This window comes from Streptomyces sp. PA03-5A, assembly GCF_033792725.1.
Lineage (GTDB): Bacteria > Actinomycetota > Actinomycetes > Streptomycetales > Streptomycetaceae > Actinacidiphila.
Genome location: NZ_JARAVL010000004.1, coordinates 56,959 through 114,629, shown reverse-complemented (window position 1 = coordinate 114,629; position 57,671 = coordinate 56,959). Strand labels below are relative to the sequence as shown.

Here is a 57,671-nt window from a genome sequence, read left to right as displayed (position 1 = left end):
GGCGGCGCTGCACTGGATCGCGGTGCACGCCCTCGGCATCGCCGCCGCGCTCTTCTTCGTCCTGCCGTTCGTCTTCGTCTTCCTCACCGCGGTGATGAGCGACAACCAGGCCCTCACCCGCGACCTGTGGCCCAGGACCTGGGAGTGGGGCAACTTCGGCACCGTCTGGGACGCCCCGGGTTTCCTCACCTGGTGGCGCAACACCCTGCTGTACGCGGGCCTCGGGACCGTGCTGACCGTCGTGTCCAGCACGCCGGTCGCCTACGCGCTGGCCAAGTTCCGCTTCCGCGGGCGGAACCTGTCGATGATGCTGGTGATCTCCACGATGATGCTGCCCCCGCAGGTCGTCATCGTGCCCATGTACCTGTTCTGGGCGAAGCAGCTGCACCTGTCGGGCACGCTGTGGCCGCTGATCATCCCGATGGCCTTCGGCGACGCGTTCACCATCTTCCTGCTGCGGCAGTTCCTGCTCACCATCCCCAAGGAGTACACGGACGCGGCGAAGGTCGACGGCTGCGGCGAACTGCGCACGATGCTGAGCGTCGTGCTCCCGATGGCCAAGCCCGCCATCGCCGCGGTGGCGCTGTTCCAGTTCTTCTACTGCTGGAACGACTACTTCGGCCCGCAGATCTACGCGAGCGAGAACCCGGCCGCCTGGACCCTGAGCTACGGCCTGGAGTCCTTCAAGGGCGCCCACCACACCAACTGGAACCTGACGATGGCCGCCACGGTGCTGGTCATGGCACCCGTGATCGTCGTCTTCTTCTTCGCGCAAAAGGCCTTCATCGAAGGCGTGACGTTGACGGGAGTCAAAGGATGAAGCTGGCGGTCGTGGGCGGCGGGTCCACGTACACCCCGGAACTCATCGACGGTTTCGCCCGGTTGCGGGAGACCCTGCCGGTCGAGGAGCTGGTCCTGGTCGACCCCGCCGAGGACCGGCTGCGGCTGGTCGGCGGGCTCGCCCGGCGGATCTTCGCCAGGCAGGGCCACCCCGGCACCGTGACCACCACCTCGGACCTGGACGCGGGCGTGGCCGGGGCCGACGCCGTGCTGCTGCAACTGCGCGTGGGCGGCCAGGCCGCCCGGGCGCAGGACGAGGCGTGGCCGCTGGAGTGCGGCTGCGTCGGCCAGGAGACCACCGGCGCGGGCGGGCTGGCCAAGGCGCTGCGCACGGTGCCGGTGGTGCTGGACATCGCCGAGCGGGTCCGCCGGGCCGCCCCCGGTGCCTGGATCATCGACTTCACCAACCCGGTCGGCATCGTCACCCGCGCCCTGCTGCAGGCCGGTCACAAGGCCGTCGGACTGTGCAACGTCGCCATCGGCTTCCAGCGGAAGTTCGCCGGGCTCCTCGGCGTGGCGCCCGAGGACGTCCACCTGGACCACGTGGGCCTCAACCACCTCACCTGGGAACGCGGCGTCCGGCTCGGCGGTCCCGCCGGCGAGGACGTCCTGCCGAAGCTGCTCGCCGAGCACGCCGACGCCATCGCCGCCGACCTCCACCTGCCCCGCCCGGTGCTGGACCGGCTGGGCGTGGTGCCCTCGTACTACCTGCGCTACTACTACGCACACGACGAGGTCGTGAGGGAGATGCGGACCAAGCCGTCCCGGGCCGCCGAGGTGGCCGCCATCGAGGCGGAACTGCTGGGGATGTACGGGGACGAGACCCTCGACGAGAAGCCGGAGCTGCTCTCCCGGCGCGGTGGGGCCTACTACTCCGAGGCCGCCGTGGCCCTCGCCTCCTCCCTCCTGCGGGACACCGGCGACGTCCAGGTCGTCAACACCCTGAACAACGGCACCCTCCCCCTCCTCCCCGACGACGCCGTCATCGAGGTCCCGGCCACCGTGGACGCGAACGGGACGCACCCGCTGCCCGTCCCGCCCCTGGACCCGCTGTTCGGCGGTCTGGTCGCGAACGTCACCGCCTACGAGGACCTGGCGCTGAGCGCCGCCGTGCACGGCGGACGCGACCGGGTCTTCAAGGCCCTGCTCTCGCACCCCCTCGTCGGCCAGTACGAGTACGCCGAGGCCCTGACCGACCGTCTGATCGCGCACAACCGGGAGCACCTCGCGTGGGCCTGAACCCTCTCGTCGTCGACGGGGTGCTCGCCGTCGACGCGGGCAACAGCAAGACCGACGTCACCCTCGTCGCCGCCGACGGGACGGTGTTGGGCACCGCCCGCGGCGGCGGGTTCCAGCCGCAGATCGTCGGCACCGAGGCGGCGGTCGAGGTGATCGCGCGCATCGTCGAGCGGGCCGCCGACGCCGCCGGCCTCGCCCCGCGTCCCGGGGAGCCGCTGGTGCGGCACGTCTCCGCGTGCCTGGCCAACGCCGACCTCCCCGTGGAGGAGCAGCAGCTCGAACTTGCCGTCCACGCCCGGGGCTGGGGCGGGACCACCCGTGTCGCCAACGACACCTTCGCCCTCCTGCGCGCGGGCGTCGACGGGCCGCGCGGGGTCGCCGTGGTGTGCGGCGCCGGCATCAACTGCGCGGGCATGCTCCCGGACGGGCGCACGGCCCGCTTCCCGGCCATCGGCCACCTGTCCGGCGACTGGGGCGGCGGGGCGGGCCTGGCCGACGAGGCCCTGTGGTGGGCGGCGCGCGCCGAGGACGGCCGCGGCGGCGCCACCGCGCTCGCCGCCGCGCTGCCCGGGCACTTCGGGCTGACCTCGATGTACGCCCTGATCGAGGCCCTGCACCTGGGCCACCTCGCGATCTCCCGCAAGCACGAGCTGACCCCCGTCCTCTTCGCGACCGCGCAGGCCGGCGACCCGGTCGCCCGGGCCATCGTGGAGCGGCAGGCCGAGGAGATCGTGGTCATGGCCACGGTCGCGCTGCGCCGGCTCGACCTGCTCGACGAGGAGACCGACGTCGTCCTCGGCGGCGGAGTGCTGGCCGCCCGCCACCCCTTGCTGATGGACTCCGTGATCTCCCTGCTGGCCGCCGCGGCGCCCAAGGCCGTCCCCAAGGTGGTGACCTCCCCGCCGGTGCTGGGCGCCGCCCTGCTGGGCCTGGACGCCACCGGCGCGGCGGCGCAGGCGCACGCCCGGCTGCGGGCGCACTACGCATCGGTGGGCTCCGTGTCATAACCGGCGCGCACGCCGGGGGAACCGAACGCCCTCCCCGTGCGTGGTGAGCTGCGAGGGGGCGGCGCGCGGGGGGACCAGGCGGGCGGCGGTCGGGCTGTACGGACGGCAAGATCCACGCAATCCCTGGGTGGATGCCGGTGACGACGGCCATACTGCTGGTCATGGGCTCGTCGCGCGTACGCGCGGGGGAACGGGTCGGGGGGAGGGCCGGCAGGTGACACGGACGCCGATGGAGACGCAGTCGCCGACCGTGCGGGCGGACACGCCCGCACCCGGCGGCAGGCGGCCACGGGCATGGGTGGAGCAACTACGGGTGTGGCGCGCCGCGGCCACCACGGAACCGGGACGGCTGCGGATCATCGGGGCGCTGCTGGCCCTGCTCGTCGTCGCCTTCGGCGCGGTGACGGCGTGGCAGATCACCGATCGCGCCGCCGCGGCCGACGACGTGATCCACCACAGCGAGCCGCTGAGCGCCCGGGCCGCGGACATCTACCGCTCGCTCGCCGACGCGGACGCCACCGCCGCCGGCGGCTTCCTCGCCGGCGGCGACGACCCCGCGCAGGACCGCGAGCGGTACACCCGGGACATCGAGATCGCCTCGCGGAACATCGCCGACGCCGCGGCCAGTTCCGAGGACTCCGCCCAGGCGCAGGCCCGCCTGGAGCGACTGAACCAGCGGCTGTCGGTCTACACCGGCCTGGTCGAACGGGCCCGCGCCAACAACCGCCAGGGCTTCCCGGTCGGCGGGGCGTACCTGCGGCGCGCCAACAAGATGATGAGCGAGGAGATCCTCCCGGACGCCAAGCAGCTGTGGACGATCGAGACCGCACGGCTGGGCGAGGACTACCAGGACGCCAAGGCCCTGCCGCTGGCCGCCTGGGGCCTCGGCCTCGTCGCGCTGGTCGCACTGGTGTGGGCGCAGCGGCGGTCGTACCGGCGGACCCACCGGGTGTTCAACCCGGGCATGCTCGCCGGCACGGTGGCCACCGCCGTGGTGCTGCTGTGGCTGGTCGCCGGGCACGGCGTCGCCCGTGCCCGGCTGGACGACTCCTACGCGCACGGCGCGCGGTCGCTGCAGGTCCTCAACGAGGCCCGGATCCAGACCCTGCAGGCCCGGGGCAACGAGAACCTGACGCTCGTGGCCCGCGGCGGCGGGGACGCCTACAGCACGGCGTACGACAAGCAACTGCAGGGCCTGGCGGGCACGGACGCCGACGGGCGGACGGGCCTGCTGGCGCGGGCGCTCGACCTCGCCGACGACGACCAGGGCCGCAAGAGCATCACGTCCGCGATGGAGGCCGCGAAGGCCTGGTGGGGACTGCACGGCGAGGCCCGCGAGAAGGACGACGCGGGCAACTACCTGGACGCCGTTGCCCAGACGATCGGCGGCACGTACGAGAACGGGCAACGGCCCGAGCAGTTCACCGGCTTCTGCTTCGACGAGGTCGACAACAACCTCGCCGACGCCGTCGACCACGAGCAGCAGGAGTTCGAACGGGCGGCCGCCGACGGGCGCGGCGCGCTGGACGGGCTGGTGGCGGGTGCCGCGCTGCTGGCGGTGCTCGGCGCCGCGGGCGCCGTGCTCGGCATCGGGCGCCGGCTGTCGGAGTACCGGTGAGCGGGGGGAGGCGGCTGATGGGACGCCAGGAGCGTGGATGGCGCGTGCGGGGCTGGGCGGCCGTGGTCTCGGCGGCCGCGTTGTGCGCGGCAGCGGCCGCCGGCGCCGCGCTGCCGCTGCAGGACGGCACGTCCGGGGACCGGGACCGGCCCGAGGCACGGGCGGCGGCCACCGGGACGCCGGCCGCCGCGCCGGGGAGGGCCACGGCCGACGACGACTGCGGCGGCCACCCGGAGGCGAGTCTGCGGCCGTCCTCCGCGAGCGGACCGGCGATCGAACGGATCAAGAAGCGCGGCAAACTGGTCATCGGGGTCGACCAGAACGGCTACCGCTGGAGCTACCGCGACCCGGTCTCCCGGAAGATCGTCGGCTTCGACATCGACCTGGCCAAGGCCATCGCCAAGGACATCCTCGGCAGCGAGGACGCGATCCTCTACAAGACCGTGCCGACCGCCAAGCGCTTCGACGCCGTCAACAACCGTGACGTGGACCTGCTGGTGCGCACCGTGAGCATCACCTGCGAACGGATCAAGGAGAAGCACATCGCCTTCTCCACCGCCTACTTCGAGGCGGGGCAGCAACTGCTGGTCCCCCGCCAGGGGTCCACCATCAAGGGGTTCGACTCCTCCGTGGAGGGGAAACGGATCTGCGTCGCCCAGGGGAGCACCGGGCAGGCCGAGCTGGAGAAGGAGAAGGAGCGGCTGCAGCCCCGCGTCCTGCTCGTGGCGAACCAGCTGGACTGCCTGGTGATGCTGCAACTCGGCGAGGCGGACGCCGTCTTCACCGACAACGCGCTGGCCGCCGGCCAGGCCGCCCAGGACCCGGCGGTGCGGCTGGTGGGCACCCCGGTCACCACCGAGTACTACGGCGTGGCGATGAACGAGAAGGACACCGACCTGGTGCGCCGGGTCAACAGGGTGCTGGAGGACTACCGCAGCGGTGGCGCGGACAGTCCGTGGATGCAGGCGTACCGTACCTGGCTGGAGGCGGACCTTCCGGGCATCGAGGGGCCACCGGAACCGCTCTACAAGGACTGACGCCAAGCACGGGGACCGGCGGGAGAGAAGGAAGGTGCGATGGCGGTCGCGGGACCATCCGGACCGGCGATGAGCCGTGAGGACGCCGACCGTGCCCTGGCACGGCTCGGTGACGAGCGGGACGCGATCGAGGCGTCCCTGCTCGCGCTGCAGGACCACTCCGGCCGCAGGCTGCTGGAGGGCGCGGCGCTGAGCGGTGCCACCAAGGAGCGCTGGGCCGCGGCCGAGCAGGCCGTCGCCCTGCTGTGGGCGCACTTCGACACGTACACGGAGGCCCTCGTCACCGCCCGGGCCCTGCGCGGCCGGCGCCGCTGGCCCACCCAGAGCGAACTGCGGGAACTGACCGAGCTGCTGCGCGGCTCCGGCGTGACCGTCTCCGGCGGCGCCGTGCCGGAAGCGGCACGGGGCCTGACGGGTCCGGCCCGGCTGAGCGAACGGGTCAGCCTGGAGCAGCTGCTGGCGCGGATGAACGAGTGGTACGCGCAGGTGATGGACGTGGTGTCCGCAGCCGACGCGGTGTGGTCGGCACTGCCCGCGCGCATCGACCTGCTGATCGCGGAGGCGCAGCGGGTCCGTTCGCTCGCCGAGTCCGTCGGGGTGCGCCCCGGCACCCACCCCTCGGGCGACGACCTGGCGGGGATGCTGGACTCGCTGGCGGCGCTGCGCGCCGAGGTGGTCTCCGACCCGCTCGCCTTCTGGTCCGGCGGCCGGCCCGACACCGGGCGCTACGACCGGGCCGGGCGGACCCTGGAGGACATACGGCGTGAGGTCGAGGCCGTGCTGCACGTCCGCGACGACGCCGACCACCGGCTGATGCGGCTGCGGGACGTCCTGTCGCGCGCCGACCGCACCCTCACCGAGGCGCGCAGCGCCCGGGTCGAGGTGCTCGCCAAGATCGCGGCCTCGGAGGTGCCCGCGGTGAGCGGGGCGCCGGTCGCGCTGCACGATCAGCTCTCCGCCGCGGTCGACTTCCGCAGGACCGGCCAGTGGCACCGTCTCTCCCCGTTGCTGGACGGCCTCGAACAGCGCGCGGACGACGAACTGCTGCGCGCCCGCGAGTCGCTGACCGCGGTCACCGCGCCGCTGGCCGTCCGCGCCGAGCTGCGCGGCCGGCTCGACGCGTACCGGGCGAAGGTGGCGCGTCACGGGATGGCGGAGGACCCGCTCCTGATGGAGCGGTACGACCACGCACGGCGTCTCCTGTGGAGCGCGCCGTGCGACCTGCGCGCCGCGGAGCACGCGGTGCTGCGCTATCAGCAGGCCGTTGCCGAGCTGCTGGTGCCGGGGCAGGCGGGACCTGCCGACCACAGGGGGGATGCACGATGAACTGCCAGCGTCCGGGCTGCGACGGGACGATCGAGGACGTCGGCGGCGGTGAGCTGTTCTGCGACACGTGCGGGCTGGCGCCGCTCGCCGCGGCGGCGGGTGCGGCCGCCGGCCCGGGCGGGGGCGGGGGCTCGTCGAAGCCGTCGCAGCCGTCGCGGACCGCTGGGACCGGACCGGGTTCCGCAGCCTCCTCGCGCTCGTCGCGGACCTCGGGCTCGTCCCGCTCCTCGCGCCGTTCGGTGTCGGGGCGGCTGTCCCGTTCGCTCAGCGGCAGCACGAGCGGCGCCGCCTCCGTCTCCGTGCGCAGTTCGCGCTCCGGCTCCAGCGGCCCGACCCGGGGCAAACTGGGCGCCGGCCTGGTGACCGTACCGCCCATCCCCCGGCCGGACCCGGCCGCCGCGGTGCTGCACGACCCGCAGGTCCCCGAGCGGAAGCGGTTCTGCAGCAAGGGCGACTGCGGGGCGCCGGTCGGACGCAGCCGCGGGGACCGTCCCGGGCGCACCGAGGGCTTCTGCACCAAGTGCGGCCAGCGGTACTCGTTCACGCCCAAGCTGCGGGCGGGCGACGTGGTGCACGGGCAGTACGAGGTGGTGGGCTGCCTGGCGCACGGCGGCCTGGGCTGGATCTACCTGGCCGTGGACCGGGCAGTCAGCGACCGCTGGGTCGTGCTCAAGGGCCTGCTCGACACCGGTGACGAGGACGCGCTGGCCGCGGCGGTCTCCGAGCGCCGCTTCCTCGCCGAGATCGAGCACCCCAACATCGTGCGGATCTACAACTTCGTCGAGCACCTCGACCCGCGGGGCGGCACCCTCGACGGCTACATCGTCATGGAGTACGTCGGCGGCAAGTCCCTCAAGGAGATCGCCAACGAGCGCCGCAGCGCCGACGGAAGACGCGAGCCGCTCCCCGTCGACCAGGCCATCGCCTACGCGATCGAGGCGCTGGACGCCCTCGGCCACCTGCACAGCCGCAACCTGCTCTACTGCGACTTCAAGGTCGACAACGCCATCCAGACCGAGGACCGGCTGGAACTCATCGACATGGGCGCCGTCCGCAGGATGGACGACCAGGACAGCCCGATCTACGGGACGGTCGGCTACCAGGCGCCCGAGGTGCCCGAGGTCGGCCCGTCCGTCGCCTCGGACCTGTACACGGTGGCGCGGACGCTGGCCGTGCTCACCTTCGACTTCCAGGGCTACACGAACGTGTTCGCGGACAGCCTGCCGGACCCGGACGGCATCGAGGTCTTCTCCCGCTACGAGTCCTTCTACCGGCTGCTGGTCCGTGCCACCGACCCCGACCCGGGCCGGCGCTTCGGCTCGGCGGAGGAGATGAGCGAGCAGCTGCTGGGCGTGCTGCGCGAGGTCGTCGCGCTCGGCACCGGCAAGCCGCGGCCCGCGCTTTCCACCCTGTTCGGCCCGGAACTGCGGGTAGTCGACACCGAGTTGCTGGCGGCCGCCGAGGACGCCTCCACCCTGGGCGACCGCGGCGCGAACGGTACGAACGGCGACCGCAGGGGCGCCGCGCCCGCCCTGCCCGCCGCGACGGCCGCCGCTCCTGCCCTGCCCCCGTCGCCGGCACCGGTGCCCGGCCCCGGCGGGTACGCCGCGACCGTGCCGGGCACCCCGTTCACCGTGCCCGCCCAGCGGACCGCCCCGCCGGCCCTGGCGGCCGGGCCCGCCGTCTCGCCGCTCGACGTACGGGCCGCGGCGCTCTCGCTGCCCGTGCCGCACGTCGACCCCGCCGACCCCAACGCCGGTTTCCTGGCCGGACTCGCGGCCGCCGCGCCGTCCGAGCTGGTGGCCGCGCTGCAGGCGGCGCCGGTGCGGTCCCCGGAGCTGCGGCTGCGCACCGTACGCGCCCGGCTCGACAACGACGACGCGCCCACGGCCGTCGAGGAGTTGCGGAGACTGCAGGAGGAGCATCCCGACGACTGGCGCGTGGTGTGGCACCGCGGTCTGGCCGCGCTCGTCACCCGTGACGACGGCACCGCCGCGCTGTCCTTCGACGCGGTCTACGACGCCTTCCCCGGCGAGCCCGCCCCGAAGCTGGCGCTCGGCGTCTGCGCCGAGGTGCTGGGCCAGCTGGACAACGCCGCCGAGTACTACCGGCTGGTGTGGACCACCGACCAGAGCTACGTGAGCGCGGCCTTCGGCCTGGCCCGCGTCCGGCTCGCCGCGGGCGACCGGGCGGGGGCGGTGGCCGCCCTGGAGTCGGTCCCCGAGTCCTCGATCCACTACACGGCCGCGCGGGTGGCGGCCGTCCGCGCGCGGCTGCGCGGACGCGCCCCGCAGGAGCCGCTCCTGGACGACCTGCGCGCCGCGGCCCGGCAGGTCGAGGACCTGCAACGGCTGGGTCTTGACACGCGGTTGCGCGAGCAGCTGTCCACCGAGGTGCTGGGCAGCGCGCTGGACTGGGTGCTGGCCGGACAGCAGGGCGCGGCCGGCGCCCCCTCCGCCGGATCCGCCACGCCCGGGCTCCTGGGCCGGGACCTGGACGAACGGGGGCTGCGCTTCGGCCTGGAACACTCGTACCGGGTACTGGCCCGGCTCGCCGACCAGGGCCGCACAAGGATCGATCTGGTGGAGCGGGCCAACCGCCTCCGCCCCCGGACGTGGGTGTAACCGCCATGCCGCACGAGACCGTTTGCCCGGAGTGCAGCGAGCCTCTGGAATCCGACGACAAGTTCTGCGGCGTCTGCGGCGCCGACCTGTCCGCGCCCCGGCAACCGGACGCGTACGAACTGGCGCCGCCCGACCCCGCCGCCGCCCCCGGACCGCCGGGCGGTGAGCCGGATTCGTACGAGCTGGCCCCGCCGGGGAGGGACACCGACACGCTCGCCTTCGGCCTGGGCACCGCCGACCTGCCCCGGGCGCGGATCACCGATCCGCGGCTGGACCCGTCCCCGGGCGGGACGTCCGCGGCCTCGCCGCGGTGCGTCGCCTGCGGCATGGGCGACGTCGACGGGGACGGCTACTGCGAGCACTGCGGGCACGCACAGCCCCGGCCCCGGGACCACCAGGAGCAGGAGTGCGACGGCGTGGCCGCCGTGACCGACCGGGGCCTGCGGCACCACCGCAACGAGGACGCCTTCGCGCTGGCGACGACCGCGCTGCCCGACGGCACGCCCGCCGTCGTCGCCGTGGTGTGCGACGGGGTGTCCTCCGCGTACCGTCCCGACGACGCCTCGGAGACGGCCGCGGGCACCGCGAGCACCTCCCTCGTGCGGTCCCTCGCCCGCGGCGCCCACCCCGAGGAGGCGATGCGCGACGCGCTGCTCGTCGCCGCCCAGGCGGTGACCGATCTGGCGGCCGAGACCCCCGAGGAGGAGGCCCGGCGCCACCACAACGCGCCCGCGTGCACCTGCGTCAGTGCGATCACCTCCGGCAAGACCTTCACCGTGGGCTGGATCGGGGACAGCCGTGCCTACTGGATCCCCGACGACCGCTCCACCCCCGCCTCCCGGCTCACCGAGGACGACTCGTGGGCCGAACGCATGGTGGCGATGGGCCTGATGACCCAGGCCGAGGCGTACGCGGACGAGCGGGCCCACGCCATCACCGGCTGGCTCGGCGCGGACGCCGTGGAACTGAACCCGCACACCGCTTCCTTCGAACCGGACGAACCGGGTGTAGTGGTGGTGTGCACCGACGGACTGTGGAACTACGCGGAGTCGGCCGCGGAGCTGGCCTCCGTGGTGCCCGAGGACGCCCGCACCCGGCCGCTGACGTGCGCCCGCACGCTGGTCGGGGTCGCCATCGACGGTGGCGGCCACGACAACATCACCGTCGCCGTGCTGCCGTTCCCGGCCGCGTGACCTCTCCCTGATGCTCTCTTCCGAAGGTTGAACAAGCGCAAGGAGCGCACCCGATGGCCAACTTCTCCAAGTCGAACGTGCCGCAGTTCTCCGTCGACATCTACCAGAACGAGTTCCTTCCGGAGGGCGGGCGCGAGGTCAACGCGATCGTCACCGTGACCTCGACCGGCGGCGGCACCACCGGCGGGCTGCCGCTGGCCACCCACGCGCCCGGCGACGTGCCGGGCTCCGCGCCCGGTGCGGCCGTGGTGATCATGGTGGACTGCTCGGGCTCCATGGACTACCCGCCGACCAAGATGCGCAGCGCCCGCGACGCGACCGCCGCCGCCATCGACACCATCCGCGACGGCGTCGCCTTCGCCGTGGTCGCCGGCACCCACCAGGCCAAGGAGGTCTACCCGGCGAACGGCGGTCTGGCCGTCGCCGACCCGGCCACCCGGCACCAGGCCAAGGATGCGCTGCGCCGCCTCAGTTCGGGCGGCGGCACCGCGATCGGCACCTGGCTGCGGCTGGCCGACCGGCTGCTGGCCACCTCCGACGTGTCGATACGGCACGGCATCCTGCTCACCGACGGCCGCAACGAGCACGAGAAGCCGGAGGTACTGCGCGCCGCGCTTGACGCCTGCGCGGGCCGCTTCACCTGCGACGCGCGTGGCGTCGGCACCGACTGGGAGGTCAAGGAGCTGACCGGGATCGCCTCCGCGCTGCTCGGCACGGTGGACATCGTCGCCGACCCGTCCGGGCTCGAGGCGGACTTCCGGCAGATGATGGAGACCGCGATGGGCAAGGAGGTCGCGGACGTGGCCCTGCGCCTGTGGACCCCGCAGGGCGCGGAGATCCGGTACGTCAAGCAGGTCGCGCCGACGGTGGAGGACCTCACCGCCCGCCGCACCGAGGCCGGTCCGCGCGCGGGCGACTACCCGACGGGCTCCTGGGGCGACGAGTCGCGCGACTACCACGTCAACGTGGTGGTGCCGGCGGCCGGCGTCGGCCAGGAGATGCTGGCGGCCCGGATCTCCCTCGTCCTGCCCCAGCCGGACGGCACCGCGCGCGTGCTCGGCCAGGGGCTGGTGCGTGCGGTCTGGACGGACGACATGGCGGCCTCCACGCGGATCAACCCGCAGGTCGCCCACTACACCGGGCAGGCGGAGCTGGCCCAGGTCATCCAGCAGGGCCTGGAGGCCCGCAAGCAGGGCGACCTCGACTCCGCGACCGCCAAGCTCGGCCGGGCGGTGCAGCTGGCCAGCGACTCCGGCAACGAGGACACCGCCAAGCTGCTGGCCAAGGTCGTGGACGTGGTGGACGCGGCGACGGGTACTGTGCGGCTGAAGGCCCGGGTCGCCGACGCGGACGAGATGACCCTCGAGACACGTTCGACGAAGACCGTCCGCGTGAAGAAATAGAGCAGCGGGACAGGGCGGGGCAGAGGGGGAGAGCGCGACATGTCGACTTGTCCGAACGGTCACCAGTCCACGACGGACGACTGGTGCGAGGTGTGCGGGATGCGCATGTCCGCGCCACCGTCCCCCTCCGTCCCCGGCCCGTCGTCCGCGCCGCCCACGTACGCGGCGCCGCCGCCGGCGCCCCCGTACTCCGGCGGCTACTCCCCGGGCCACGCGCCCGGTTACGAGCCCGCCCATGAACCGGCGTACGACCCCGGGTACGGCCAGGGCGGGTTCGGCTACGACCCGGACGCCACCGCCGCCGCAGAGCCCTGCCCCAACTGCGGCACCCCGCGCGAGGGATACGCCCAGTTCTGCGAGGAGTGCCGCTACAACTTCGTCACCCAGGCCGGGACGACCTTCGTCCCGCAGGCGCCGCCCTCCTCCCCGGGCTATCCGCCGGACGGGCCGCCGTACCAGCGCTACGAGTCGCAGCGGTCCCGCCCGTCGCAGATCAACCGCCCTGCCGAGCCGCTGGCCCCGGAGTCGGTGACCTCCGGCTCGGGCGACTTCCTGCTCACCCCGCCGAGCCCGCCGGACCCCGGGCCCCCGCAGGCGGGCCCGCGCACCTGGACCGCCGTGATCGCCGCCGACCGGGACTACTTCACCGACATGATGGCCCGCAGCGGCCCCGAGGCACGCGGCCTGTACTTCCCCTCCTACTCCCCCGAGCAGCGGATGCCGCTGGCGGGCCCCCAGGTCACCGTCGGCCGGCGCCGGCACAGCACGGGCGTGGCCCCCGACATCGACCTGTCCCGGGCGCCCGAGGACCCGGGCGTCTCCCACAAGCACGCCGTGCTGGTGGAGCAGCCCGACGGCAGCTGGTCGGTGGTGGACCAGGGCTCCACCAACGGGACCACCGTCAACGGCGGCGAGGACCCCATCGACCCCTTCGTGCCCGTCCCGCTGACGGACGGCGACCGCGTCCACGTCGGCGCCTGGACGACGATCACGATCGTCCGCGACTGACCCCGGCCGTTCCCGGCGCGGGCCGCAGCTCCCAGCGGTGCGGCCCGTCCGGGCGGTCCAGCCAGGTCCACTGGCGGCCCTCCGCCACGCTCATGCCGAAGCGGTCCCGGGGCGGCCGCCCCTGGCCGCGCCACAGGGCGTACGCCTCCTCGACAGCGGCCCACAGGTCCCGCGGCCCGGTGAGCCGGACCGTGCCGTCCCGGGCGGCGTGCGCGGCGGAGCCGTCGGCGGCCGTGACGGTGGGGCCGCCCGGGGTCCAGTGGACCTCGGCGTCCCCGGCGTACAGGCCGAGCAGGAAGCGGAACAGCTCGTCCTCCAGGACCCGCGGCGGGGTGTCGCTGGCACGGCTGCGCCCGGGGGTGCCGTCGGTGCCGGCGGCCGCCCGGCGCGGGGCCGCGCCGGCGCCCCGCAACGAGACGAAGTACGCGGGGGTGTGCAGGAAGCGCCCCTCGGCCCGCTCCGGGCCCGTCACGCGCAGCGCGATCAGCCCGCCCGCGAAGGGCGCGAGGATCAGCCCGCCGGGCCGGCACTGCCGGGGCCACGCCTCCGGCACCGACGGGAGCTCGCAGGTGGCGACGATCCGGTCGTACGGCGCGCGGTCCGGGCAGCCCAGCGCCCCGTCCCCGGTGACCACCGTCGCCCGGCGCCCCGCCGCGGCCAGGTGCGCGCGGGCGGCCTCGGTGATCTCCGCGTCGAGGTCCACGCTGGTCACCGCCCCGGTGCCGAGGCGGTGCGCGAGCAGCGCGGCGTTGTACCCGGTCCCGGCGCCGATCTCCAGCACCCGGTGCCCGTCCTCGACCCGCAGCGCCCCAAGCATGGCGGCCATCAGCGAAGGCTGGCTGCTGGAGGAGACCAGTTCCCCGTCCCGGACCAGGGTGATCAGCGGTACGTCCGCGTAGGCGCCGGACAGCCAGCGGGACCGGCCGCGCGGGTCGGCGTCGTCCGCCGACAGCCGGGTGAACCCTCCGCCGGAGCGGGGCCGGTGGTAGACGGGGACGAACAGATGGCGCGGCACCTCCTCGAACGCGGCCCGCCACCGCGGGTCCGCCAGCCCCCCGGCCGCGGCGATCCGGCGCACCAGCCGGGCCCGCAACGGCACCGCCGCCGCGGCGTACCGGTCGCCATCCGTCATACGACCACTCTGCGACGGTGACCCCCTCCGGACAACGCGGGCCGTCTGAGAGCATGGGAGGCGTGAATGAGATCCCGCGGGGCACCGTCGAGCAGCAGACGTTCTTCGAGTCGGTCGGCGGCGAGCCGACCTTCCGGCGGCTCGTCCGCCGCTTCTACGAAGGTGTCGCCGAGGACCCGGTCCTGCGCCCCATGTACCCGGAGGAGGACCTCGGGCCCGCAGAGGAGCGCATGAGGCTCTTCCTCATGCAGTACTGGGGCGGTCCCCGCACGTACAGCGAGAACCGCGGACACCCCCGGCTGCGGATGCGCCACGCGCCCTTCCAGGTCGACCAGGCCGCCCACGACGCCTGGCTGCGGCGCATGCGGACCGCGGTGGACGAGCTGGAACTGGAGCCCGACCACGAGCGGCAGCTGTGGGACTACCTGGTCTACGCGGCGGCGTCGATGGTGAACACCGCGGGATGATCACACCGGGCTGACCGACAGCCCTGGCGCCCCGCGCCGGACCGCGACCGAGCCGTACGGCGTGCGCAGCCGCAGCCACGGCCCCACCGTGAGCAGCTCCACCGCCGGCCGGCCGCCCGCACGCGGTGCCGGGACGGGGGTGCGCACCGGGCGGAGGAAGCCCAGCGCGTGGGCGGCGTGGACCACCCGCAGCGGCAGGCCGGTGACGCCGAGCTGCCGGGACCAGATGTCGTCGGCGATGGCGTCCAGCTCCGCGCGGGTGCGGCTTTCCGGCCGCAGTGCCTCACTGCGGTCGCGGAACTCGGTCACCGCGGCGGCGGCCACGGCGCGCACGTCCTCCTCGGACGGCAGGCCCCGCACCCGCTCCCAGCCGCCGCGCGGCGGGAGCAGTCCTGCCCAGGCCGGCCCGGTGACGGCCGCGGGCACGGCGAACGTGCCCGTCACCTCGTCGATGCCGTCGAGCAACTGCCCGGCCGAGACGGTCGAGTCCAGATCGCCGGCGGCCCCGTCCAGCTCGGCCGTGCGGACGGCCAGGACCCCGCCGCCGAACGGCGGCTGCCCGAACACGGCGAGCACCGTGCCCGAGGCGCGCAGCCGGACGACGGCGGCCTTGTCCCAGCGCAGCAGCCGGGCCAGGAAGGCGGCGAAACCGTCCGCCTCCCTGGCATCGGCGAGTCGCAGGGGTGCCGTCATGCGGCGACGGCCCCCTTGCCGGCGTCACCGGGCGAGCCCGCGCTGTCGTCGAAGTACCCCTCGAGGAAGGACCGCTCCTCCGCCGTGATCCGGCGCGGCCGGCCCTTCTCGAGGTCGTACGGCACCACGATCGTGGAGGCGCGCACGTAGACCGCCTCCGCGTCCTTGACCTCGTACGCGACGGTCAGTGAGGCGGCCCCCACCTTGGTCACCCACGTCTCCACCGTCACCGGCTCGTGCCGGTGCACCAGCGGGCGCAGGTAGTCGATCTCGTGGCGGGCGACGACCGACCCGCCCGTGAACGACTCGCTGCCCTCCCCGGGCGCCAGCCGGAACATGAAGTCGATCCGGGCCTCCTCCAGGTAGCGGAGGAAGACCACGTTGTTGACGTGCCCGAAGGCGTCCATGTCCGACCAGCGCAGCGGGCAGCGGTAGATGTGCCGGGCCATCTCCCGCTCAGCCCCGGGTGAGCTTCTTGTAGGTGGCGCGGTGCGGCCGGGCCGCGTCCGGGCCGAGGCGCTCGACCTTGTTCTTCTCGTACGACTCGAAGTTGCCCTCGAACCAGAACCACTTGGAGTCGCCCTCGTAGGCGAGGATGTGGGTGGCCACCCGGTCCAGGAACCAGCGGTCGTGGGAGACGACCACGGCGCAGCCGGGGAAGTCCAGCAGCGCGTTCTCCAGCGAGGACAGGGTCTCGACGTCGAGGTCGTTGGTCGGCTCGTCGAGGAGCAGCAGGTTGCCGCCCTGCTTGAGGGTGAGCGCCAGGTTGAGGCGGTTGCGCTCACCGCCGGACAGGATGCCGGCCGGCTTCTGCTGGTCCGGGCCCTTGAAGCCGAAGGCGCTGACGTACGCGCGGGACGGCATCTCGACCTGGCCGACGTTGATGTAGTCCAGCTCGTCCGACACGACCGCCCAGAGGGTCTTCTTGGGGTCGATGTTGGCGCGGGTCTGGTCGACGTAGGAGATCTTGACCGTCTCGCCGACCTTGATCGTGCCGGCGTCCGGGGCCTCCAGGCCCTGGATCATCTTGAACAGCGTGGTCTTGCCGGCGCCGTTGGGGCCGATGATGCCCACGATGCCGTTGCGCGGCAGCGTGAAGGACAGGTCGTCGATGAGGACCTTGTCGCCGAACGCCTTGGAGAGGTTGTTGACCTCGACCACGATGCTGCCCAGACGCGGGCCCGGCGGGATCTGGATCTCCTCGAAGTCGAGCTTGCGCATCTTCTCGGCTTCGGCGGCCATCTCCTCGTACCGGGCGAGGCGGGCCTTGGACTTGGCCTGGCGGCCCTTGGCGTTGGAGCGGACCCACTCCAGCTCTTCCTTGAGCCGCTTGGCGCGCTTGGCGTCCTTCTGGCCCTCGACCTTGAGACGGGACTGCTTGGTCTCCAGGTACGTGGAGTAGTTGCCCTCGTACGGGTAGGCGCGGCCGCGGTCGAGCTCGAGGATCCACTCGGCGACGTTGTCCAGGAAGTACCGGTCGTGGGTGATCGCCACGACGGTGCCCGCGTACTTGGCCAGGTGCTGCTCCAGCCACTGCACGGACTCGGCGTCCAGGTGGTTGGTGGGCTCGTCGAGCAGCAGCAGGTCGGGGGCCTCCAGCAGCAGCTTGCAGAGCGCGACGCGGCGCTTCTCACCACCGGAGAGGTTGACCACCGGCCAGTCGCCGGGCGGGCAGCCGAGGGCGTCCATCGCCTGCTCCAGCTGGGCGTCCAGGTCCCAGGCGTTGGCGTGGTCCAGGTCCTCCTGCAGCTTGCCCATCTCGTCGAGCAGCGCGTCGGAGTAGTCGGTCGCCATCAGCTCGGCGATCTCGTTGAACCGGTCCAGCTTGGCCTTGACCGGGCCCACGCCGTCCTGGACGTTCTCCAGCACGGTCTTGGACTCGTCCAGCGGCGGCTCCTGCAGCAGGATGCCGACCGAGTAGCCGGGCGAGAGGAACGCGTCGCCGTTGGACGGCTGCTCCAGTCCCGCCATGATCTTGAGCACGGTGGACTTGCCGGCGCCGTTGGGCCCCACGACACCGATCTTCGCGCCGGGCAGGAAGCTCAGGGTGACGTCGTCCAGGATCACCTTGTCGCCGTGCGCCTTGCGCGTCTTGCGCATGGTGTAGATGAACTCAGCCAAGAGAAACCGTCCGGCGTTCGATGTGTGGGCAGATACACCCCATCTTGCCAGCCGTCCACCCCTGGGCGGAAACGAGTACCCGGGCGATGTCCCTCACGCCTGCGACCTGGGCTCGCCTGTCCCGCGTCCCGTCATCTTTGGTCGTCGTTGGTCAACGCGGGGCGACCTCGCACGGCCCAGGGACGGCCCAGCGGGCGCTGTCCGTGTCACCAGAGGGCTCCGAGCATGAGCGGCAGACTCGGCCTGTTGGATCTTGGCGTCCACAGCGTCGAGCTGCATCTGCAGGTACAGACGGATCCGCGGGCGCGCCAGATCTCGAGGCAGCTCGTTCATACGTTCGATATTAGCTTTCTCTCTTGACTGCCCCCCACATCCACGAGTGCCCGTCGCTACGTTCACGACGCCCACCCAGAGGCGGGACCCGCCTCTCGAATGGCAAGGGGCCCGAGTCTCGACGAAGGCGGCGGGCGGCCGCCAGTAGAGGGCTCCGGCAGGTGAGGGGGTGACCTCGCCGCCCAGCGGGCCGTATCTCGCGGGAGCGAGGTCGCCGCTACAGGCGCCGGCATTCAGCGACCGTGTCACCGAACTGCCTCCACCAAGTCCCCGCGGTCCCCCTTAGAAAACGCAGCAAAATGCGCGAATATAGCTGAAGAGGCTGTTTTGGTATGCGCCAGGGAGCCACAGATGGAAGCCTCGGACGAACTCCTTCGAAGGGCTAGCCCGTCGGCTCTTCTGACGCCGGACGGTGCCATGCGCGGCCTCAACGCTGCGATGGCCACGGCGCTAGGCAGGCCGGTGGAGCAGTGCTTGGGACGTGACTTCGGGGATCTGTGGCCTGCGAGCCAGCGACTGTCGGCCGAGAGTCTGGTGGCCCACGCCTCCAGGGCGGATGCGGTCGCGATGCGAGAGCTGGAGTTCCCCGGGCGAAACGGAGTACCCGTTGCCTGCTTGCTTGAGGCGCGACAAGTGAAGGATCCCGCCGGTGACAAGCAGCTGATATGGGTGCGAGCCCTGGATACGCGAAACGACCTCGCCAGCCTAATGATCCCGTTCCGGCTGGCCACCGCGGCCGCCGGCCTCGGCCTGTGGATGTATTCCCCCCAGGAGGACCAGCTGGAGTGGCTCGGTGGCCTACCCTCCCTGGTCGCGCTCGTCCCAGATCCGACTGCGGCGATGTCCAGAGTGATCTCGGCAATACACCCCGACGACAGGGAGGCCTTCCGGCAGCTCCTGCGCTCGGACTCCGTCCAGCAGTCCCCATGGGTGAGGCAGCGGTACCGCACTCCGCACGATGGCTGGCACCGACTGGCCGTTCAGGTCCGTCGGCTCCGGCTGGGCTTTGACGGCCCGGAACGGATCTTCGTGGTGGTCCGCGACGACACCAAGCAGGAGAAGCGCAAGTTGAAGGCGCAGGCAGCGCTGGCGGCCGAGCGACAGCGCGCCAAGGACACTGCCGACTTCTCCGCTGCCTTGATCACCGCAGCCACGGAGCAGGAATGGCGGCAGGTCGTCCTGACCCGGCTCGCCGCGACCTTCGGCGCCGGCGGCGCCGTGCTCGCAATCGTCGACGACGGCCGTCTGTGCATCTCCACTGATGCCAGAACAGGCATGCGCGAGGTCGAGGCCCTGCACGGCCTGCGGCTGGAGCATCCGACGCCTCTGTCCGAGGCGATCCGTACCGGCCAGCCTCAGTTCATCAGCGACCGGGAGGACTTCGTCCGCCGCTGGCCGCACGCTCCATCTCTGCGGTTCCTCCGGCTCGGCTCCGACTACGCAATCTCGGTCACCCCCCTCAGCGAGCCCGGCGATCAGCCACTCGGGGCGTGGGCGATGCTCTACCACCGCGGATACCTGTCGTCTCTGGAGGAGCGGACCCTCGTGGGGACGCTGGCCGACCTGGCAGGCCAGGCACTCAAGCGGATCAGGTTGCAGCAGGCGCGCGTCGAGCTGGCCACGGCGCTGCAGCAGACCATGCTCCCCACGCTGCCCGAGCACCTCCCGGGTCTGGAGGTCGCCGCCCGCTACCGGCCCAGCCGGGACGGGTTGGACGTCGGCGGAGACTGGTACGACGCCTTCGTGATGCCCGACGGCGCGATCGCACTGGAGATCGGCGACGTCCAGGGGCACGACGTGGACGCCGCCGCCCTCATGGGACAGGTCCGCTTGTCCATGCGCGCGATCGCCGACCAGGAACCGGATCCCGGAACCGTGCTGACCCGCACCAACGAGCTACTCGTCGCGACGGCCCCCGCACGATTCGCGAGCTGCGCCCTGCTGCACATCGACCCGCACGATGGACAGGTCACCGGCACCAGCGCGGGGCATGTGCCGTTGCTGTGCGCACACAGGGACGGCAGCCACGATCTCCGCGAGCTGCCGGGCGGCCCGGTCCTGGGCGTCCTGCCCGGCATCAAATACCGCGAGGAGACCTTCACTCTGGACGAGGACACCGCGCTGGTCATGGTCACCGACGGCGTGGTCGAAGGACCAGGCCTGACGCTGGACGCCGGACTGGAACGAGCCGGAACACTGGCCGCCCGAGCCGTTTTCGACGGACTGAACGCCGAGGAGACCGCCGACCGCGTCCTCGACGCCGCGATCGCGGTCGACCACCTCGACGACGTGGCCGTGCTGGTCATCCGACGCACATGACGGCGCCCGCATTCTCCCACATGCTCTACGTGGACCCCACTACAGGTAAGCGTACCCAAGCGGGCGTTGGCGCGATCTTTGGCCGGTGGCCTGCCTGGGCTGGGGTCGGGCATGGCCAGGGGGCCTTACGCTGGCCGCGGATCGGGCTGGCTCCTGCCTGCCCGCACAAGCCCGATCGGCCCCCTGGTCTTGCTCGACGTCGGGTCCCGGACCGGGGAGGTGGCTAAAGATCGTGTCGGCGCCAGCACCCAGCCACCGTGCTTCTCGCCTCACGCCCACGACCTACTCTTGTGGGCGCGCGGCGGCGGGCGGCGCGCCGAGCGGGGCGAAGACTGGAGCGTGGGCGCGGCCGGACGCGGGCCGCGCGCCCGGCGGAGCGTGAGCGACGCCGGTCGCCTTGATGAAGTAGGGAAACTCTTACCGCGCTAGTGCCTCAGTCTCGCAAAACTGTCTCGGTTGATCGCGATACGCGTAGCGAGGTCGTCCAGAGAGCACTCGATCTGAGCGTTCGCGATCGGCTTGAAGTCCGTGATGTCTGGCGCTGTTGCGCGGTAGTCCGAGGTCTCGATGCCCCATGCCTCGATGAGGCTCCAGCCAGCCTGGACCACTGCGGTATCTCCGTCCGTGGAAGAGACGCGCAGCCATGCTGTGCACTGGTCTGAGAAGTCATAGGGCAGGTAGGCCGTGCCGCCTGCGTCCCTTAGCTCGTTGACCTGCTCTATCCACTGCTCCAGCAGGCGTGTCAGATTCGCGGTCACGTCCGTGGGAGTGGTGTATCGACGGCCACTCGGTGATCTCGTTTTGAGGCTAGGCGGTGAGTGTGGTGGGCAGGGCGGTGTCGTGGGTTTCTGACTCGATCGGGTGGAGGCGGGCTTTGGCCAGCAGGTCGCGGCCCATGTAGCGGCGGGCCTCGGTCCACTCGTCGTTCTGCTCGGCTAGGACCGCGCCGACCAGGCGGATCACGGCGGTGCGGTCCGGGAAGATCCCGACCACGTCGGTGCGCCGTCGGATCTCCTTGTTCAGCCGTTCTTGGGGGTTGTTGGACCAGATCTGCCGCCAGTCTCGCGGGGGAATGCGGTGAAGGCCAGCAGGTCGTGCTGGGCGGCATCCAGGTGTTCGGCGGCCTTGGGGAACTTCTTGTCCAGGGCGTCCAGGACCTGCTTCAGCTGGGTGTGGACTGCGGTGGCGTCGGGCTGTTCGAAGACCGTCCGCAGCAGCGTGGCCACCCACGGCGGGGCCGACTTCGGGACTTGCGAGAGCAGGTTGCGGGCGTAGTGGGTGCGGCAACGTTGCCAACTCGCGCCGGGCAGGACGGCTCCGATGGCGTCGACGAGTCCGGCGTGGGCGTCGGAGACGACGAGTCGGACGCCGTTCAGGCCGCGGGCGATCAGCGAGCGCAGGAAGGCCAGCCAGCCGGCGCCGTCCTCGGCAGTGGCGACGTCCAGGCCGAGGATCTCGCGGTGTCCGTCGGCGTTGACACCGACGGCGACCAGCGCGTGAACGTTGATGATCCGGCCGCCTTCGCGGACCTTCTGGGTCAGGGCGTCGACCCAGACGACGGTGTAGGGGCCGGCGTCCAGGGGCCGGTTGCGGAACGCGGTGACCTGTTCGTCCAGGTGCTTGGACATGGCGCTGACCTGGGACTTCGACAGCTGGGTGACGCCGAGGGACTCGGCGAGTTTCTCGACCCGGCGGGTGGAGACCCCGAGCAGGTAGGCGGTGGCGACCACCGAGATCAGGGCCTGCTCGGCCCTGCGGCGTCGTTCCAGCAGCCAGTGCGGGAAGTAGCTGCCGCTGCGGAGCTTGGGGATGGCCAGTTCGACGGTGCCGGCCCTGGTGTCCCACTCTCGGGGGCGATATCCGTTGCGGTGGTTGACGCGTTCGTCGCTGACCTGCCCGTATTCGGCGTTGCAGAGGGTATCGGCCTCCGCGGACATGAGCGCGTCGGCAAACGTTTTGACCATCGCGCGCAACAGATCGGGACTCGCCGCAGCGAGGTTCTCCTCGGTCAGAGCGTGCAGGGGCAGACTGTCAGGTGCGGTCATCGTGCTGATCTCCTTCGAGGCTTCGACACTTCGAAGATCAGCCGGTGGCCGTTTGACTATGCGGGCACCAACCCAGACGCCGGAGCAAACCCCCGCATCAGGTCCAACCCGCTACACCACGTCCAAGGACGCAACCAGATTCGCGCCGAGGTGCCGCGACTCCAGAGTCAGGTAGTACGAGTCGCAGGTGTGACGGTGACCTCCGATGTGCAGTCGAAGATCGTTATGCCAGTGCTTCCCTGCCAGGTGCTCGAACCAGAGAGCAATCGAGGTCGTCATGAGGGAAGTCTCTAGCGGGAGTTGACGGCCAGGTGCCGTCCGTCGTGACTCCGGACATGGGGCCCATTGCCGTCCAGTGCATCGAGAAGCCGGACCGCGAAGACCTCAGACATGCACCCTGCGACCTCGTCGGGCGTGAGCCAGTCGACGGCCGTGGATTCGTCCGAGGTGCGCTCGGCGCCGCCGGAGGGCTTGCAACGGAAGACCAGGGCCACGATGCCGCGGGTGGTGTTCTTGTAGACCCCGGTGAGCTGGTCCACCTCGACGTGGATGCCGGTCTCTTCCCAGACCTCGCGCCTCACGCCTTCCTCGGGTGCCTCGGCCAGTTCCAGGACACCACCGGGGAGCTCCCAAGTGCCGTTGTCAGCGCGGCGGATCGCCAGGAGCCGGCCGTCCTCGCGCACTACGGCTCCGGCCACGGATACCGAGTGCAGCGCTTCGGGGTCACCCTCGCGATGCTGCGGGTCTGGTTCGCTATGGCTCGGTGATGGAGGCGTGCGGTCTGACCGTGCCGTCGCCCCGTTGGCGCATGGCCCTGGCCCGGGCCGCCAACCGTCCAGCCCCCGGTCCGCGGGCTCCGCGCATCCTGCGGCTGCGTCCCACCCGCACGGGCCTGGTGGTGCGGTTAGGTCTGCGGCCGGGGCAGGACGCCTTCGACGTCGCCGCCTCGTGCGACCGGCTGCGGCACTCGTTCAGCATGTACGGGGTGACCTCGCGCGAGCTGCGCTCGGGTGTGGTTGAGCTGCGGATGACCGGATACGACGTCCTCAAGCGCGTGCAGATGCCCGCGAAGATCGACCGCACCCCGATGCGGGTCCCGGTCGCCCTGCACGAAGACGGCGCCGTCCACTACCGCGACTACCGCACCGTCCCCCACGCCCTGACCCTCGGGGCGACGAAGTCCGGGAAATCGGTGTACCAGCGGAACCTGGTCGCCGAACTGGCCGCGCAGGACGTCGCCCTGGTGGGCATCGACTGCAAGCAGGGTGTGGAGCTGTTCCCGCTGGCCCGCCGGTTCTCCGCGCTGGCCGACAACCCCGACACCGCCGCCGACCTCCTCGACGCCCTCATCACGCGTATGGAGGCCGTCTACCAGCTCATCCGCGCCGAACAGCGGATCACCGCCGACGTGCCCGATGCGGAGATCGCCGCCGACATCTGGGACCTGCCCGACCACCTGCGCCCGACCCCCGTCGTGGTCCTGGTCGACGAGGTCGCCGAACTCGCCCTGTTCACCACCAAGGACGAAGAAAAGCGCCGCGACCGCATCATCACCGCACTCGCCCGCCTCGCCCAGCTCGGCCGCGCCGCCGGCATCTACCTGGAGATCTGCGGCCAGCGCTTCGGCTCCGAACTCGGCAAGGGCATCACCATGCTCCGCGCCCAGCTCACCGGCCGCACCGCCCACCGCGTCAACGACGAACCCTCCGCGAACATGGCCTTCGGCGACATCGCCCCCGACGCCGTCCTCGCCGCCATCCAAATCTCACCCGACACCCCCGGCATCGCCGTCACGGGCGACTCCACCGGCGGATGGGCCCGCATCCGCACCCCCCACACCACGCTGCGCCAGGCCGTCAACGCCTGCAACCGGCACGCCGAGAACACCCCCGACGTGCCCGAACTCGCACCCTTCCAGCCCGCCCTGGCTACCCAGCTCACCCCGGTGACCGCCCCCGCCGCCAAGACAACGGCCCCGACCACGGCCTGATCTCTCCCCCCGCCCCGACGGCCGGCGCGACCGCCTCGCGCCACGTCCCTACCCCGCCCATGCCGCATACCAGGAAGGAGACCGACGATGCCCCGCAAGCCCCGCGTGGACGCCGTCCTCGTACAGGCCGTGATCGCCGGTGCCCCGTCCTTCGCCCACCTGCACGACCTCGCCGCCGCGGCCGGACAAGACGGCTGGAAAGCCTGGGCATACCCCATCTCCGTAGACCTGCTCCTGGTCGCCGCCTGGCGCAGGCTACGCGCCCTTCGTCCTAGTGGGGAGCCGGTCCGGGCCGCGTGGTTCTGGTTCGCCATCGCCCTGACCGCGTCCCTCGGCGCCAACATCGCCACCGCTGGACTCCTCGACCTGGATCACGTGCCCGGCTGGCTCAGCATCCTCGTGGCGGGCTGGCCCACACTGGCCTTCCTCGGCGGCACCCTCCTCGTGCACTCCCCAAGTCCCGCCCCCGAATGCTAGGAAGCCCCGGCTGTCGACGCGACCGAGACGACCAGCGTCGAACGCGCCTCCGCCCTGGAGCCAGAGCCGGAGGCAGTCGAGGTGGCCGAGCCCGTACCGGCCCTGCCTGCCTCGCGGCCCGCTCCGCCGCCGGCCACCCCGACGGTTCCGGCCGCGCTCGTCGCCCACGCGCGGAAGGTCGCCGACGACCACCAGGCCCGCACCGGGGCCCCGATCGACACCGACACCCTGCGCGTCCGGCTCGGCGTTCCTGTCCAGCTGGCTGACGCGATCGCCGCCCAACTCACCTGACCCGAGAGGAGAACCACCGTCATGCCTGCCCGCGACTTCTTCCACTCCGTGATGCGGATCGGCCCCGTCCAGATCGGCACCCACCGCGACCGGCACGGCACCACCAAGCACGCCGCGGTGTGCACCAACGACCGCTGCGGCTGGTCCGCCGACTACTCCAGCCAATCCGCCGCCCAGCTGGCCGCCCGCACCCACCGCTGCACGGCCCGATAGGAGGCATCGACCGTGGACGTCCCGCTCTGGTTCGCCCTGATCGTCGTCGGCTACCTCGGCTGCAAGCTCATCCGCCCGCCGCTCTGGCTGGTCCTGGTGCTGCTCCTGGGCGGCTACCTCATCGCCGACAGCCTGCTCGCCCCCGTCATCGACACCCTCATCAAGAAGTAGGGAGACCGCTCATGCTCCGGCCGAAGATCCCCACCAACCCCACCCCGACCGGTGCCGTGATGCCGCTGCCCACCGAGCCCACCGCCGGCGTCATCCAGCACACCCCGGCCCCCGCGCCTGCCCCCGTGGCTCCGGTGTCGTCCCGGCCCGTCGTGCAGCTCACCCCGGGCGCCCTGATCGCGCTCGTCGGCGGCGCCACCGCCGTGGTCCTGGTCGTCGGCACGGTCCTGGTCTCGCTGCTCCTGGCGGTCGCCGTCACCGCCGCCTCGGTCGCCGTCTGCGCCGTCGTCCTGCGCTCGATGCTCAACGGCCAGCACCACCGCTGACCGGCCCCCGGGGCGGTCTCAACCGCCAAGTATCGCCCGCCCCGGGAGCCGTACCCCTGCCCGAACCAGAGATCCGGAAGGAACCCCCATCATGGCCCACCCGACACCACCCCCGGCGCGGATCTGCCCGGCCTGTGACGGCTTCGCCTCCGCCGCCATCACCCTCGGCGGACGTGACCGGCACGGCCACCTGCGCACCCTCACAGTCCACTGCCCGGCCTGCCGTGGTGTCGGCACCCTCCACCCGGCCCGGTCGCGGGAGAGCGCCCGTGCCTGACTCCGCGACCGTCGCGGGCCTGGACCCGACCACCCTCGGCGATCTTCTGCGGGTGGCCGGGTCTCCGGGCTTTCACCGCTGGGAAGACCAGATCCGCCGCACTGGCGGCTGCTCCGACCCCATCCACCTGACCGGCTGGACCCTCACCAAAGATCGCACGACCGGCGAGACCCTGCACCACTACTCGACCGAGTCAGAGCCCGGCGGTCGCCTGCGTATCGCCTGCGGCAACCGGCGGGCCTCCCGCTGCCCGGCGTGCGCCTGGACCTACGCAGGCGACACCTACCACCTCATCCGCGCCGGCCTGGCCGGAGACCAGCGCCGCGATATCCCCGCCACGGTGCGGGATCACCCCAGGGTCTTCGCCACCTTCACCGCCCCCTCGTTCGGGCGCGTCCACAACCGGCCCGACACCGGCCGTTGCCGCTGCGGCACCCGACATGTCGCCGACGACCCGGCGCTGGGGACCGCGCTCAACCCCGCCAGGTACGACTATGCCGGGGCGGTGCTGTTCAACAACCATGCCGGGCAGCTGTGGCAGCGCTTGACCAACCGGCTCCGCCGCGAGATCGCCGCCCGCGCTGGCCTTTCCCAACGGGCCGTGGCAGAGGTCCTGCGGGTCTCCTTCGGCAAGGTCGCCGAGTTCCAAAAGCGCGGCGCCGTCCACTTCCATGCCGTCATCCGCCTCGACGGCCCCGAAGGTCCCGACACCGCGCCCCCGTCCTGGGCCACCACCGGGTTACTCGAGGACGCGGTTCGGGCTGCCGCACGCCACTCCTACACCTCGATCACCGTCCCGGCCGCCGGGGACCAACCGGTCCGGGCGTTCCGCTGGGGTGCCCAGCTCGACGTCCGGCCAGTGAGGGCGTTCGGGGACGGTTCGGACATCACCGAGCAGGCCGTCGCGTCCTACGTCGCCAAGTACGCCACCAAAGCTGCCGAGAATACCGGCACCCTCGACCGCCGTATCGGCGAACTCGCCGAACTCGACCGCCACCAGGTGCCCGACCACGCCCGCCGCCTCATCCAAGCCTGCCGCGACCTGGACGACCTCTACCCCGACCGGCGGCTGTGGGCCTGGGCACACATGCTCGGCTTCCGCGGCCACTTCTCCACCAAATCCCTCCGCTACTCCACCACCCTCGGCGCCCTACGCCAGGAACGCGCCGACTACCGCGCCGCCCAAGAACACGCGGACCTCGGCCTAGAGCCCGTCGAGCCGGACACCGTCCTGGTCCTGGCCGACTGGCAATACGCCGGCCACGGCCACACCCCCGGCGAATCCATCCTCGCCGCCACCATCGCCCGGGACCTCCAGCTCAACCGCGAAACCGCCCGCGAAGCCCTACGAGACCACCTCGCCCTGGAAGGAGCCGCAGCATGACCACACACCCGCTTCCTGAGCGGTACCTCACCCCGGCCGACGTCGCCGACCTGCTCGGGGTCCCGGTCGAGACGCTGTACCAGTGGCGGCGCAAGCGCACCGGTCCGCCGGCCTTCCGTGTCGGCAAGCACCTTCGGTACGACCCCGCCCGGCTCCGCCAGTGGGTCGACGGCCTCAACGAGGTGGCTGCCTAGTGGCCGGACACATTCAAGACCGCTGGTACAAGACCGAGCCTGGGCCCAACGGCAGGCCTCTGCGCCTTAAGACTGACCGCTACGGCAACGGACTGCGCTATCGGGCCCGCTACGTCGGCCCGGACGGCACGGAGAAGAGCAAGTCCTTCCCGGACAAGCAGAAGCGCAAGGCCGAACAGTGGCTCGCCCAGATCGAAGCGGACATGGCCCGCGGGCAGTACATCGACCCCCAAGCGGGGCGAGTCACCTTCCGACAGTACGGGGAACGATGGCTGGACGCGCTCACGACCGACCTCGTGAGTCGTGCGGCCGTGGAGGGACGGCTTCGGCTTTATGCCTTCCCGCACCTGGGCCCGCGACCCATCGGCTCGTTCCAGCCGGAGCACGTCCGCGACTGGCTGAAGCAGCTGGAAGGCTCGTTGCCTGTGGCTTCGTACAGGCGGCTGATCTTCGATGCCGTCTCCTCGGTCCTCAATGCGGCCGTGGATGACGGACTGCTGGCCAAGAACCCTTGCCGCGTCCAGTCGGTCAAGGCGCCGCAGCCGTCGCCGTCCCGGGTGCGGCCCTGGAGTGTCGAGCAAGTCTTCGGTGTACGAGCAGGTCTACCGCAGCGGTATCAAGCGATGGCCGACCTTGGCGGCGGTTGCGGGCTGCGCCAGGGCGAGATCTTTGGTGTCGCCGTTGAGGACGTCAGCTTCCTGACCGGGTGGCTCTCCGTCCGTCAGCAGGTGAAGAAGGTTCGGGGCACGCTGGTATTCGCCCCTCCGAAGCGTGGCAAGCTGCGGGACGTTCCGCTGGACCCTGAGGTCGCGGGAGCCCTGGCCGAGCATTTGGAGGGCTCCCCGCCGGTCGAGGTCACCTTGCCGTGGCTGACGCCGGACGGCCCGACGGTCACCAAACGGCTCGTGTTCACCGGCCCGGCCGGCAAGGCGCTCTGGAGCAATGGCTTCAATGATCAGGTCTGGAAGCCCGCCCTCGTAGCTGCCGGGATCATCGCCGCTCCCGAGCGCGGCCGGCGGTACCCCGCGGCTCGTGAGCACGGCATGCACGCTCTGAGGCACTTCTACGCGTCGGTGCTCCTGGACGCCGGGGAGAACATCAAGGCCCTGAGTCTCTACCTCGGGCACTCGGATCCCGGGTTCACGCTGCGGGTCTACACGCACCTGATGCCGAGCAGCGAGGAGCGCACCCGCAAGGCGATCAGCGCGATGTACCGGGCCGCCGGCAGGACCGACGACGGCCCAGGGACGGCCCAGGCTGCCTGACACGGCCCCTCATCGGCGGGAAACCTGCTGGTGAGGGGCCTTTTCGCGCCCTCCCCCGGCAAGTAACACCCCATCTTGCCAGCCGTCCACCCCCGGGCGGAAACGAGTACCCGGGCGATGTCCCTCACGCTTCCGGCCGGCTCCGCAGGCGCGCCGGAACGGCACACGGGAGTCCGTCTGTCGGTACCGGCGTCTAGTGTGCCCGCACGATCGACACTGATTCTGATCAGGGGGACCGGACATGCTGCTGGAGAACAAGACCGCGGTCGTCTACGGCGCGGGCGGTGCGGTCGGGCGGACCGTGGCCCGAACCTTCGGCCGGGAGGGGGCACGGGTCTTCCTCACCGGTCGCAGGCTCGCCGGGCTGGAGGAGCTGGCCGGGAAGATCGAGTCCGCCGGCGGCCGGGCCGACGTCGCCCAGGTCGACGCGCTCGACCGGGAGGCGGTCGAGCGGCACGCCGCCGAGGTGGTCCGGACGACGGGCCGGCTCGACGTCTCCGTGAACGCGGTCAGCATCCGCGGTGACCTGCAGGGCACGCCGCTGACCGGTATGTCCGTGGACGACTTCCTGACGCCGATCACCACCGCGGCCACCGCCAACTTCGTCACCGCGACGACCGCGGCCCGGTACATGGCCGAACAGGGCTCGGGGGTGATCGTGACCTTCTCCACGGCGGCAGCGCACCTCTCCGGCCGGGACCAGGGCTTCCATGCGACCGGGGGCTTCGGCGTCGCCTGCGGCGCCGTGGAACTGCTCTCCCGGCACCTGGCCGGTGAGGTCGGACCGCGCGGCGTACGCGTCGTCTGCCTGCGCCCGGACGGCATCCCGGAAGCCTGGGTGTCCTGGGGCATGATCGATGACGCCGAGCCCGATCCCGAGGACAGCCCCACGGTGAAGGCCTACATGGAACGCGGCACCGCGCTGCGCCGGCTGCCGAAACTGGCCGAAGTGGCGGAGACGGCAGCTTTCATGGCGTCCGACCGGGCGGGCGCCATCACGGGGACCGTGGTCAACCTCAGCTGCGGATCCGTCAGCGGCTGAGTACGGGCCTGGTTCCGTGGTGGTCCCTCTGCGTGCCGGCGGAACCGCCGGCACCCGTGGGGGCTACGTGCGCTTGGGCCGCGGGGCGCGCATGCCCGAGGCGGGCTCCTGTACGTCCTCGGGAACGAAGGTCTCGTCCTCCCCGAAGTCCGGGGCCTGGAAGGGGTTCGTCGTCGGAGACGGCGACGCTGCGGTGGTACCGCGGGGTTGCCCTTCCGGGGCGGAGAACAGCGACGTCACATCGATGAGAGGTTTCCCTTTCGTAACAGGACCCCCTGAAGGGCCCTGGCGTGCCGTGACCCGGCACAGCGGTCCTACAGCTTGGTCATCTTGCTGTACGGGCTCAAGATCCGCATTTGCGCCGAGCCGAAATCCACGACGACCGCGGTTCCCTCGTCGACGTCGACTACCCGCCCGAGACCGTGGATGTCGTGCGTGACCTGGTCGCCCACCGCGAAGTGCTTGGGAGCGGGCGCGACCGGGGCCTTGAAGGGGCTGGTGGGCAAATGACGCTTCGGTGCAGCAGGCTTAGTCATTGCCCCCAGTATGCACCCACGAAATGCCTCGGTGGCTGACTCTCGGGGGCACGGATAGCTGATCGTTGTACTCGCTCCGGCAGGCTCCGGGCCGCCGACCGGCCGGCGGACGGGCGGGTCAGCCACGCGGGGGGCCGTCCCACCCGTACCCTTCATGGTGTCTACGGCGTCACATAGCGGGCGCCAAACACTGGAGGCAATACCCCGTGCTGATTGCTCAGCGTCCCTCACTGACCGAAGAGGTCGTCGACGAGTTCCGTTCCCGGTTCGTGATCGAACCGCTGGAGCCGGGCTTCGGCTACACCCTCGGCAACTCGCTCCGCCGCACCCTCCTGTCGTCGATCCCCGGCGCCGCCGTCACCTCGATCCGGGTCGACGGCGTCCTGCACGAGTTCACCACCGTGCCGGGCGTCAAGGAGGACGTCACCGACCTCATCCTCAACATCAAGCAGCTCGTCGTCTCCTCGGAGCACGACGAGCCCGTCGTGATGTACCTGCGCAAGCAGGGCCCCGGCGTCGTCACCGCCGCCGACATCGCGCCCCCGGCCGGTGTCGAGGTGCACAACCCCGACCTCGTCCTGGCCACGCTGAACGGCAAGGGCAAGCTGGAGGTGGAGCTGACCGTCGAGCGCGGTCGCGGCTACGTCTCGGCCGTCCAGAACAAGCAGCAGGGCCAGGAGATCGGCCGCATCCCGGTCGACTCCATCTACAGCCCGGTGCTCAAGGTCACCTACAAGGTCGAGGCGACCCGTGTCGAGCAGCGCACCGACTTCGACAAGCTGATCGTCGACGTCGAGACCAAGCAGGCCATGCGTCCCCGCGACGCGATGGCCTCGGCCGGCAAGACCCTGGTCGAGCTGTTCGGGCTCGCCCGCGAGCTCAACGTCGACGCCGAGGGCATCGACATGGGCCCGTCCCCCACGGACGCCGCGCTCGCCGCCGACATGGCGCTGCCGATCGAGGAGCTCGAGCTCACCGTCCGTTCCTACAACTGCCTCAAGCGTGAGGGCGTTCACTCGGTGGGTGAGCTGCTGGCACGCTCCGAGGCCGACCTGCTCGACATCCGCAACTTCGGTGCGAAGTCGATCGACGAGGTCAAGGCGAAGCTGGCCGGCCTGGGCCTGGCCCTGAAGGACAGCCCGCCCGGATTCGACCCGACCGCCGCCGCCTTCGGCGCGGACGACGGCGCGGACGCCGGTTTCGTGGAAACCGAACAGTACTGAGCCCGTGCCATGTGGCGTTCCCCTCGGCGATCACCCCGAGGGGAACGTCGTGGCGCCGCCAAGCCGCTGTCCGCGGTAGGGGCGGACCCGCAGACCTGTTGCGGGCGTCCGTGCGTGCCGCGGAACGGCGAAGGGGGCGGAGGTCTTTCGACCTCCGCCCCCTTCGCTCAGGAGCGGCCAGTGGTGTCAGCTCACTCGGCGGACGGGGCCGCCTTCTTCTTGCGGAGGAAGAAGACCGCGCCGCCACCGAGGACGACCAGGACGATCGCGATGCCGGCGATCACCGGGGTGGCGCTGCTCGAACCGGTCTCGGCGAGGTCGCCGCCGGTGGTGGAGCCGGTGTCACCGGTGCCCTCGGAGGAGCCGCCGGCCGAGGCCGGGCTGGGCGAGGAGGACGGAGTGTCGCCGCCGTTGCCGGCGGTCTCGCAGTCGAGGACGCCCTCGAAGGTCTTCTCGAAGCCCTCGGGGCCGGTGATGGTGACCTTGTAGTGCTGGTCCTCGGCCACCGGCACGGTGATGGTCTCGGACTTTCCGGCCTCGACCGTGTACTCCTTGTCGGCCAGCGTGAAGGTGAACGGCTTGTCACCCTCGTTGGCGGCCGTCACGTCCAGGCCGTTCTTGGCGCAGTTGACCTCGGCGGAGACCGCCGGGATCGGCCCCTTGGCGGCCCAGGTGCCGGTGGTCGTCGCGGAGACGGAGCTGTCGCTGGAGCCGGCGAGGATCTGGACCTGCGTGGTGCTGTTGACGCCCGTGAACGCGCGGCCGACCGGGAGCTTGGTGTTCGCGGTGGCGGTCAGCGAGGTCGTGCCGTCGGGGGTGCCGGCCTCGACGTCGAAGTAGACCTCGTCGCCGTCCTTGGCGGAGGTGACCGCGGTGCCGTTCTTGTCGGTGACCTTGACGCCGGAGGGGTTGCTGGGCGCGGGGCTCACCTGGACGGTGGAGGCGTTGGTGTGGACCTTGATCGGACCGAGCAGGTCACCGGCCTTGCCGGAGACCGCCGGCGGGTCGAGGGTCAGCGACGCCGCGGGCTCCTCGAGGTTCTTGGCGCTCTTCTGCAGCCAGTCCGCGAGTTGCTCGGCGAGCGGGTTGACCGCGGTCACATTGGCCTTGTCGGAGAAGCGCCAGATGGCCACCTGGGTACCGGCGGCGGCAAGCCCCGGAGTCAGGGCGCCCTTCTTGATGCCGGCCTTCTTCTGCAGAGCGGCGAGGTCGTCGATCTGGGGGTACGAGTTCTGCAGGATCCAGTTGATCTTCCCCGCGTCAACGTTGTTGTGCAGGCTCGACTGGTCCCAGGAGACTTCCTTGTACTTCGCGCTGCTCTGCGTGGGGTTCTTGATGTCGATGCAGTACGTCTGGATCGTGCCACCGCCATCGACGGACATCTCGAAGAGGCCGGCGCCGACCTCCTCCTTGTTGCCCTTCTCCGTGATGACGGCCCTGTCGGCAGTCTTCAGGCCGCCGAGCGTCGCCGTCGCACCGGGCGCGGTGGGGGTCGCGTCGTCCGCGATGGCGGACCCGGCAACGGCTATGGAACCCGCGGCGAGGAGGCCTGAGGCCACCATCGCTACGGCAAGACGGGCAGCTCCCCGCCTCCGTACAGTGAACATGGATTTCCCCTCCGGGCGAGGCTGGTCGTGGGGGCACGCCTCGCCGACAGCTGTGGATCCCCGCGGAAAGCCGGGGTTCCGCAGAATCCTAGGAACCAACCGCACCAAAGCCACCAGGATTCACGGCCGCCCGGGAATTCGAATCGCAATCGTTACCCGTGCGTAGGCATAGACGTGAAATTGTCGATAAATCATCGACGTTTTACCGCGGGGCGAATGTGCAGCTGTCCGGCTTATCCGGACAGGGCGGCCAGTGGATCGGCGAGTGGCTCCCCAGCGCCCGCGGCGGAATTCGGAACCATCAGTTCCGGGCGGCCCACGGACGCCCGCCGGAACGCCGAGGTGCCGCGCGTCAGATCGTGGCCGCAGGCGATCGCGTCGACGTCGGCGGAGATCCAGCGCTGGCCGTCGCGCTCCTCCTCACGCACCCTCAGGCGTCCCTGGACGAGCAGCGGTTCGCCGACCCCGACCGACGCCACCACGTTCTCCCCCAGCTGCCGCCAGGCCCACACCGTGTAGAAGCTGGTGTGCCCGTCGGACCAGCCGCCGCGCTCCCGGTCCCAGCGGCGCGCGGTCGTCGCCAGCCGGAACCTGGCGACCGGCACGCCCGTGGGCGTCTTCCGGAATTCCGGCCTGGTCGCGACATTCCCCACGACGGTGACCAGTGTCTCGTTCATTGCCGATGCTCCCCGTTGCCGTCGCCGGCCGGCGGCCCCCTGCCGCCGGCCCCGCGATGGCTCCATGGTGCGCCCGCCGCGCCCCCCGTGGAGAAATGGGATTCAACCTGTGGATTACTGGCCTGTTGTGGACAACTCCGTCACCCGGAAGTGGTTTCCCGAGAGCACCCCGTACTGCTCCCGCACTTCCCGGTAACGCAGCAATTCCGCCGCCAGCGGCTCCAGCACCCGCGCCCGCCCGCAGTCGGCCGCCGCGTCGGCCATCCGCCGCTCCGCGGCCTGGCCGTGCCGCCGGGCCGGGCCGCGGGCCGCGAACCGGCTCACCCGGGTGAGCAGCGGACCGCCCAACGCGCCCACGGCCAGCAGCGCGGGCGGCAGCCACCACGGCAGCCGCAACGCGCCCGCCGCCGTCACGACCCCCGACGCCAGCGCCACCGTCGCGAGCAGCGCCAGCAGCCACTGCGCCGTACCGACCACCGTCCACCACCGGGGACGCAGCGGCTCGTCCGGCGCCACCCGCTCCACCGTCGCGTCCAGCGCCTCCGGGAGCGTGCGGCCACCGCGGCGCGCGGCTTCCCGTACCGCCTGCGCCCAGGGAGCGGGCAACCCCTCGACGGCCTCCGCCGCGACCGCGCGCACCGCCTCGTCGACCGACGCGCGGGACGCCGACAGCGCCGGACGGCGGCCGTCGAGGATGCCGTCGCGCAGACCGGCGCCGCGTCCGCGGCGCAGCCGCCGCCACGGGGTGCCGCACGCCTCCTCGGCGGCCCTGGCCCAGGCGCGCTCCGCCGCCCGGCCCGCCGCCGCGGCGCCCACGGCGTGGGCGAGGCTCGCCGTGAAGTCCTCGCGGGACCGGTCGGTGAGCCCCGTCATCCCCTCGGCGACGTACAGCGGGCGCAGCCGCTCGGCGAGCCCGTCCACGTCCGCGGACAGCCGCCGGCTCGCGGCCGCGCGCTCCGCCACGACCTGGCCGATGGCCGCCCGCAGCTCCGGCACGCCGTCACCGTTCAGCGCCGAGGTGGCCAGCACCATGGCGCCGTCCTCGCCGTGCTCGCCGACGGCGAGCCCGTCGTCGTCGAGCAGACGCCGCAGGTCGTCCAGGACCTGCTCGACGGCCTCCTCCGGGAGCCGGTCGATCTGGTTGAGGACGACGACGGTCACGTCGGCGTGCCCGGCCAGCGGCCGCAGGTAGCGCTCGTGCAGCGCCGCGTCCGCGTACTTCTCCGGGTCGAGCACCCACACGATCACGTCGACGAGCTTCAGCACCCGGTCCACCTGGTCGCGGTGGGCGGTCGCCGCCGAGTCGTGGTCCGGCAGGTCGAGCAGGACCAGGCCGGCGGGCCCGTCGTCCGTCCGTTCCGCCCCCTCGTCCAGGACGCTGTGCCGGGCGAACCGCGCCTTGGGCCCGATGCCGAGCCGGTCCAGCAGCCCGGAGGCGCCCCGGGGGTCCCAGGCACAGGCGACCGGCGCCGAGGTGGTGGGCCGGCGGACGCCGATCCGCGACAGTTCCAGACCGGTCAGCGCGTTGAACAGGGACGACTTCCCGCTGCCCGTCGCCCCCGCCAGCGCCACCACCGTGTGGTCCGCGGAGAGCCGGCGCCGGTCGCCGACCCGTTCCAGCAGTTCCCCGGCCCCGTCGAGCGCCTCGTGGCTCACGCGGGTGCGCGACAGCCCGAGCAGTTCCGACAGGGCGTCCACCCGCTCTGTGAGCACCTGATCACCTCTCCTGGAGTCCGTACGACTTCTGCACGACCGAAAGCTCCGCGATCAGCGACGCCTGCTGGGCCGCCGTCACATCCAGCGCGTCCACCGGGAGCACCCGCAGTTCCCGCTCCGCGTCGAGCACCTCGCCGACGAGCCGGTCCAGCTCCTCGCGCGCCCGGTCGCCCGCCCGCAGCGCCGCCTGCGCGCCGACGAGGGAGGCGAGCTGCTCGCCCGCGACCGTGCCCTTGCGGCCGCCGAGCACGGCGACCGCGATCAGTGCCGCCGCGTGCTGCGGGTCGACGCCCTCCGCACTGCCGCGCACCGACTGGTGCGCGAGGCGGTTCACCGTGAACCCCCAGGTGTCGACGGCGTCCTCAATCCGCTCGGCGGCGTCGTCGGCGGCCGCCTCCGGGTCGGCGTCCTCCGTCAGGACGGCGCCCGCACGGTCGCCGCGCCAGGCGTCGAGGGTCCGCTCGTCCGCCGCCGCGACCTCGGTCCGCAGCTGGACCGCCAGGCTCTCGGCGAGGGCGCACAGCAGGGCCGCGGGGCCGCAGTCGGGGTAGCCGCGCCAGCTGGCCAGGGCGTCCCCGGCGAGCAGCGCCCCGGCGCCGACGGCCTCCTGCACGCGCGACTCGGCCTCGTCGTAGGCGTTGTCCACGTGGCGGGTCAGACGTACCGCGGCGGCGTGCTGCGCGGCCGAGGCGCCGGCCAGTTCCGGGAGCCGGTTGCCGAGCGAGCCCAGCACCCCGGTCACGGTGCGCCGTGCCGCCTGGTGCCGCGCGGCCGGGTCCTCGGCGCAGTGCGCGAGCCAGCTGCCGAGCGCCGCCACCGCCGTGTGCGGCAGCAGCCCGCCGGCCCCCGCGGACTCGGGCAGTTCCGGGACGGTGAACCGCGGCACGTCCCCGAGCCCGGCCCGGGTCAGCAGGGCCGCGTAGTGCTGCGAGACGTCCTCGGCGATCTGGTGCGGCACCCGGTCCAGGACGGTGGCCAGGGTGACGTCGTACTCCTTGGCCGTACGCAGCAGGTGCCACGGCACGGCGTCGGCGTAGCGCGACGCGGTGGTCACCAGGATCCAGATGTCGGCCGCGCAGAGCAGTTCGGCGGCGAGCTCGCGGTTGCGGGAGACGAGGGAGTCGATGTCGGGCGCGTCCAGCAGGGCGAGCCCGCGCGGCAGCGTGTCGTCGGTCTCCAGGCGCAGCCACAGCCTGGTCTCCTCCGCCTCGCGCTCCTCGTCGTTCCCGTCCGGCCTCTCCTCCCCGTCGGCGTCGGCCGCGGTCCTGGGTCGCGGTGCCCAGGCCCGGGCCAGGCCCGGCAGCACCCGCGGATCGGCGAACCACGCGCGGTCCTGGGGGTGGCACACCAGCACCGGTGTGCGCGTCGTGGGGCGCAGCACGCCCGCGTCACTCACCCGCCGCCCGATCAGCGAGTTCACGAGCGTGGACTTCCCCGCTCCCGTCGAACCGCCCACCACGGCCAGCAGCGGCGCTTCGGGCGCCTTCAGCCGGGGCACCAGATAGTCGTCGAGCTGTGCCAGCAGCTCTTGACGTGTGCGGCGGGCCCGCTCGGCTCCGGGAAGGGGGAGGGGAAAGCGCGCGTCCGCGACGCGGTCGCGCAGCGCCGACAGCGCGTCGAGGAGTTCGGGCCGTACATCCAAGATCGCCACAGTGGCAGAATGCCCCATTTTGGTGGGTTTTTGAAGCGTATTCCGCCTAGTTCACATCTTTCGGCCCGCAAGAAGACCGGAACGGGACAGAAGGGCCGGAAGAGACACCGGCATAACGAGTGCACAACAGCCGTCGACTGAGGCGCCAAAACTGGTGCGACATTCGCACCTGCCTGCGATTATCAGACCGCTTCACCGAACCTACACAACGTGTCATGAAGGCGAAGCAACCGGCCGCACATCAGCCGCGCCCTATCCTTGTCCCCGGCAAGGTCACGGAACCGTCGACACAAGGGGCGGGTTCGGTCGCGGCCAACGTCCGGCCCCCGTAGCTCAGTGGATAGAGCAGGCGCCTTCTAAGCGCTTGGCCGCAGGTTCGAGTCCTGCCGGGGGCACCCACTGCGCCCCTCCACATGGAGGGGCTTTTTGCTGGTCAGGGCCCCCGTGATGGCGCCCGAGTCGACACTGACCCTCCTTGGAGATCTTGGGAAGGGTACGACGCTGTCCGGCTGTCTCCGGGTTTCTGCGGGTGGCTGCGGACAATGCGCGGACACGTCCTGTGTGGGCGGCACCCTGTTGTTCAGCCAGGCGGCCAGAGAGGCGTGCCGCGGTCTGACAGCCCGCGGCCACCGCCGGGCCAGCGCCGCTGCGCGGACGGCTTCGAACCGCCGACATCTGCCGTGCGCAAGGACAGGGAGCGCCGTTACAGCGACACCGCGTAGATATGCCCGTCCTCGCTGCCCGCGTACGCCACTCCGTCTGCTACGACCGGAGGGTACACGCGCCCCCCAGTCACGAATTTCCACACCTGACGTCCGGTGCGGCCGTCCATGGCGTACAGGTGCTTGTCACCACTGCCCAGGTAGACGACACCGCTGGCCACCACCGGCTGGAGCGTCATGATGTCGTGGTGCGTGAACAGCCATCTCTCCCGGCTGGTACGCGTGTCCAGGGCGCGGAAGGTGCTGTCCTTGTCGCGGTGCTCCTCCGCCGCGGACACGTAGACCATGTCCTTGGTGACGATCGGAGGATTGAGGTCGCTACCCGTGTCGTCATTGATGGTGTACTTCCACTCGTGCCGACCGTTGGAGGCATCGAAAGCGTGAAGCGCGACGGCGTCGTCCGTCTCCTTGCTGAAGGCACAGACCCTGCCGCTACCGCTGCTGCCGGGCTGCCCCACCATCTCGCTTCCGGTGAACTTCCAGCCCACTCGCCCTGTGGCCGCGTCCAGGGCGTGCAGCCCGCGCAAGCTCTGCGTCAACACCCACCTGCCGACGACAAGCAGTGCCGGGTCGGGGAACATGTCGGGCTCAGCCGTCCACTTCGGCTCACCGGTCGCCGCGTCCAAGGCCTGGAGATTCCGCATGCCGGCTACGAAAACCGCGCCGTGGCCGACCGCTACCGCAGGACGGGGCGTGTCGGTCTCGAACGTCCAAAGCCGACGGCCGTCGGCCGCGTCCTTGGCCTCCAGGGTGATGTGCGACCTTCCGCCCGCGATCGTGCTCCTGGTGACGAGATACGCGACGCCGTTCCTGACGATCGGCCGCGGCCAGATACTGGGAGATTCCCAGAGTGGCTCCCCCGTGGCCGCGTCCAGGGCTTTGGTGCTGCCCTGCGAGTCCTCCTCGCTCAGGTACAAGATTCCATCGGCCACGGTCGGGGCCGGGTACGTGTCCGCGCGTGTGGTGACCTTCCATCGCTGTTGACCGGTGCCGGCGTCCACCGCGTACAGGTGGTTGTCCTTGCTGACGGCGTACACCAGCCCCTTGGCCGCGGCCGGCGTCCCGATCACGGCACCGCCGGTCGCGAACCTCCAACGCTCGTGGCCTTGTCCGCTGTCCTCCTTGAACACGGACCAGCCGGCAACAGCCGCGCTCGCCACCGCGGCGCCCGCGAGCCCGAGAATGACCCGCCGCCGGGACATGCCCGAGGGGGCACTTCGGGGCAGCGCTCGCTCGCGCGCGTCCGGGCCAGCGGCGCCGTGGCCGTCCGGTGCACCGCTCACCGACTGGGCGGCCGCGCGGGACTGCACGGTGTGGGCGATCGCCATGGGCAGCCAGCCGATGTCGGTGAACACTTCGGTGGCCTCAGGGCCGCTTCCGTTGAGTTCAGTCAGTTCGCGCAACAGCGACGACACCGAGGGGCGTTCACCGGGTTCTTTCGCCAGGCACCAGGCCAGTACGGGGCGAAGCCGGGACGGCACGGCATCCAGGTCCGGTTCCTCGTACACGGCGCGGTAGCCGACTTGGGGCATCGACCCCGTCCCGAACGGCCCATCGCCGGTCACCGCGAACACCAGCACGGCGCCGAGGGAGAACACGTCGCTCGGTGTGCCCACCGGATCGCCCTTCAGTTGCTCCGGCGACATGAACCCCGGCGTCCCGAAGACCTGACCGTCCTGAGTCAGCACGCTCGATCCGCTGACCGTGGAGATCCCGAAGTCGATCAGCCGTGGCCCGTCCTCGGCAAGGAGCACATTCGACGGCTTGAGGTCGCGATGGATCACACCGGCCGTGTGTATCGATTCCAGCGCCTCCGCAAGACCGGCGGCCATGGGATAGGCCGATGCCTCGGGCAGCGGGCCGTGCTCGGCGAGGGCGTCCCGCAACGAGACGCCCTGCACGTAGGCGGTGGCGAGCCAGGGCGGAGACCCCTCCGGGTCGGCGTCGACCACGGCAGCGGTGAAGGCTCCGCTCACCGCACGGGCCGAGGTCACCTCGCGGGCGAAGCGACGCCTGAATTCCCAGTCCTCGGCCGACTCGGGACGGAGGACCTTCACAGCGACCTGCCGTCCGCCACGGGAGACCCCCAGGTAGACGATCCCCATCCCGCCTGCGCCGAGTCGTGCCACGACCCGGTACGGACCCACCCACTGCGGGTCTGCTGCCGTTAGCGCCAGCATCAACAACCTCCGCGGTGCCACGCCTTTGTGAACGCATCATGATCCCCGACGGCCCGCGACACGTCGTCAGAAACGGGCGGGGCGGCATCGCTTTGTAGCAACTCTGTTGCACAGAAAGGAGTTTCGGAGCACGAGTGGTCGATTTGAGCGCTTTGCGCGGGACGACGCGACGCGACGCGACGCTAGGCTCGTCCGCTCGGCAAGGCGCCGGCCCGGGCGCCCCGCTACCGCCCGGTGCGCTGTGTGAGCGCCGCCAGCTGCCGGTCGTGCACCCGGCTGAGCAGCGGGGAGAGCATGGCCCCGATCAGGGCGCAGAACATGTCTCACTGGCTGTCCCAGACGTCCCCCGCGTGGCGAGGAACGCGTCCGCGGAGTGCCCACCGATCAGTGCGGCCCACCACCCCAGCCGTTCGAAGAACGCGCTGAACGCCAGGCAAGCGCAGACGGTGAGCGGCGCGAGCCACTGGCTGCCGCGCAGCGAAGACGTGCGGATCAGCAGCTCCCGGACCACACGGCGGGCACCCCGGCCACTCACGGTCGACCCGCGCCGCCCCGGAGCCGGACAGTCGGGGCAGCGCGGGTGGCCGACAGCGCCGCCAGATCACACTTGGTCGTCCAGCCCTGTGAGGTCCTGCGCGCCTTCCAGTCGCATTTGGAGGTCCTTGAGCTGTCCGGTGATGCACCGGGCGTAGATGGCCAGGAGGACCGGCACGCTGTTGCCTGCCCATTCGGCGACCTGTGCGGGTGGCACGCCGTTGTTCAGCCAGGTGGTGAGGCAGGTATGCCGCAGGTCATAGACGCGTTTGCCAAGCGGGGACGTCTGCTCGTACTTGGTCAGGACCGCCATGCGGGCTTTGCCCCACGCGCGCCGGAAGACCGACCCCGCCAGCTTGCCGCCGTACTGTCCCTGGAACAGCAGGTCACTGGGCTTCAGCCCCTTGACCGCGATGTGTTCACGCAGGATCGCAGTGAGCGCAGGGTGGCAAGGAACGTTGCGGGTGTCTCCCTGCGCCCGGCCCTTGAGATGTCGTTCGTCGTGGATCTTCCCCGAGTCGGTCCAGTGCCTCCCTACCTCTGGGGTCGCGGTGTGGAAGATCAGTTCTCCCCACTGATCTGCGGCGTCCTCGACCGGCAGGATCGCATCCCCGACATGCATCGCCACCAGCCAGTTCGCGGTTGTTGGCGCCGACCAGCCGCCAGCCGACCGCGGCGACCGGCGCCCCGGCCCGGTCGTGCCGGTCGTGCCGGTCACCGCGGTCGTCACGACCGCAGCGGTCCTGGCCGTCGGGTCCGGCTCCCCTGTCGGGTCTCGCCGTACGCGACGAGCCCTCCGAGGAGGGCCCGGGGTCCTCCGGGCTCCCCGGTCCCGCAGGCGATGAGGCCTGTGGCAGGTACCTGCCACCAACATGAGCCGACATGTACAGAACGCGTGGCCGGACCATGGCGGCCGACCTCCCTCCCCTTCGCGCTGTTGTGCCCCAGGCCGAAAGACGTCCTCAGGCGGCACTGACAGTCGCGGCCCATGAGGGGGCTGCGCTCACGGAAGAGTGAAGGCCGAACGGAGAGAAGATGAACGAAACGTGCAGGTCCACGCGAGGTAATCGGGATCAGGGCATCGGTGACGCTCCGCACCGGAAAGAGGGCGCCAGGCGGGCGGTCCGACACGGAACGCCCCCGCGCAACCGCCCAGGGCGACCGGGACGGTCCGTCAGATGAAGGGACCCACCCGGGGTCACCGCACGTACGTGACGCTTTTCCGCCATTTCGCCGCTACCTGGCGGGTGTCGGGGGTGTATGCGGAACCTTCACGGAATCCGACTCCTGCCCGCACGGCGACGTCCTCGGCGCGAAGCGCTCCCGGGTGCACCGTCGTTCGCCGGGTTGGCGGGCAGACCCGTCCCCTGCCACCACCGGTCCCGGCCGGGCGCCCGCGTGCACTGCGCGCCGTCCCGCCGGACGGACCCCGCGGTCACATGCCGCGGGGTCCGGAAGGCGAAACGGAGTCACCGGTCACCGGAGGGGAAGGCGGAGCGTGCCACGCGCTCACCCTCGGCGGCAGGGCGCGCCAGCGGTCAACTCGCCTTGCGCAGGACCTCGGTGACCTTGCAGTCGATCTCACCGGAGGCCGGGTCGCTCCCCTGCGCGCTCGTCTGCGCCTCGTCCCCCGCGGTCAGGCCGGTCGCGGTCGCGACGGCCTGGGCGATGCGCCGTCCGCCGCCGTCCACGAACTCGATGCGCACCTCGTAGTCGGAGGTCTGCGAGCTGTGATTGGTGAGGGTCACCTCGGCAGTCGGCAACTTGCTGAAGTCGGCGAGGCCGCACGAGGTGACCTTCGCGTCACCCGGGGCCGGCTTCCCGCCGCCGCCCTCGACCGGGGACGCGCTGACCGCGGAGGAGTCACCCCCCGAACCGCCCTTGTCGTCCCCGGTCTTGAGGGCGAAGGCGACGCTGCCCCCCACGACGATGACGATGGCGACGATCCCGAAACCGATAATCTTCCCCGCCCCCGTCTTCTTCGGCGGCCGGCTCCAGTCCGGCTCCTGGGGCGGCGGGTAGTGGCCCGGTGGCGATGCGTGCGACGACTGAGACATGGTGAACCCCCTGAGGCTCGGTTGTGAAGACACCGTGACAGAGCTTCACCATGCGCGCAGAGACAAAAGCTGTCTGTAATGTTGCCGTGACCCATCCGGTATAGATCATTCCTGATAGGTCTGCGCCAAGGGTCCGATCGGGCGGCCCGGAGCACCTCGGGGGTCCGCGGTCCCGCCCGGCCGGGCCCCACCGCCGGTTGGCCGACGAGGCGTTGGGCCTCGCCGGCCACCGGCTCGGTGGGAAGCGGCGGGACGACGGAACGGACGCCGTCGCCGTCCTTCGGCCGGGGAAGGACCCCGGAGAGGCCGGTCAGCCGGTCAGACCGCGGCGCGTCAACAGCGGCTCGATGCGCGGCGCACGGCCCCGGAAGCCCTCGAACGCGGCCATCGGGTCGACGCTGCCCCCGCGGGAGAGCAGCTCGCGGCGGAAGGTGTCGCCGTTCTCGCGCCGCAGGCCGCCGTTCTCCTTGAACCACTCCACGGTGTCCGCGTCGAGCACCTCGCTCCAGATGTACGAGTAGTACCCGGCGCTGTAGCCGTGGGCGAAGATGTGCGCGAAGTAGGTGCTGCGGTAGCGCGGCGGGATCGCGGGCAGCGCGAGCCCGGCCTCCTTCAGGGCGGCGGCCTCGAACTCCTCAGCGTCGCCGGGGTCGTGGCCGGCCGGGATGGTGTGCCAGGCCCAGTCGAGGACGGCGGCCGCCAGGTACTCCACCGTGCGGAAGCCCTGCCCGAACCGCTCCGCGGCCTCCATCCGGGCCACGAGTTCGGCGGGCATGGGCTCGCCGGTCTCGTGGTGGCGGGCGTAGTGGGCCAGCACCTGCGGCCAGGTCACCCACATCTCGTTGACCTGGGAGGGGTACTCGACGAAGTCGCGCGGGACGGCCGTGCCGGAGAAGAAGGGGTGCCGGACGTCGGAGAACAGGCCGTGCAGGGCGTGGCCGAACTCGTGGAAGAGGGTGTTGACCTCGTCGTAGGTGAGCAGCGCGGGCTCGCCGGCGGCGGGCTTGGCGACGTTGAGGTTGTTGACCACGACGGGCTTGCGGCCGTAGAGCGCGGACTGGTCGACCAGGCTGTTCATCCAGGCGCCGCCGCGCTTGGAGGCGCGGGCGAAGTAGTCGCCCAGGTAGAGGCCGAGGGGCGAGCCGTCGGCGTTGAAGACCTCGAAGACCCGGACGTCGGGGTGGTAGCCGGCGAGGTCGGCGCGCTCGGTGAAGCTCAGACCGTAGACCTGGCCGGCGGCGAAGAAGACGCCGTCCTTGAGGACCCGGTCCAGCTCGAAGTAGGGGCGCATGGCGGCGGTGTCGATGTCGTACTCCGCCTTGCGGACCTTCTCCGACCAGTACGTCCAGTCCCAGGCGGAGAAGTCCTCCAGCCCGGAGGCGGCGGTCAGGGCGGCGGCCTCGCGCTCGGCGTTGGCGACGGCGGGCGGGACCAGACGGGCGAGCAGCGAGGTCACGGCCTCGGGGGTGCCGGCGGTCTGGTCGGCGACGACGTACGCGGCGTGGTTCTCGTAGCCGAGCAGGGCGGCGCGCTCGGCGCGCAGCCGGGCGATGCGGGCGGTGAGTTCGCGGTTGGAGGTCAGGCCGCGGCCGAGCGAGGCCTCCAGCAGACGGCGGCGCAGGGCACGGTCGTCGAGCGAGGCCAGTTCGGACTGGTTGGAGAAGTTCTTCAGGCTGAGGACGTACCGGCCGTCGTGGCCGAGGGCCGTGGCGTTGGCGGCCGCGGCGGCGACGGCGTCGGCGGAGAGCCCGGCCAGTTCGTCGGCGCCGTCGAGGACGAGGGCGGCGGCCTTGGTGTCGGCGAACAGGTTCTGCTCGAAGGCGGTGGAGGCTTCCGCGATCTCCGCGTTGAGCGCCCTCAGGCGCTCGCGGCCCTCCTCGGTGAGTTCGGCGCCCGCGCGGACGAAACGGGTGTGGTAGCGCTCCAGCAGCCGCAGCGCCTCGGCGTCCAGGCCGAGTTCCCGGCGGCTCTCGTACAGCGCCTTGACGCGGCCGTAGAGGACGGGGTCGAGGTGGATGGCGTCGGCGTGGGCGGCGAGGGCGGGGTTGATCCTCGCCTCGATCTCCTGGATGCCAGGACCGGTGTCGGCGCTCGCGCGGTTGAAGAAGACCTTCGACACGCGGTCCAGCAGGTCTCCGGAGCGCTCCAGGGCGACGATCGTGTTCTCGAAGCCCGGTGGTTCGGGGTTCGCAGCGACGGCCTCGGTCTCGGCGAGCTGCTCGGCCATCCCCTGCTCGAAGGCGGGGAGGTAGTGCTCCTCGCGGATGTCGGCGAAGGGCGGCAGCTCGTACGGGAGGGTGCTCGGGCTGAGGAAGGGATTCGTCGAGGTCACGCCACCGACCTTACGCCCGGTGCCTGCCGCCCGGACGTGGCCTTCCCTAGGATGCCCGGATGGCAGCTACGCGTACGGACGGCCGGGTGGAGCGCGGCAACCAGACCCGCCGGCTGGTGCTGGACCGCACCATGGCGATCGCCTCGGTCGAGGGTCTGGAAGGTCTGTCGCTGGGCCGGCTGGCGACCGAACTCGGGCTCAGCAAGAGCGGGGTGTTCGCCCTGTTCGGGTCGAAGGAGGAGCTGCAGCTCGCCACCGTGCGGGCGGCCCGCGAGGTGTACATCCGGCAGGTGGTGGAGCCGTCGCGGGAGCTGCCGGCGGGGCTGGCCCGGGTGTGGCGGCTGTGCGAGTCGTGGCTGGACTACTCGCGGCGGCGGGTGTTCCCGGGCGGCTGCTTCCTGCTGGCGGTGTCGGCGGAGTACGACGCGCGCAGCGGGCCGGTGCACGACGTGGTCGCCCAGGCCCGGCTGGAGTGGACGACCTACGTCGAGATCACCCTCGAGAAGGCCCGGCGGACGGGACAGCTGTGCGCCGACGCCGACATCCCGTTGCTGGCCTTCGAGCTGATCGCGCTGCTGGACACCGGCAACCTGCAGTCGGTGCTCTTCGACGACGTCGCGGCCTACACCCGGGCGGGCACCGCCATCCTCAACCGTCTGAGGGCGGTGGCCGACGCGGACGCGGCCGAGGGGGAAGTCCCCCCGCTGCCTGCCCGGTTCGAGGGCTGAGGGGCGCGGCTTCCCGCACCCGGACGGTTCCTCCGACAATCGGGGAGGCCGGTCATGCATCCGCCACGTTTGTCACCGTTACGCGGGCTTCGCGTCACAGATGATCAACAGCCCCTTCCGCCCTTGATCGCATGTCGTTGTCCCGGCGAGGCCGGCCACCCCCCGAGGCCGGCGCATGGGAGGTGCGTGGGAGATGACGGACCGGACCCTCTGGTCGTACGCCGAGATCGCCGCTCACATCCGGGTGCAGGTCGACACCGTGCGCTCGTACCGCAAGCACGGGCACTTGCCGCCCCCCGACATCGTGGAGGGCGGCAAGCCGTTCTGGTACGCGGACACCATCCGCCTGTGGAGCTCCCGGCGCCCCGGGAACCGCGGACGCCAGGAGTTCGGCTGACGTCGGCCCGGCCGCCGCTCAGCCCGAGCGGGCCGGCTCCGGCTCCGGGTCCGGTACGGGCTCCTCCCGTACAGGGGCCCGGCCGGGGCCCTCGCCCTCGCTCAGCCCGAACCGGTCGTGCAGCGCCCTCAGCGGCCGCGGCGCCCACCAGGTGGCCCGTCCGCTCAGCCGCATCACGGCGGGCACGAGCAGGGTGCGCACCACCATCGCGTCCATGAGGACGGCGAGTGCGATCCCGAGGCCCAGCATCTTGGTGTTGGCGATCCGCGAGGTGCCGATGGCCACCATCACCACCGCCAGGATGACCGCGGCCGCCGTGATGAGCCCGCCGGTGCGGCGCACCCCGAAGACGACCGCCGCACGGTGGTCACCGGTCCGGTCGTGCTCCTCCTTGATGCGCGACAGGAGGAAGACGCCGTAGTCCATCGAGAGTCCGAAGGCGACGCAGAACATCAGCACCGGCAGTGTGGTCTCGATGCTGCCCGTCGCGGTGAAGTCGAGCAGACCGGACAGGTGACCGTCCTGGAACACCCACACCACCGCCCCGAACATGGCGGTGAGGCTCAGCGCGTTGAGCAGCACGGCCTGCAGCGGGATGACCGCGCTGCCGGTGAGGAGGAAGACCAGCACCCAGGTCACCGCGGCGATCAGGGCGGCCGCCCACGGCAGGCGGTCGGCTATGACGTCCTTGGTGTCGACCAGCTGGGCCGCGGTGCCGGTGGCGGAGACCTTGAAGGGGGCGTCGACCGCCCGGATCCTGCCGACGAGGTCCTGGCTCGCCTCGTCCACCGACTCCGCCTCGGGCAGCACGGTGAGGTACGCCGCGCCGTCGGTGGCCCTGGCCGCCTCGGCCGGGCCGGGCTCGGCGGTCCGCCGGCCCTGCGCGTACTGGCCGGCCGGGCCGTCGACGACCACCACTCCGGGCAACGCGGAGAGCCTGCCGCTGTAGTCGCCGAGCTGGGCCTCGGTGGGACGGCCCTCGGCGAGCACGGTGATCTCTCCGCCGGGGTTGCCGGGGAACCCGTCGCGTATGTGCTGCTGCACGACGTGCGCCTCGGCCGTCGCGGGCAGCTGGCGGTCGTCGGCGGTGCCGAACTGCACCTGCAGGAAGGGCAGCCCGAGCAGGACCAGCCCGGCGACCGTGCCGATCGCGAACAGCGGGGCACGGCGCATCACCAGGCGGGCGAGCCGCGCGTAGCCCGCGCCCGGCTCCCGTCCGGCCTTCCCGCTCCGCCGGCGCGACAGGAGACGGCGCAGGTCGAGGGAGTTGACCCGGTGGCCGAGCACCACCAGCGCGGCGGGCAGGATCACCAGCGCGGCGGCGGCCGCCAGCAGCACCACGGCGATGCCCGCGTACGCGAACGAGCGCAGGAAGTACTGCGGGAACAGGAACATCGCGGAGAGCGCGGCGGCCACGGTGAGGGCCGAGAAGAGCACCGTGCGCCCGGCCGTGCGCAGCGTGGCGCCCACGGCGGTCAGCGGGTCGGCCCCGGTGTCCAGCTCCTCCCGGAAGCGCCGCACGATGAACAGGGCGTAGTCGATGGCGAGTCCGAGACCGAGGGCCGTCGTGAGGTTCTGCGCGAAGATCGAGACGTCCGTGAACGTCGTGATGCCCCGCAGCACGGCGTTGGTGCCCAGGATCGCCACGACGCCGACGCCCAGCGGCAGTACCGCCGCGACGGCGCTGCCGAACACCATGATGAGCAGCAGGAGGGTGATCGGCAGCGCGATGAGCTCGGCGCGGGCCAGGTCCTCCTGGATCGTGGTCTGCAGGTCGTGCCGGAACGCGGCCATGCCGCCGACCTTGACCTCCACCGCGCCGTGCCGTCCCCGGTATTCGGGGGCGATGCGCTCGACGGCCGCGGCGACGGCGTCGTCGTCGCCGCCGATCCGCGCGACGATCATGGCCTCGCGGCCGTCCTCGGCGCGCAGCGCGGAGGCCCGGGTCGTCCAGTACGAGGTGACGCCGGCGATGTCCTCGTCCGCCGCGAGCCGGCGACCGAGCTCCCGTCCCTCGGCCGCCACCTCCGGGGAGTCCACACCGGCGCCACGGCCGTCGACGAGGAGGATCAGATTGGGCTGCGAGTCCGGGAAGTACCTCTCCAGCGCGTCCGCCGCGTAGGCCGACTCCGAGCCGGGGGCTTCCCATCCGCCGCTGCGCAGCCGGTCCGCGACGCCGCTGCCCGCGACCACGGCGAGGGCGGTGAACAGCAGCGCCAGCAGCAGGGTGAGGCGAGGACGGGCGGTCATCGCCCGGGTCCAGCCCCCCGGCGGGCGCTCACGGTTGACATCCGACATGACAGAGGTGTCCCCTCCCCTGAGGAACCGCCGTAAAATGGCGAACACGAGCGATCACTCGCGTTTCTTCAGAATGTGAGCGACCACTCGCGTTTGTCAAACATGATTGGGGATTACACGTGCCTGAGGAGCAGAAGCCTCGACGCCGGCAGGCCCGCGGCGAACGGCGCGTGGCGCAGCTGCTGGAGGCCGCGGCCGACGTGTTCTGCAAGGTGGGCTACACCGCGGCCACCACGAACGCGATCGCCCGCGAGGCGGGCGTGTCCCCTGGCACGCTGTACCAGTTCTTCCCGAACAAGGAGGCCATCGCCATCGAGCTGGGCGGCATCCTCAACCAGCGGATGCGCGAGGGGCACGGGGAGCTGTTCACCCCCGAGAACGCCTCGCTGCCGCTGCGCGAGATGCTCGAGGTCATCGTCGCCCCCATGATCGAGTTCAACTGCCAGAACCCCGCCTTCCTCGCCCTGGTCCACGACAGCGACATCCCCGGCACGGTCGTCATGGAGCACGACACCCTGCACACCTCCCTGCTGGAGCGCGTGGAGACCCTGCTCGGCCTGCGCGCGCCCACCCTTTCGGCCGCCGAGCGGGCGCGGGTGGCCGCGATGGCCTTCGGCCTGTTCAAGGCGGGCCTGGCCCTGGTCCTGGCGCACGAGGGCGCCGAGCGGGACGCGTACATCGGCGAGGTCAAGGCCGCGCTGTACGGCTACCTCGCCCCGCACGTCGGCACCGGTGCCGTCGCCATCACGGAAGCCGTCGGCACCCCCGCCGCGACCCCCTGAGACCGGGACCGGCACGGCCCCGCTCCCCCGGCGGCGCGCCTCAGCCCCGCAGCGCCCGGTCCGCCGGCTTCCCCTGCGGGGCGTCCCCCTCCGGCTCTTCCGTCCCGGGGGACGCGGCGCCGCCCGAGGCCACCACGCGTCCGGGGGACGTCGCACCCGCCGGGGCCGAACGGCGCCCGGAGAGCATCTGCGCCACGCTGCCGATTCCGGCCACGGCCAGGGAGACCCCGAGGCCCAGCGCGACGGCGTACAGCGAGTTGGACATGGCGAGGCCGCCGAAGTAGCCCAGGCCCACCGAGTACGTCGCCCAGACCGCCTCCGCCACGCCCGCGCCGATCAGGTAACGGCGGGCCGGGTAGCGCACGATGCCCGCCGAGAGGCCGCCGACGACCCGCCCGCTGGGCAGGAACCGGACGCCGATGACGAACGGGATCCCGTGCCGCTGTATCCGGACGCTGGCCCACTCCAGCAGCGCACGGCGCCGCGGCCGCCGGTAGAGCCGGGTCAGGACCCGGCCGCTGACGGCGCGGCCGGTGCGGTGGATCAGCAGGTCGCCCAGGAGGGCGCTGCCGGCGACGACCAGCAGGACCAGGGCGATGTCCAGCCGTCCCTGGGCGGCCAGCACGCCCCCGGTGACCAGGAGCGCCGCGTTGGGCACCAGCGGCGGCGCGGTGGTGGCAGCGAGCACCGCGTACGCCCAGATGACGTGGCCGTCCCGCAGGTACCCCTCGAGGCCCGCGGTGAAGTCCAGGGCCGACACGATCCGTGCAACGTCCATCCGGCCGCCCCTCTTCCCGCCCCGGCCCGTCCCCCGTCTCCCGTCCCAGGCCTCAACGCTGGCAGGGCCGCGATGGAGGGGGCAAGGCGATTTCGCCGGGATCGGGGCATTCCCAGGGTTTTCCCGGGGGCGCCTCATCCTCAGGTACGGGGCCGCAGCGACCGGCTGTGGCGCGGGGAGTACGCCCGGCGTACTCCCCGCGGGACGCACGTGCGCCAGCTCAGCGGCCGAGCAGTTCGCCGCCGTTGCACTGCAGGATCTCCCCGGTGATGAAACCCGCCTCGGGGGAGGCGAGGAAGACCACCGCGGAGGCGACGTCCTCGGGCGTCCCGACCCGGCCGACCAGGGTCCGGCCGGCCCTGCGGGTCAGCTCGGCGGCGTCCAGCCGGGCGCCGAAGAACTCGGTGCCCGCCACGGTGCCCGGGGCGACGATGTTGCAGGTCACGCCGCGCGGGCCGAGCTGGGCCGCCAGGGAGTGGTTCCAGGCGTGCAGGGCGGCCTTGGAGGCCCCGTAGGAGCCCCCGCCGCGCAGCGCGGCCACCGAGGTGACGGTGATGACCCGGCCGCCCTCGGGGAGCCGGTCACGTACGGATTCGGTCACCAGGACGGCGGTGAGGACGTTGCGTTCGAAGTCGCCGCGCCAGCGGGCCAGCACCCCGTGCGGGCCCGCCCCGATCGCGAGTTCCCGGCTGCCCGCATTGTTGACCAGGACGTCGATGCGCCGGGGCAGCCGGTCGAGGGTCGCCTCCACGTCGTCGGGGTCGGCGAGGTCGCAGACGACCGGGGTGACGTCGTAACCGTGCTGGGAGCGCAGCTCGTCGGCGGTGGCGCGCAGCACCTCGCGGCGCCGGCCGACGATGGTCACATGGTCGCCGGCCTCGGCGAAGAGGGTGGCCACCGACCGGCCGATTCCCGTTCCCCCGCCGGTCACCACGACGTGCCGGCCCACACTTGCGTTCTGCGACATCACGCTCCGCTCCTCGAGGAGGAACAGCACGTTACGGGACGGGGGCTTCGCGACCGGCACGGGGGTCTGCCATGATGCGGATGGCGTAGGAGATGCGTAGCCGAGACCGAGATCACACTGGCTGGAACGTAACCTTTTGGTTTACGAGGGGGTCTAACCCGGCGAAGACACCGGGCTCCCGGCGGACTCGGTGAGATGATGAGCGGGTTGTCTTTGGGGGACAGCCCGGTCGCCATGCCGGGGCGAACTGCCCGGAGAGCTTTGAGCGGCCCTCCCGGGTGCTTGGTCCCGGCTGGGCGAGCGCACCCAAAGAACGCCCGGTACGGACCCGTGGGGGGATCCGCTCCGGGAAACAGGAGCGCCCCGTGCCGAACCCGTGGGGGGATTCGGCGCGGGGCGTTTCTCTGTGTGCGGGGCGCTCGCGTCAGCGGGCCTCGACCGGGACGTAGTCCCGCTCGACGATGCCCGTGTAGACCTGGCGCGGACGGCCGATCCGGGAACCCGGCTCGGTGATCATCTCGTGCCACTGGGCGATCCAGCCGGGGAGCCGGCCGAGCGCGAAGAGCACCGTGAACATCGTGGTCGGGAAGCCCATGGCCCGGTAGATCAGGCCGGTGTAGAAGTCGACGTTCGGGTACAGGTTGCGCGAGACGAAGTAGTCGTCGCTGAGGGCGTGCTCCTCGAGCTTCAGCGCGATGTCCAGCAGCTCGTCGGACTTGCCGAGGGCGGAGAGCACGTCGTGGGCGGCGGCCTTGATGATCTTCGCCCGGGGGTCGAAGCTCTTGTAGACCCGGTGGCCGAAGCCCATCAGGCGGACGCCGTCCTCCTTGTTCTTCACCTTGCGGATGAAGGCGTCCACGTCGCCGCCGTCGGCCTGGATGGCCTCCAGCATCTCCAGCACGCTCTGGTTGGCGCCGCCGTGCAGCGGGCCCCACAGGGCGTTGATGCCCGCGGAGATCGACGCGAACAGGTTGGCCTGCGAGGAGCCGACCAGGCGGACGGTGGAGGTGGAGCAGTTCTGCTCGTGGTCCGCGTGGAGGATGAGGAGCTTGTCCAGGGCGTCGACGACGACCGGGTTGAGCTCGTACTCCTCGGCGGGCACGGCGAAGGTCATCCGCAGGAAGTTCTCGACGTAGCCGAGGTCGTTGCGCGGGTAGACGAAGGGGTGGCCGACCGACTTCTTGAAGGCGTACGCGGCGATCGTCGGCAGCTTGGCGATGAGCCGGATCGTCGAGAGGTAGCGCTGCTTCTCGTCGAACGGGTTGTGGCTGTCCTGGTAGAAGGTCGACAGCGCGCTGACCACGGAGGACAGCATCGCCATCGGGTGGGCGTCCCGCGGGAAGCCCTGGAAGAACCGTTTGACGTCCTCGTGGAGGAGCGTGTGCTGCGTGATGTCGCCGCGGAAGGCGGCGAGCTCGTCGACGGTGGGGAGCTCACCGTTGATGAGAAGGTACGCGGTCTCCAGGAAGGTGCCGCGCTCGGCGATCTGCTCGATGGGGTAGCCGCGGTAGCGGAGGATTCCCTGCTCGCCGTCGAGGTAGGTGATCGCGGACTTGTAGGCCGCGGTGTTGCCGTAGCCGCTGTCCAGGGTGACCAGGCCGGTGTTGGCGCGCAGCTTGCCGATGTCGAAGCCGTTGTCCCCAACGGTGCCCTCGATCACCGGGTAGCTGTACTCGCTGTCCCCGTACCGCAGTACTACAGAGTTGTCGCTCACGTCATTCCCTCACCGACGTCGTGCCTCTTCTTCGAGGTTGGTAGGTGCCCTGACTACCCCTACTGTCCCCCATTTGGCGTGGCCACGTGCACTCGGGGTCGGTCGGGGAGCCGAATGATGGCACCCAGTGCCTATTTTGCCGCCCGCGCCAGCCGGTGGTCGAGTGCCGTGAAGCGTCTGCCTGCGGAGACGGTGCGCACCGCCTGGCCGATCGCCTTGCGCGAACCCACGAGCACGACCAATCGCTTTGCCCGGGTAACGGCGGTATACAGCAGGTTCCGCTGGAGCATCATCCACGCCCCGGTGGTGACAGGGATCACCACGGCGGGATACTCGCTGCCCTGTGACCGGTGGATCGTCACCGCGTAGGCGTGCGCCAGCTCGTCCAGCTCGTCGAAGTCGTAAGGAATCTCCTCGTCCTCGTCGGTCAGTACGGTGAGCCGCTGCTCCACGGCGTCCAGGGAGGTGACGACCCCCACCGTTCCATTGAAGACTCCGTTGGCGCCTTTTTCATAGTTGTTCCTGATCTGCGTCACCTTGTCGCCCACACGGAAGGTGCGGCCACCGAAGCGCCGCTCCGGCAGGTCGGGGCGGGCCGGGGTGACGGCCTGCTGCAGCAGGCCGTTCAGCACGCCGGCGCCCGCGGGGCCGCGGTGCATGGGGGCGAGCACCTGGACGTCACGGCGCGGGTCGAGGCCGAACCGGCGCGGGATGCGGCGGGCCGCCACGTCCACCGTGAGCCGGGCAGTCTCCTCGCCGTCCTCCTCCACGAAGAGGAAGAAGTCGTCCAGCCCCTGGGTGACCGGGTGCGCTCCGGAGTTGATCCGGTGCGCGTTGGTCACCACGCCGGACTCCTGGGCCTGCCGGAAGATGCGGGTCAGCCGGACCGACGGGACCGGGCCGCCCTCGGCCAGCAGATCGCGCAGCACCTCGCCGGCACCGACGCTGGGCAGCTGGTCGACGTCACCGACGAAGAGCAGGTGGGCCCCCGGAGGCACGGCCTTGACCAGCTTGTTCGCCAGCAGCAGGTCGAGCATCGAGGCCTCGTCGACGACGACCAGGTCGGCGTCCAGGGGCCGCTCCCGGTCGTACGCGGCGTCTCCGCCCGGCTTGAGCTCCAGCAGCCGGTGGACCGTCGAGGCCTCGGCCCCGGTGAGCTCGGCCAGCCGCTTGGCCGCCCTGCCGGTGGGCGCGGCCAGTACGACCTTGGCCTTCTTCGCCCGCGCCAGGGCAACCACGGACTTGACGGTGAAGGACTTGCCGCAGCCCGGGCCGCCGGTCAGCACGGCGACCTTCTCGGTGAGCGCCAGCCGCACCGCCAGCTGCTGCTCGGGGGCGAGGTCCGCGCCCGTCCGCTCGGCGAGCCAGGTCAGCGCCTTGTCCCAGTCCACGTCACGGAAGCCGGGCATCCGGTCCTCCGTGCCGCGCAGCAGCCGCAGCAGCGAGCCGGCCAGGGAGATCTCCGCCCGGTGGAAGGGCACCAGGTAGACCGCGCGCACGGGGTCGCCACCGCCGTCGGGGGCGGGCACGGGCTCGATGACCACGCCCTCCTCGCCGGCCAGCTCCGCGAGGCAGTCGATGACCAGACCGGTGTCCACCTGGAGCAGCTTCACGGCGTCCGACAGCAGTTGCTCCTCGGGCAGGAAGCAGTTGCCGCTGTCGGTCGCCTGCGACAGGGCGTACTGGAGACCGGCCTTGACGCGCTCGGGGCTGTCGTGCGGGATGCCGACGGCCCGCGCGATGCGGTCGGCGGTGAGGAAGCCGATGCCCCAGACGTCGGCCGCCAGCCGGTAGGGCTGGTTCTTCACCACGGAGATCGAGGAGTCCCCGTACTCCTTGTAGATCCGCACCGCGATCGAGGTGGACACACCGACGCCCTGGAGGAAGACCATGACCTCCTTGATCGCCTTCTGCTCCTCCCAGGCGGCGCCGATCAGCTTGGTGCGCTTGGGGCCCAGGCCCGGGACCTCCACCAGCCGCGCGGGCTCCCGCTCGATGACCTCCAGGGTGTCGGTGCCGAAGTGCTCGACGATCCGCTCGGCGATCCGCGGGCCGATGCCCTTGATCAGCCCGGAGCCGAGGTAGCGCCGTATGCCCTGGATCGTGGCCGGGAGGACGGTGGTGTAGTTCTCCACGGTGAACTGCTTGCCGTACTGCGGATGGGAGCCCCAACGGCCCTCCATGCGCAGCGACTCGCCCGGCTGGGCGCCGAGCAGCGAGCCGACCACGGTCAGCAGATCGCCGGCACCGCGGCCGGTGTCGACCCGGGCGACCGTGTACCCGTTCTCCTCGTTGGCGTACGTGATCCGTTCGAGGACGCCCTCGACGACGGCCAGTCTCAACTCCCCCACGGCGCGGGCCACCTCCCCGGATCTGCGATGTGATCCGACGGTACCGCCCGGCCCCGACAGGCCGCCGAGGGCTGTGGACAACTCCGCCCGACGGGGTCCCGGAATGTAACGATCCGGTTTCGTGCTCTTGCCCTGGAGCATGTAATCGATTCCAATCCTCTTTGTAATCGATTCCACGAGGAGGTGGGACGGGTGGCGAGCATCAAGGACGTGGCATCACGCGCGGGTGTCTCCGTCGCGACGGTCTCCCGCGTGCTCAACGACCACCCGGCGGTCCGCCCGGGCACCCGCAGCCGGGTGCTGGAGGCCGTGGCCGAGCTCGGCTACCGGCCCAACGCGGTGGCGCGCTCGCTGCGCACCGACCAGACCCGGACCCTCGGCCTGGTCATCAGCGACGTGCTGAACCCCTTCTTCACCGAGCTCGCCCGCTCGGTGGAGGACGAGGCCAGGGCACTGGGCTACAGCGTGATCATCGGCAACGCCGACGAGCGGCCGGAGCAGCAGGACCACCACATCCGCACGCTGCTGGACCGCCGCATCGACGGGCTGCTGGTCAGCCCCACCGACGGCGGTTCCCCGCTGATCCTGGACGCGGTGCTCTCCGGCACCCCGATGGTCTTCGTCGACCGCTGGATCCCCGGCGTCGGCAACGACGTCCCGGTGATCCGCACCGACGGCTGCGACGCGGTGCGCGACCTGGTGGCCCACCTCCACGGCCTGGGCCACCGCCGGCTGGCGATCATCGCGGGCCCCGCCGCGACCACCACGGGCCGCGAGCGGGTGCGGGCCTTCCGTGAGGCGCTTGCCGCCTTCGGTCTGGAGCTGCCCGACGAGTACATAGGCCAGGGCGACTTCCAGGCGGACAGCGGCCGCAGGGCCACCGCCCGCTTCCTGGACCTGCCGGTCCCGCCCGACGTGGTCTTCGCCGCGGACAACCTGATGGCGCTCGGCGCCATGGACGAGATCCGCGCCCGCGGCCTGCGCGTGCCCGACGACATCGCGCTCGCCGCCTTCGACGACATCCCGTGGTTCCTCCACACCGATCCGCCGATCACCGCCATCGCCCAGCCCACCGGCGAGCTCGGCCGGGCGGCCGTGCGCTCGCTGATCGACCGGGTGGAGGGCAGGCCGGCGCCGTCGGTCACCGTGTCCGCCCGTCTCGTTGTCCGCCGCTCCTGCGGCGCGTCCGAAGGGAGTTCCCGTTGAGCACGAGCAGCCCCGAGCTCCTCCGCATGGAGGGCGTCCGTAAGGTCTTCCCCGGTGTGGTGGCCCTCGACGGCGTCGACTTCGACCTGCGCGGAGGCGAGGTGCACGTCCTGCTCGGCGAGAACGGCGCGGGCAAGAGCACCCTGATCAAGATGCTCTCCGGCGCCAACCGCCCCGACGGGGGCCGGATCCTCGTCGACGGCGCGGAGGTGCGCATCCATGGTGCGCAGGACGCCGAGAAGCTGGGCATCGCGACCATCTACCAGGAGTTCAACCTCGTCCCGGCGCTGAGCGTCGCCGAGAACATCTTCCTGGGCCGCCAGCCGCGCCGACTCGGCCTGGTGAACCGCAAGCAGATGAACGCGGACGCCGCCGCCCTGCTGGCCCGGGTCGGCGTCGACGTCGACCCGCGCACCCCGGTCTCCGAACTGGGCATCGCCCGCCTGCAGATGGTGGAGATCGCCAAGGCGCTCAGCCTGGAGACGCGCGTCCTGATCATGGACGAGCCGACCGCGGTGCTCACCAGCGAGGAGGTCGACAAGCTCTTCCGGATCGTGCGCAAGCTGCGCGAGGACGGCGTCGGCATCGTCTTCATCACCCACCACCTGGAGGAGATCGCCGCGCTCGGCGACCGCGTGACCGTCCTGCGCGACGGCCGCAGCGTCTCCCAGGTGCCCGCGAGCACCCCCGAGGACGAGCTGGTCCGGCTGATGGTGGGCCGCAGTATCGAGCAGCAGTACCCGCGCGAGCGCGCCGAAGCGGGCGCGCCCCTGCTGCGGGTCGAGGGCCTCACCCGGGGCGGCGTCTTCCACGACGTGAGCTTCGAGGTGCGGGCCGGCGAGGTCGTCGGCCTGGCCGGGCTCGTCGGCGCCGGGCGCACCGAGGTCGTCCGCGCGGTCTTCGGTGCCGACCCGTACGACTCCGGGACGGTCGAGGTGCTGGGCAAGCGGCTGCGCCGCCACGACGTCAACGCCGCCATGGACGCGGGCATCGGCCTGGTGCCGGAGGACCGCAAGGGCCAGGGCCTGGTGCTGGACGCCACCATCCAGGAGAACCTGGGTCTGGTCACGCTCGGCCGGTCCACCCGCGCCGGGTTCGTCGACCGGGCCGGGCAGCGCAAGGCGGCCGACCGGATCTCGGGGCAGCTCAAGGTCCGCATGGCCGGGCTCCACCAGCACGT

General features: G+C 71.7%; 47 protein-coding genes, 1 tRNA gene and 3 pseudogenes (2 of these 51 only partly in view). 29 read left to right on the top strand and 22 right to left on the bottom strand.

Going from position 1 to position 57,671, the window contains the following annotated elements:
• The 10 genes from PV410_RS06440 to PV410_RS06395 all read left to right on the top strand — a co-directional run.
• Positions 1 to 820, top strand: partial view of a carbohydrate ABC transporter permease gene (locus PV410_RS06440; RefSeq protein WP_500322877.1) — the 3' portion only. The gene continues 86 nt to the left of window position 1, outside the view; 820 of the gene's 906 nt are visible here — the last part of the coding sequence; its start codon lies off the left edge, out of view; its stop codon occupies positions 818 to 820.
• Positions 817 to 2,079, top strand: coding sequence for a 6-phospho-beta-glucosidase (locus PV410_RS06435; protein WP_500322876.1), 1,263 nt, complete (start codon positions 817 to 819; stop codon positions 2,077 to 2,079). Before PV410_RS06440 ends, PV410_RS06435 begins: the two co-directional genes overlap by 4 nt.
• Positions 2,070 to 3,086, top strand: coding sequence for an N-acetylglucosamine kinase (locus tag PV410_RS06430; RefSeq protein WP_500322875.1), 1,017 nt, complete (start codon positions 2,070 to 2,072; stop codon positions 3,084 to 3,086). Before PV410_RS06435 ends, PV410_RS06430 begins: the two co-directional genes overlap by 10 nt.
• Positions 3,087 to 3,315: 229 nt before the next feature.
• Positions 3,316 to 4,704 carry a GlnX family signal transduction membrane protein gene (locus PV410_RS06425; protein ID WP_500323052.1) on the top strand — a complete coding sequence of 463 codons (1,389 nt, stop codon included), beginning with the start codon at positions 3,316 to 3,318 and terminating at the stop codon, positions 4,702 to 4,704.
• Between the two features lie 17 nt (positions 4,705 to 4,721).
• Positions 4,722 to 5,741: a glutamate ABC transporter substrate-binding protein gene (locus PV410_RS06420; RefSeq protein WP_500322874.1), complete on the top strand. Its 1,020-nt coding sequence runs from the start codon at positions 4,722 to 4,724 to the stop codon at positions 5,739 to 5,741.
• A 39-nt stretch (positions 5,742 to 5,780) separates the two neighbouring features.
• Positions 5,781 to 7,067: a hypothetical protein gene (locus tag PV410_RS06415; RefSeq protein WP_500322872.1), complete on the top strand. Its 1,287-nt coding sequence runs from the start codon at positions 5,781 to 5,783 to the stop codon at positions 7,065 to 7,067.
• Entirely contained in the window at positions 7,064 to 9,691 is a 2,628-nt protein-coding gene (locus tag PV410_RS06410) for a serine/threonine-protein kinase (protein WP_500322870.1), read from the top strand. Before PV410_RS06415 ends, PV410_RS06410 begins: the two co-directional genes overlap by 4 nt.
• A gap of 5 nt (positions 9,692 to 9,696) precedes the next feature.
• Positions 9,697 to 10,884, top strand: coding sequence for a protein phosphatase 2C domain-containing protein (locus tag PV410_RS06405; RefSeq protein WP_500322869.1), 1,188 nt, complete (start codon positions 9,697 to 9,699; stop codon positions 10,882 to 10,884).
• A 53-nt stretch (positions 10,885 to 10,937) separates the two neighbouring features.
• The gene (locus tag PV410_RS06400; protein WP_500322868.1) at positions 10,938 to 12,287 is read left to right on the top strand and encodes a vWA domain-containing protein; all 1,350 of its coding nucleotides are present in this window, start codon (positions 10,938 to 10,940) and stop codon (positions 12,285 to 12,287) included.
• 99 nt (positions 12,288 to 12,386) lie between these two features.
• Positions 12,387 to 13,295, top strand: coding sequence for an FHA domain-containing protein (locus tag PV410_RS06395; RefSeq protein ID WP_500323051.1), 909 nt, complete (start codon positions 12,387 to 12,389; stop codon positions 13,293 to 13,295).
• On the opposite strand, the gene PV410_RS06390 is transcribed toward PV410_RS06395, so the two are convergent.
• Complete coding sequence (locus tag PV410_RS06390; protein WP_500322866.1) at positions 13,276 to 14,427, bottom strand: methyltransferase domain-containing protein; 1,152 nt, start codon at positions 14,425 to 14,427, stop codon at positions 13,276 to 13,278. The two genes, PV410_RS06395 and PV410_RS06390, sit on opposite strands and share 20 nt — an antisense overlap.
• Before the next feature lie 62 nt (positions 14,428 to 14,489).
• On the opposite strand from PV410_RS06390, the gene PV410_RS06385 reads away from it, so the two are divergent.
• Entirely contained in the window at positions 14,490 to 14,894 is a 405-nt protein-coding gene (locus PV410_RS06385) for a globin (RefSeq protein WP_500322864.1), read from the top strand.
• Here PV410_RS06385 and PV410_RS06380 read toward each other — a convergent pair whose 3' ends face one another.
• From PV410_RS06380 to ettA, 3 genes are read right to left on the bottom strand one after another with little or no spacing between them, the layout of a single operon-like run.
• Positions 14,895 to 15,587 carry a DUF8010 domain-containing protein gene (locus PV410_RS06380; RefSeq protein WP_500322863.1) on the bottom strand — a complete coding sequence of 231 codons (693 nt, stop codon included), beginning with the start codon at positions 15,585 to 15,587 and terminating at the stop codon, positions 14,895 to 14,897. It abuts the gene before it with no gap.
• Entirely contained in the window at positions 15,584 to 16,036 is a 453-nt protein-coding gene (locus PV410_RS06375) for an acyl-CoA thioesterase (protein WP_499511938.1), read from the bottom strand. The genes PV410_RS06380 and PV410_RS06375 overlap by 4 nt, the downstream gene beginning before the upstream one ends.
• 7 nt (positions 16,037 to 16,043) lie before the next feature.
• The gene (ettA, locus tag PV410_RS06370) at positions 16,044 to 17,708 is read right to left on the bottom strand and encodes an energy-dependent translational throttle protein EttA (RefSeq protein ID WP_500322862.1); all 1,665 of its coding nucleotides are present in this window, start codon (positions 17,706 to 17,708) and stop codon (positions 16,044 to 16,046) included.
• 684 nt (positions 17,709 to 18,392) lie between these two features.
• Between ettA and PV410_RS06365 the strand changes: the two genes are divergently transcribed.
• Positions 18,393 to 20,360, top strand: a complete 1,968-nt coding sequence (locus PV410_RS06365) for a SpoIIE family protein phosphatase (protein ID WP_500322860.1) — start codon at positions 18,393 to 18,395, stop codon at positions 20,358 to 20,360.
• 425 nt (positions 20,361 to 20,785) lie between these two features.
• On the opposite strand, the gene PV410_RS06360 is transcribed toward PV410_RS06365, so the two are convergent.
• From PV410_RS06360 to PV410_RS06350, 3 genes and pseudogenes are all read right to left on the bottom strand, one after another.
• A complete protein-coding gene (locus tag PV410_RS06360; RefSeq protein WP_500322859.1) occupies positions 20,786 to 21,118 on the bottom strand; it encodes a hypothetical protein in 333 nt (110 codons plus the stop codon).
• A 49-nt stretch (positions 21,119 to 21,167) separates the two neighbouring features.
• A pseudogene (locus PV410_RS06355) lies at positions 21,168 to 22,405 on the bottom strand (IS256 family transposase).
• A 290-nt stretch (positions 22,406 to 22,695) separates the two neighbouring features.
• A complete protein-coding gene (locus PV410_RS06350; protein ID WP_500323050.1) occupies positions 22,696 to 23,088 on the bottom strand; it encodes an NUDIX domain-containing protein in 393 nt (130 codons plus the stop codon).
• A 104-nt stretch (positions 23,089 to 23,192) separates the two neighbouring features.
• Between PV410_RS06350 and PV410_RS06345 the strand changes: the two genes are divergently transcribed.
• From PV410_RS06345 to PV410_RS06300, 10 genes and pseudogenes are all read left to right on the top strand, one after another.
• On the top strand, positions 23,193 to 24,395 hold the full coding sequence (locus PV410_RS06345; RefSeq protein ID WP_500322858.1) for an FtsK/SpoIIIE domain-containing protein: 1,203 nt from the start codon (positions 23,193 to 23,195) through the stop codon (positions 24,393 to 24,395).
• Between the two features lie 87 nt (positions 24,396 to 24,482).
• A pseudogene (locus PV410_RS06340) lies at positions 24,483 to 25,163 on the top strand (DUF2637 domain-containing protein).
• A 21-nt stretch (positions 25,164 to 25,184) separates the two neighbouring features.
• Entirely contained in the window at positions 25,185 to 25,376 is a 192-nt protein-coding gene (locus PV410_RS06335; RefSeq protein WP_319133857.1) for a mobile element transfer protein, read from the top strand.
• Positions 25,377 to 25,388: 12 nt separating this feature from the next.
• The gene (locus tag PV410_RS06330; RefSeq protein WP_500322856.1) at positions 25,389 to 25,547 is read left to right on the top strand and encodes a hypothetical protein; all 159 of its coding nucleotides are present in this window, start codon (positions 25,389 to 25,391) and stop codon (positions 25,545 to 25,547) included.
• Between the two features lie 11 nt (positions 25,548 to 25,558).
• Complete coding sequence (locus PV410_RS06325; RefSeq protein WP_500322854.1) at positions 25,559 to 25,873, top strand: SpdD-like protein; 315 nt, start codon at positions 25,559 to 25,561, stop codon at positions 25,871 to 25,873.
• Positions 25,874 to 25,964: 91 nt separating this feature from the next.
• Positions 25,965 to 26,150, top strand: a complete 186-nt coding sequence (locus PV410_RS06320) for a hypothetical protein (protein ID WP_500322852.1) — start codon at positions 25,965 to 25,967, stop codon at positions 26,148 to 26,150.
• The gene (repSA, locus tag PV410_RS06315; protein WP_500322851.1) at positions 26,143 to 27,534 is read left to right on the top strand and encodes a replication initiator protein RepSA; all 1,392 of its coding nucleotides are present in this window, start codon (positions 26,143 to 26,145) and stop codon (positions 27,532 to 27,534) included. The genes PV410_RS06320 and repSA overlap by 8 nt, the downstream gene beginning before the upstream one ends.
• Positions 27,531 to 27,728 carry a helix-turn-helix domain-containing protein gene (locus PV410_RS06310; RefSeq protein ID WP_500322850.1) on the top strand — a complete coding sequence of 66 codons (198 nt, stop codon included), beginning with the start codon at positions 27,531 to 27,533 and terminating at the stop codon, positions 27,726 to 27,728. Before repSA ends, PV410_RS06310 begins: the two co-directional genes overlap by 4 nt.
• Positions 27,728 to 28,993, top strand: a complete 1,266-nt coding sequence (locus PV410_RS06305) for a tyrosine-type recombinase/integrase (RefSeq protein WP_500322849.1) — start codon at positions 27,728 to 27,730, stop codon at positions 28,991 to 28,993. Before PV410_RS06310 ends, PV410_RS06305 begins: the two co-directional genes overlap by 1 nt.
• Positions 28,994 to 29,234: 241 nt before the next feature.
• Positions 29,235 to 30,035: an SDR family NAD(P)-dependent oxidoreductase gene (locus PV410_RS06300; RefSeq protein WP_500322848.1), complete on the top strand. Its 801-nt coding sequence runs from the start codon at positions 29,235 to 29,237 to the stop codon at positions 30,033 to 30,035.
• 314 nt (positions 30,036 to 30,349) lie between these two features.
• On the opposite strand, the gene PV410_RS06295 is transcribed toward PV410_RS06300, so the two are convergent.
• Positions 30,350 to 30,571, bottom strand: coding sequence for a hypothetical protein (locus tag PV410_RS06295; protein WP_499511942.1), 222 nt, complete (start codon positions 30,569 to 30,571; stop codon positions 30,350 to 30,352).
• A 206-nt stretch (positions 30,572 to 30,777) separates the two neighbouring features.
• Here PV410_RS06295 and PV410_RS06290 point away from each other — a divergent pair, with 206 nt between their 5' ends.
• Complete coding sequence (locus PV410_RS06290) at positions 30,778 to 31,794, top strand: DNA-directed RNA polymerase subunit alpha (RefSeq protein WP_499511943.1); 1,017 nt, start codon at positions 30,778 to 30,780, stop codon at positions 31,792 to 31,794.
• 191 nt (positions 31,795 to 31,985) lie between these two features.
• Here PV410_RS06290 and PV410_RS06285 read toward each other — a convergent pair whose 3' ends face one another.
• The 4 genes from PV410_RS06285 to PV410_RS06270 form a co-directional block, all read right to left on the bottom strand.
• Positions 31,986 to 33,401: an LAETG motif-containing sortase-dependent surface protein gene (locus PV410_RS06285; RefSeq protein WP_500322846.1), complete on the bottom strand. Its 1,416-nt coding sequence runs from the start codon at positions 33,399 to 33,401 to the stop codon at positions 31,986 to 31,988.
• Positions 33,402 to 33,634: 233 nt separating this feature from the next.
• Positions 33,635 to 34,078: a single-stranded DNA-binding protein gene (gene ssb / locus PV410_RS06280; RefSeq protein WP_500322844.1), complete on the bottom strand. Its 444-nt coding sequence runs from the start codon at positions 34,076 to 34,078 to the stop codon at positions 33,635 to 33,637.
• Between the two features lie 114 nt (positions 34,079 to 34,192).
• A complete protein-coding gene (locus tag PV410_RS06275) occupies positions 34,193 to 35,791 on the bottom strand; it encodes a GTPase (protein WP_500322842.1) in 1,599 nt (532 codons plus the stop codon).
• 4 nt (positions 35,792 to 35,795) lie between these two features.
• On the bottom strand, positions 35,796 to 37,463 hold the full coding sequence (locus PV410_RS06270; RefSeq protein ID WP_500322841.1) for a dynamin family protein: 1,668 nt from the start codon (positions 37,461 to 37,463) through the stop codon (positions 35,796 to 35,798).
• A 304-nt stretch (positions 37,464 to 37,767) separates the two neighbouring features.
• Here PV410_RS06270 and PV410_RS06265 point away from each other — a divergent pair.
• Positions 37,768 to 37,840, top strand: a tRNA-Arg gene (locus PV410_RS06265).
• Positions 37,841 to 38,148: 308 nt separating this feature from the next.
• On the opposite strand, the gene PV410_RS06260 is transcribed toward PV410_RS06265, so the two are convergent.
• The 5 genes and pseudogenes from PV410_RS06260 to PV410_RS06240 form a co-directional block, all read right to left on the bottom strand.
• Positions 38,149 to 40,347 (bottom strand): protein kinase domain-containing protein, encoded by a 2,199-nt coding sequence (locus PV410_RS06260; RefSeq protein WP_500322840.1) that lies wholly within the window; start codon positions 40,345 to 40,347, stop codon positions 38,149 to 38,151.
• A gap of 224 nt (positions 40,348 to 40,571) precedes the next feature.
• Positions 40,572 to 40,858: pseudogene (locus PV410_RS06255) on the bottom strand (DUF2238 domain-containing protein); the annotation flags it as partial.
• Positions 40,859 to 40,948: 90 nt separating this feature from the next.
• Positions 40,949 to 41,611 (bottom strand): site-specific integrase, encoded by a 663-nt coding sequence (locus PV410_RS06250; protein WP_500322839.1) that lies wholly within the window; start codon positions 41,609 to 41,611, stop codon positions 40,949 to 40,951.
• Between the two features lie 808 nt (positions 41,612 to 42,419).
• On the bottom strand, positions 42,420 to 42,938 hold the full coding sequence (locus PV410_RS06245; RefSeq protein WP_500322837.1) for an FxLYD domain-containing protein: 519 nt from the start codon (positions 42,936 to 42,938) through the stop codon (positions 42,420 to 42,422).
• Between the two features lie 310 nt (positions 42,939 to 43,248).
• Complete coding sequence (locus tag PV410_RS06240; RefSeq protein WP_500322836.1) at positions 43,249 to 45,270, bottom strand: M3 family metallopeptidase; 2,022 nt, start codon at positions 45,268 to 45,270, stop codon at positions 43,249 to 43,251.
• Between the two features lie 59 nt (positions 45,271 to 45,329).
• Here PV410_RS06240 and PV410_RS06235 point away from each other — a divergent pair, with 59 nt between their 5' ends.
• Together PV410_RS06235 and PV410_RS06230 are read left to right on the top strand one after the other, a co-directional pair.
• A complete protein-coding gene (locus PV410_RS06235; protein ID WP_500322834.1) occupies positions 45,330 to 45,998 on the top strand; it encodes a TetR/AcrR family transcriptional regulator in 669 nt (222 codons plus the stop codon).
• A 193-nt stretch (positions 45,999 to 46,191) separates the two neighbouring features.
• Positions 46,192 to 46,395: a MarR family transcriptional regulator gene (locus tag PV410_RS06230; protein ID WP_499511963.1), complete on the top strand. Its 204-nt coding sequence runs from the start codon at positions 46,192 to 46,194 to the stop codon at positions 46,393 to 46,395.
• An 18-nt stretch (positions 46,396 to 46,413) separates the two neighbouring features.
• Here PV410_RS06230 and PV410_RS06225 read toward each other — a convergent pair whose 3' ends face one another.
• Positions 46,414 to 48,693, bottom strand: coding sequence for an MMPL family transporter (locus PV410_RS06225; protein ID WP_500322833.1), 2,280 nt, complete (start codon positions 48,691 to 48,693; stop codon positions 46,414 to 46,416).
• A gap of 119 nt (positions 48,694 to 48,812) precedes the next feature.
• On the opposite strand from PV410_RS06225, the gene PV410_RS06220 reads away from it, so the two are divergent.
• Positions 48,813 to 49,475 carry a TetR/AcrR family transcriptional regulator gene (locus PV410_RS06220; RefSeq protein ID WP_500322831.1) on the top strand — a complete coding sequence of 221 codons (663 nt, stop codon included), beginning with the start codon at positions 48,813 to 48,815 and terminating at the stop codon, positions 49,473 to 49,475.
• A 40-nt stretch (positions 49,476 to 49,515) separates the two neighbouring features.
• Here PV410_RS06220 and PV410_RS06215 read toward each other — a convergent pair whose 3' ends face one another.
• From PV410_RS06215 to recD2, 4 genes are all read right to left on the bottom strand, one after another.
• Complete coding sequence (locus tag PV410_RS06215) at positions 49,516 to 50,253, bottom strand: DedA family protein (protein WP_500322830.1); 738 nt, start codon at positions 50,251 to 50,253, stop codon at positions 49,516 to 49,518.
• A gap of 220 nt (positions 50,254 to 50,473) precedes the next feature.
• Positions 50,474 to 51,220: an SDR family NAD(P)-dependent oxidoreductase gene (locus tag PV410_RS06210; protein ID WP_500322829.1), complete on the bottom strand. Its 747-nt coding sequence runs from the start codon at positions 51,218 to 51,220 to the stop codon at positions 50,474 to 50,476.
• Positions 51,221 to 51,644: 424 nt separating this feature from the next.
• Positions 51,645 to 52,934 (bottom strand): citrate synthase, encoded by a 1,290-nt coding sequence (locus PV410_RS06205; protein WP_500322828.1) that lies wholly within the window; start codon positions 52,932 to 52,934, stop codon positions 51,645 to 51,647.
• 131 nt (positions 52,935 to 53,065) lie between these two features.
• The gene (gene recD2 / locus PV410_RS06200) at positions 53,066 to 55,426 is read right to left on the bottom strand and encodes an SF1B family DNA helicase RecD2 (protein ID WP_500322827.1); all 2,361 of its coding nucleotides are present in this window, start codon (positions 55,424 to 55,426) and stop codon (positions 53,066 to 53,068) included.
• 51 nt (positions 55,427 to 55,477) lie between these two features.
• On the opposite strand from recD2, the gene PV410_RS06195 reads away from it, so the two are divergent.
• Complete coding sequence (locus tag PV410_RS06195) at positions 55,478 to 56,491, top strand: LacI family DNA-binding transcriptional regulator (RefSeq protein WP_500322826.1); 1,014 nt, start codon at positions 55,478 to 55,480, stop codon at positions 56,489 to 56,491.
• A 26-nt stretch (positions 56,492 to 56,517) separates the two neighbouring features.
• Positions 56,518 to 57,671, top strand: partial view of a sugar ABC transporter ATP-binding protein gene (locus PV410_RS06190; protein WP_499516839.1) — the 5' portion only. The gene runs 367 nt beyond the window's last position; the window shows 1,154 of its 1,521 coding nt (coding positions 1-1,154); its start codon is at positions 56,518 to 56,520; its stop codon lies off the right edge, out of view.

Excerpts from the sequence above, each read along its gene's own strand:
- PV410_RS06435 (WP_500322876.1), top strand. The coding sequence starts at position 817 with ATGAAGCTGGCGGTCGTGGGCGGCGGGTCCACGTACACCCCGGAACTC.
- PV410_RS06425 (WP_500323052.1), top strand. The coding sequence starts at position 3,316 with ATGGAGACGCAGTCGCCGACCGTGCGGGCGGACACGCCCGCACCCGGC.
- PV410_RS06420 (WP_500322874.1), top strand. The coding sequence starts at position 4,722 with ATGGGACGCCAGGAGCGTGGATGGCGCGTGCGGGGCTGGGCGGCCGTG.
- PV410_RS06415 (WP_500322872.1), top strand. The coding sequence starts at position 5,781 with ATGGCGGTCGCGGGACCATCCGGACCGGCGATGAGCCGTGAGGACGCC.
- PV410_RS06410 (WP_500322870.1), top strand. The coding sequence starts at position 7,064 with ATGAACTGCCAGCGTCCGGGCTGCGACGGGACGATCGAGGACGTCGGC.
- PV410_RS06405 (WP_500322869.1), top strand. The coding sequence starts at position 9,697 with ATGCCGCACGAGACCGTTTGCCCGGAGTGCAGCGAGCCTCTGGAATCC.
- PV410_RS06400 (WP_500322868.1), top strand. The coding sequence starts at position 10,938 with ATGGCCAACTTCTCCAAGTCGAACGTGCCGCAGTTCTCCGTCGACATC.
- PV410_RS06395 (WP_500323051.1), top strand. The coding sequence starts at position 12,387 with ATGCGCATGTCCGCGCCACCGTCCCCCTCCGTCCCCGGCCCGTCGTCC.
- PV410_RS06390 (WP_500322866.1), bottom strand. The coding sequence starts at position 14,427 with ATGACGGATGGCGACCGGTACGCCGCGGCGGCGGTGCCGTTGCGGGCC.
- PV410_RS06380 (WP_500322863.1), bottom strand. The coding sequence starts at position 15,587 with ATGACGGCACCCCTGCGACTCGCCGATGCCAGGGAGGCGGACGGTTTC.
- PV410_RS06375 (WP_499511938.1), bottom strand. The coding sequence starts at position 16,036 with ATGGCCCGGCACATCTACCGCTGCCCGCTGCGCTGGTCGGACATGGAC.
- PV410_RS06365 (WP_500322860.1), top strand. The coding sequence starts at position 18,393 with ATGGAAGCCTCGGACGAACTCCTTCGAAGGGCTAGCCCGTCGGCTCTT.
- PV410_RS06335 (WP_319133857.1), top strand. The coding sequence starts at position 25,185 with ATGCCTGCCCGCGACTTCTTCCACTCCGTGATGCGGATCGGCCCCGTC.
- PV410_RS06325 (WP_500322854.1), top strand. The coding sequence starts at position 25,559 with ATGCTCCGGCCGAAGATCCCCACCAACCCCACCCCGACCGGTGCCGTG.
- PV410_RS06320 (WP_500322852.1), top strand. The coding sequence starts at position 25,965 with ATGGCCCACCCGACACCACCCCCGGCGCGGATCTGCCCGGCCTGTGAC.
- PV410_RS06310 (WP_500322850.1), top strand. The coding sequence starts at position 27,531 with ATGACCACACACCCGCTTCCTGAGCGGTACCTCACCCCGGCCGACGTC.
- PV410_RS06300 (WP_500322848.1), top strand. The coding sequence starts at position 29,235 with ATGCTGCTGGAGAACAAGACCGCGGTCGTCTACGGCGCGGGCGGTGCG.
- PV410_RS06295 (WP_499511942.1), bottom strand. The coding sequence starts at position 30,571 with ATGACTAAGCCTGCTGCACCGAAGCGTCATTTGCCCACCAGCCCCTTC.
- PV410_RS06285 (WP_500322846.1), bottom strand. The coding sequence starts at position 33,401 with ATGTTCACTGTACGGAGGCGGGGAGCTGCCCGTCTTGCCGTAGCGATG.
- ssb (WP_500322844.1), bottom strand. The coding sequence starts at position 34,078 with ATGAACGAGACACTGGTCACCGTCGTGGGGAATGTCGCGACCAGGCCG.
- PV410_RS06270 (WP_500322841.1), bottom strand. The coding sequence starts at position 37,463 with ATGGGGCATTCTGCCACTGTGGCGATCTTGGATGTACGGCCCGAACTC.
- PV410_RS06260 (WP_500322840.1), bottom strand. The coding sequence starts at position 40,347 with ATGCTGGCGCTAACGGCAGCAGACCCGCAGTGGGTGGGTCCGTACCGG.
- PV410_RS06245 (WP_500322837.1), bottom strand. The coding sequence starts at position 42,938 with ATGTCTCAGTCGTCGCACGCATCGCCACCGGGCCACTACCCGCCGCCC.
- PV410_RS06235 (WP_500322834.1), top strand. The coding sequence starts at position 45,330 with ATGGCAGCTACGCGTACGGACGGCCGGGTGGAGCGCGGCAACCAGACC.
- PV410_RS06230 (WP_499511963.1), top strand. The coding sequence starts at position 46,192 with ATGACGGACCGGACCCTCTGGTCGTACGCCGAGATCGCCGCTCACATC.
- PV410_RS06225 (WP_500322833.1), bottom strand. The coding sequence starts at position 48,693 with ATGTCGGATGTCAACCGTGAGCGCCCGCCGGGGGGCTGGACCCGGGCG.
- PV410_RS06215 (WP_500322830.1), bottom strand. The coding sequence starts at position 50,253 with ATGGACGTTGCACGGATCGTGTCGGCCCTGGACTTCACCGCGGGCCTC.
- PV410_RS06210 (WP_500322829.1), bottom strand. The coding sequence starts at position 51,220 with ATGTCGCAGAACGCAAGTGTGGGCCGGCACGTCGTGGTGACCGGCGGG.
- recD2 (WP_500322827.1), bottom strand. The coding sequence starts at position 55,426 with ATGCTCCAGGGCAAGAGCACGAAACCGGATCGTTACATTCCGGGACCC.